The organism is Rhodococcus sp. ACPA1, from assembly GCF_002300195.1.
Classification (GTDB): domain Bacteria; phylum Actinomycetota; class Actinomycetes; order Mycobacteriales; family Mycobacteriaceae; genus Rhodococcus_F; species Rhodococcus_F opacus.
Map to the genome: position 1 here is coordinate 283,658 of NZ_NSDX01000012.1, position 56,280 is coordinate 339,937.

General features: G+C 67.9%; 53 protein-coding genes and 1 pseudogene (2 of these 54 only partly in view). 22 read left to right on the forward strand and 32 right to left on the reverse strand.

From position 1 onward, the window contains the following. Positions 1-405: pseudogene (locus CJ177_RS40405) on the forward strand (acetyl-CoA C-acyltransferase) (its annotated part extends 462 nt beyond the left edge of the window); the annotation flags it as partial. Between the two features lie 106 nt (positions 406-511). Here the strand turns inward: CJ177_RS40405 and CJ177_RS40410 are convergent. Continuing rightward, complete coding sequence (locus tag CJ177_RS40410) at positions 512-1,201, reverse strand: DUF2848 domain-containing protein (RefSeq protein WP_095870344.1); 690 nt, start codon at positions 1,199-1,201, stop codon at positions 512-514. Between the two features lie 199 nt (positions 1,202-1,400). Between CJ177_RS40410 and CJ177_RS40415 the strand changes: the two genes are divergently transcribed. Next, on the forward strand, positions 1,401-2,771 hold the full coding sequence (locus tag CJ177_RS40415) for an MFS transporter (protein WP_095870345.1): 1,371 nt from the start codon (positions 1,401-1,403) through the stop codon (positions 2,769-2,771). Here CJ177_RS40415 and CJ177_RS40420 read toward each other — a convergent pair. Next, the gene (locus CJ177_RS40420; RefSeq protein ID WP_005254036.1) at positions 2,743-3,405 is read right to left on the reverse strand and encodes a GntR family transcriptional regulator; all 663 of its coding nucleotides are present in this window, start codon (positions 3,403-3,405) and stop codon (positions 2,743-2,745) included. The two genes, CJ177_RS40415 and CJ177_RS40420, sit on opposite strands and share 29 nt — an antisense overlap. 52 nt (positions 3,406-3,457) lie before the next feature. On the opposite strand from CJ177_RS40420, the gene CJ177_RS40425 reads away from it, so the two are divergent. Continuing rightward, positions 3,458-4,255 (forward strand): carbon-nitrogen hydrolase family protein, encoded by a 798-nt coding sequence (locus CJ177_RS40425; RefSeq protein WP_095870346.1) that lies wholly within the window; start codon positions 3,458-3,460, stop codon positions 4,253-4,255. A 27-nt stretch (positions 4,256-4,282) separates the two neighbouring features. Here CJ177_RS40425 and CJ177_RS40430 read toward each other — a convergent pair whose 3' ends face one another. Next, complete coding sequence (locus CJ177_RS40430) at positions 4,283-5,464, reverse strand: CdaR family transcriptional regulator (RefSeq protein WP_095870347.1); 1,182 nt, start codon at positions 5,462-5,464, stop codon at positions 4,283-4,285. A 197-nt stretch (positions 5,465-5,661) separates the two neighbouring features. Here CJ177_RS40430 and CJ177_RS40435 point away from each other — a divergent pair, with 197 nt between their 5' ends. Both CJ177_RS40435 and CJ177_RS40440 read left to right on the forward strand, forming a co-directional pair. Beyond that, a complete protein-coding gene (locus CJ177_RS40435; RefSeq protein WP_095870416.1) occupies positions 5,662-7,407 on the forward strand; it encodes an aldehyde dehydrogenase family protein in 1,746 nt (581 codons plus the stop codon). A gap of 48 nt (positions 7,408-7,455) precedes the next feature. Further along, on the forward strand, positions 7,456-9,045 hold the full coding sequence (locus tag CJ177_RS40440) for a GMC family oxidoreductase (protein WP_095870348.1): 1,590 nt from the start codon (positions 7,456-7,458) through the stop codon (positions 9,043-9,045). 70 nt (positions 9,046-9,115) lie between these two features. Here CJ177_RS40440 and CJ177_RS40445 read toward each other — a convergent pair whose 3' ends face one another. Next, a complete protein-coding gene (locus CJ177_RS40445; RefSeq protein WP_061044425.1) occupies positions 9,116-9,706 on the reverse strand; it encodes a C40 family peptidase in 591 nt (196 codons plus the stop codon). A gap of 245 nt (positions 9,707-9,951) precedes the next feature. Here CJ177_RS40445 and CJ177_RS40450 point away from each other — a divergent pair, with 245 nt between their 5' ends. Next, the gene (locus CJ177_RS40450) at positions 9,952-10,779 is read left to right on the forward strand and encodes an alpha/beta fold hydrolase (RefSeq protein WP_005252525.1); all 828 of its coding nucleotides are present in this window, start codon (positions 9,952-9,954) and stop codon (positions 10,777-10,779) included. A 51-nt stretch (positions 10,780-10,830) separates the two neighbouring features. Here the strand turns inward: CJ177_RS40450 and CJ177_RS40455 are convergent, their stop codons facing one another. From CJ177_RS40455 to CJ177_RS40495, 9 genes are all read right to left on the reverse strand, one after another. Beyond that, a complete protein-coding gene (locus CJ177_RS40455; protein ID WP_005252524.1) occupies positions 10,831-11,787 on the reverse strand; it encodes a TauD/TfdA family dioxygenase in 957 nt (318 codons plus the stop codon). 113 nt (positions 11,788-11,900) lie between these two features. After that, complete coding sequence (locus tag CJ177_RS40460; RefSeq protein ID WP_061044424.1) at positions 11,901-12,632, reverse strand: IclR family transcriptional regulator; 732 nt, start codon at positions 12,630-12,632, stop codon at positions 11,901-11,903. Positions 12,633-12,659: 27 nt separating this feature from the next. Further along, the gene (locus tag CJ177_RS40465; protein ID WP_025433051.1) at positions 12,660-13,955 is read right to left on the reverse strand and encodes an LLM class flavin-dependent oxidoreductase; all 1,296 of its coding nucleotides are present in this window, start codon (positions 13,953-13,955) and stop codon (positions 12,660-12,662) included. A 16-nt stretch (positions 13,956-13,971) separates the two neighbouring features. Then, the gene (locus CJ177_RS40470) at positions 13,972-15,201 is read right to left on the reverse strand and encodes an acyl-CoA dehydrogenase family protein (RefSeq protein ID WP_061044422.1); all 1,230 of its coding nucleotides are present in this window, start codon (positions 15,199-15,201) and stop codon (positions 13,972-13,974) included. 28 nt (positions 15,202-15,229) lie between these two features. Beyond that, a complete protein-coding gene (locus CJ177_RS40475) occupies positions 15,230-16,129 on the reverse strand; it encodes an LLM class flavin-dependent oxidoreductase (RefSeq protein WP_061044421.1) in 900 nt (299 codons plus the stop codon). A gap of 120 nt (positions 16,130-16,249) precedes the next feature. Then, positions 16,250-17,875, reverse strand: a complete 1,626-nt coding sequence (locus tag CJ177_RS40480) for an ABC transporter substrate-binding protein (RefSeq protein WP_257014922.1) — start codon at positions 17,873-17,875, stop codon at positions 16,250-16,252. Positions 17,876-17,931: 56 nt separating this feature from the next. Then, complete coding sequence (locus CJ177_RS40485) at positions 17,932-19,614, reverse strand: ABC transporter ATP-binding protein (RefSeq protein ID WP_025433054.1); 1,683 nt, start codon at positions 19,612-19,614, stop codon at positions 17,932-17,934. Then, the gene (locus tag CJ177_RS40490) at positions 19,614-20,483 is read right to left on the reverse strand and encodes an ABC transporter permease (RefSeq protein WP_179443399.1); all 870 of its coding nucleotides are present in this window, start codon (positions 20,481-20,483) and stop codon (positions 19,614-19,616) included. Before CJ177_RS40490 ends, CJ177_RS40485 begins: the two co-directional genes overlap by 1 nt. Beyond that, entirely contained in the window at positions 20,480-21,445 is a 966-nt protein-coding gene (locus CJ177_RS40495) for an ABC transporter permease (RefSeq protein WP_005252512.1), read from the reverse strand. Before CJ177_RS40495 ends, CJ177_RS40490 begins: the two co-directional genes overlap by 4 nt. 257 nt (positions 21,446-21,702) lie before the next feature. Here CJ177_RS40495 and CJ177_RS40500 point away from each other — a divergent pair, with 257 nt between their 5' ends. The 6 genes from CJ177_RS40500 (at position 21,703) to CJ177_RS40525 (ending at position 27,156) form a co-directional block, all read left to right on the forward strand. Beyond that, positions 21,703-22,095: a DUF3592 domain-containing protein gene (locus CJ177_RS40500; protein WP_095870349.1), complete on the forward strand. Its 393-nt coding sequence runs from the start codon at positions 21,703-21,705 to the stop codon at positions 22,093-22,095. 43 nt (positions 22,096-22,138) lie between these two features. Continuing rightward, positions 22,139-23,065: an LLM class flavin-dependent oxidoreductase gene (locus CJ177_RS40505; RefSeq protein WP_095870350.1), complete on the forward strand. Its 927-nt coding sequence runs from the start codon at positions 22,139-22,141 to the stop codon at positions 23,063-23,065. Between the two features lie 146 nt (positions 23,066-23,211). Next, positions 23,212-24,228, forward strand: coding sequence for a methionine ABC transporter ATP-binding protein (locus CJ177_RS40510; RefSeq protein WP_095870351.1), 1,017 nt, complete (start codon positions 23,212-23,214; stop codon positions 24,226-24,228). Further along, a complete protein-coding gene (locus CJ177_RS40515; protein ID WP_061044416.1) occupies positions 24,225-24,917 on the forward strand; it encodes a methionine ABC transporter permease in 693 nt (230 codons plus the stop codon). The genes CJ177_RS40510 and CJ177_RS40515 overlap by 4 nt, the downstream gene beginning before the upstream one ends. Positions 24,918-24,955: 38 nt before the next feature. After that, a complete protein-coding gene (locus tag CJ177_RS40520; RefSeq protein WP_011594674.1) occupies positions 24,956-25,882 on the forward strand; it encodes a MetQ/NlpA family ABC transporter substrate-binding protein in 927 nt (308 codons plus the stop codon). Next, positions 25,882-27,156: an NtaA/DmoA family FMN-dependent monooxygenase gene (locus tag CJ177_RS40525; protein ID WP_095870352.1), complete on the forward strand. Its 1,275-nt coding sequence runs from the start codon at positions 25,882-25,884 to the stop codon at positions 27,154-27,156. Before CJ177_RS40520 ends, CJ177_RS40525 begins: the two co-directional genes overlap by 1 nt. A 10-nt stretch (positions 27,157-27,166) precedes the next feature. Here CJ177_RS40525 and CJ177_RS40530 read toward each other — a convergent pair whose 3' ends face one another. After that, positions 27,167-27,607, reverse strand: a complete 441-nt coding sequence (locus CJ177_RS40530) for a helix-turn-helix domain-containing protein (RefSeq protein WP_095870353.1) — start codon at positions 27,605-27,607, stop codon at positions 27,167-27,169. Between the two features lie 113 nt (positions 27,608-27,720). Here CJ177_RS40530 and CJ177_RS40535 point away from each other — a divergent pair, with 113 nt between their 5' ends. Then, positions 27,721-28,629, forward strand: a complete 909-nt coding sequence (locus tag CJ177_RS40535; protein WP_005252492.1) for an NADP-dependent oxidoreductase — start codon at positions 27,721-27,723, stop codon at positions 28,627-28,629. Positions 28,630-28,687: 58 nt separating this feature from the next. Here CJ177_RS40535 and CJ177_RS40540 read toward each other — a convergent pair whose 3' ends face one another. The 6 genes from CJ177_RS40540 to CJ177_RS40565 form a co-directional block, all read right to left on the reverse strand. Continuing rightward, on the reverse strand, positions 28,688-29,425 hold the full coding sequence (locus CJ177_RS40540; protein ID WP_095870354.1) for a DUF899 family protein: 738 nt from the start codon (positions 29,423-29,425) through the stop codon (positions 28,688-28,690). 92 nt (positions 29,426-29,517) lie between these two features. Continuing rightward, the gene (locus CJ177_RS40545; protein ID WP_095870355.1) at positions 29,518-30,732 is read right to left on the reverse strand and encodes an RNA polymerase sigma factor; all 1,215 of its coding nucleotides are present in this window, start codon (positions 30,730-30,732) and stop codon (positions 29,518-29,520) included. Then, complete coding sequence (locus tag CJ177_RS40550; RefSeq protein ID WP_061044410.1) at positions 30,729-31,064, reverse strand: YciI family protein; 336 nt, start codon at positions 31,062-31,064, stop codon at positions 30,729-30,731. Before CJ177_RS40550 ends, CJ177_RS40545 begins: the two co-directional genes overlap by 4 nt. A gap of 46 nt (positions 31,065-31,110) precedes the next feature. Continuing rightward, positions 31,111-31,821 carry a GNAT family N-acetyltransferase gene (locus CJ177_RS40555; protein WP_025433057.1) on the reverse strand — a complete coding sequence of 237 codons (711 nt, stop codon included), beginning with the start codon at positions 31,819-31,821 and terminating at the stop codon, positions 31,111-31,113. A gap of 11 nt (positions 31,822-31,832) precedes the next feature. Next, entirely contained in the window at positions 31,833-32,333 is a 501-nt protein-coding gene (locus CJ177_RS40560) for a flavin reductase family protein (protein WP_005252482.1), read from the reverse strand. Next, positions 32,330-32,839, reverse strand: coding sequence for an NADPH-dependent FMN reductase (locus CJ177_RS40565; RefSeq protein ID WP_025433058.1), 510 nt, complete (start codon positions 32,837-32,839; stop codon positions 32,330-32,332). Before CJ177_RS40565 ends, CJ177_RS40560 begins: the two co-directional genes overlap by 4 nt. A 199-nt stretch (positions 32,840-33,038) precedes the next feature. Here CJ177_RS40565 and CJ177_RS40570 point away from each other — a divergent pair, with 199 nt between their 5' ends. The 3 genes from CJ177_RS40570 to CJ177_RS40580 are packed head-to-tail and all read left to right on the forward strand — an operon-like array spanning position 33,039 to position 35,593. Then, positions 33,039-33,911, forward strand: a complete 873-nt coding sequence (locus CJ177_RS40570) for a MetQ/NlpA family ABC transporter substrate-binding protein (protein WP_095870356.1) — start codon at positions 33,039-33,041, stop codon at positions 33,909-33,911. After that, entirely contained in the window at positions 33,912-34,934 is a 1,023-nt protein-coding gene (locus CJ177_RS40575) for a methionine ABC transporter ATP-binding protein (protein WP_005252477.1), read from the forward strand. Next, positions 34,931-35,593: a methionine ABC transporter permease gene (locus tag CJ177_RS40580; protein ID WP_095870357.1), complete on the forward strand. Its 663-nt coding sequence runs from the start codon at positions 34,931-34,933 to the stop codon at positions 35,591-35,593. Before CJ177_RS40575 ends, CJ177_RS40580 begins: the two co-directional genes overlap by 4 nt. Before the next feature lie 39 nt (positions 35,594-35,632). Here CJ177_RS40580 and CJ177_RS40585 read toward each other — a convergent pair whose 3' ends face one another. The 8 genes from CJ177_RS40585 to CJ177_RS40620 form a co-directional block, all read right to left on the reverse strand. Further along, a complete protein-coding gene (locus CJ177_RS40585) occupies positions 35,633-36,457 on the reverse strand; it encodes an ABC transporter ATP-binding protein (RefSeq protein ID WP_257014923.1) in 825 nt (274 codons plus the stop codon). Next, complete coding sequence (locus CJ177_RS40590; protein ID WP_095870358.1) at positions 36,450-37,316, reverse strand: ABC transporter ATP-binding protein; 867 nt, start codon at positions 37,314-37,316, stop codon at positions 36,450-36,452. Before CJ177_RS40590 ends, CJ177_RS40585 begins: the two co-directional genes overlap by 8 nt. Then, on the reverse strand, positions 37,306-38,163 hold the full coding sequence (locus CJ177_RS40595; protein ID WP_005252469.1) for an ABC transporter permease: 858 nt from the start codon (positions 38,161-38,163) through the stop codon (positions 37,306-37,308). The genes CJ177_RS40590 and CJ177_RS40595 overlap by 11 nt, the downstream gene beginning before the upstream one ends. A 6-nt stretch (positions 38,164-38,169) precedes the next feature. After that, positions 38,170-39,195: an ABC transporter permease gene (locus CJ177_RS40600; RefSeq protein ID WP_061044404.1), complete on the reverse strand. Its 1,026-nt coding sequence runs from the start codon at positions 39,193-39,195 to the stop codon at positions 38,170-38,172. Beyond that, positions 39,192-40,715 (reverse strand): ABC transporter substrate-binding protein, encoded by a 1,524-nt coding sequence (locus tag CJ177_RS40605; protein WP_025433059.1) that lies wholly within the window; start codon positions 40,713-40,715, stop codon positions 39,192-39,194. Before CJ177_RS40605 ends, CJ177_RS40600 begins: the two co-directional genes overlap by 4 nt. A gap of 33 nt (positions 40,716-40,748) precedes the next feature. Continuing rightward, positions 40,749-42,140 (reverse strand): LLM class flavin-dependent oxidoreductase, encoded by a 1,392-nt coding sequence (locus CJ177_RS40610; protein WP_095870359.1) that lies wholly within the window; start codon positions 42,138-42,140, stop codon positions 40,749-40,751. Between the two features lie 150 nt (positions 42,141-42,290). Beyond that, positions 42,291-43,655 carry an aminotransferase class I/II-fold pyridoxal phosphate-dependent enzyme gene (locus tag CJ177_RS40615; RefSeq protein ID WP_095870360.1) on the reverse strand — a complete coding sequence of 455 codons (1,365 nt, stop codon included), beginning with the start codon at positions 43,653-43,655 and terminating at the stop codon, positions 42,291-42,293. Positions 43,656-43,708: 53 nt separating this feature from the next. After that, on the reverse strand, positions 43,709-44,407 hold the full coding sequence (locus CJ177_RS40620; RefSeq protein ID WP_061044402.1) for an alpha/beta hydrolase: 699 nt from the start codon (positions 44,405-44,407) through the stop codon (positions 43,709-43,711). Positions 44,408-44,625: 218 nt separating this feature from the next. On the opposite strand from CJ177_RS40620, the gene CJ177_RS40625 reads away from it, so the two are divergent. The 3 genes from CJ177_RS40625 to CJ177_RS40635 all read left to right on the forward strand — a co-directional run bounded on the left by CJ177_RS40625 (position 44,626) and on the right by CJ177_RS40635 (position 48,558). After that, entirely contained in the window at positions 44,626-45,924 is a 1,299-nt protein-coding gene (locus CJ177_RS40625; protein WP_061044401.1) for an O-acetylhomoserine aminocarboxypropyltransferase/cysteine synthase family protein, read from the forward strand. Between the two features lies 1 nt (position 45,925). Then, positions 45,926-46,996, forward strand: a complete 1,071-nt coding sequence (locus CJ177_RS40630) for an LLM class flavin-dependent oxidoreductase (RefSeq protein ID WP_061044400.1) — start codon at positions 45,926-45,928, stop codon at positions 46,994-46,996. 179 nt (positions 46,997-47,175) lie between these two features. Beyond that, complete coding sequence (locus tag CJ177_RS40635; RefSeq protein ID WP_061044399.1) at positions 47,176-48,558, forward strand: FAD-dependent oxidoreductase; 1,383 nt, start codon at positions 47,176-47,178, stop codon at positions 48,556-48,558. On the opposite strand, the gene CJ177_RS40640 is transcribed toward CJ177_RS40635, so the two are convergent. Together CJ177_RS40640 and CJ177_RS40645 are read right to left on the reverse strand one after the other, a co-directional pair. Next, a complete protein-coding gene (locus CJ177_RS40640; RefSeq protein WP_095870419.1) occupies positions 48,552-49,349 on the reverse strand; it encodes an SDR family NAD(P)-dependent oxidoreductase in 798 nt (265 codons plus the stop codon). The two genes, CJ177_RS40635 and CJ177_RS40640, sit on opposite strands and share 7 nt — an antisense overlap. A gap of 161 nt (positions 49,350-49,510) precedes the next feature. Beyond that, positions 49,511-50,935 carry an aldehyde dehydrogenase family protein gene (locus tag CJ177_RS40645; RefSeq protein WP_095870361.1) on the reverse strand — a complete coding sequence of 475 codons (1,425 nt, stop codon included), beginning with the start codon at positions 50,933-50,935 and terminating at the stop codon, positions 49,511-49,513. A 165-nt stretch (positions 50,936-51,100) separates the two neighbouring features. On the opposite strand from CJ177_RS40645, the gene CJ177_RS40650 reads away from it, so the two are divergent. From CJ177_RS40650 to CJ177_RS40655, 3 genes are all read left to right on the forward strand, one after another. Further along, positions 51,101-51,679, forward strand: coding sequence for a DUF4232 domain-containing protein (locus tag CJ177_RS40650; RefSeq protein WP_061044397.1), 579 nt, complete (start codon positions 51,101-51,103; stop codon positions 51,677-51,679). 87 nt (positions 51,680-51,766) lie between these two features. Further along, positions 51,767-51,889, forward strand: a complete 123-nt coding sequence (locus tag CJ177_RS48815; protein ID WP_257014924.1) for a hypothetical protein — start codon at positions 51,767-51,769, stop codon at positions 51,887-51,889. 112 nt (positions 51,890-52,001) lie between these two features. After that, positions 52,002-55,274 (forward strand): arabinosyltransferase domain-containing protein, encoded by a 3,273-nt coding sequence (locus tag CJ177_RS40655; protein ID WP_095870362.1) that lies wholly within the window; start codon positions 52,002-52,004, stop codon positions 55,272-55,274. Between the two features lie 43 nt (positions 55,275-55,317). Here CJ177_RS40655 and CJ177_RS40660 read toward each other — a convergent pair whose 3' ends face one another. Together CJ177_RS40660 and CJ177_RS40665 are read right to left on the reverse strand one after the other, a co-directional pair. Next, positions 55,318-55,773, reverse strand: a complete 456-nt coding sequence (locus CJ177_RS40660; RefSeq protein WP_095870363.1) for a tellurite resistance TerB family protein — start codon at positions 55,771-55,773, stop codon at positions 55,318-55,320. A 111-nt stretch (positions 55,774-55,884) separates the two neighbouring features. After that, on the reverse strand, positions 55,885-56,280 hold the 3' portion of the coding sequence (locus CJ177_RS40665; protein WP_095870364.1) for a DUF429 domain-containing protein. The gene runs 348 nt beyond the window's last position; only the last 396 of its 744 coding nucleotides appear in the window; its start codon lies off the right edge, out of view; its stop codon occupies positions 55,885-55,887.

The window sequence follows — 56,280 nt, forward strand, 5'->3', positions numbered from 1 at the left end:
GCCGAGGATCAGCTGGGCCGGCTCGATCTCGAACCTCTCGGCTTCCTGCACGGGTGGGCAGCCGTCGGATGCGAACCCGCCGAAATGGGAATCGGCCCGGTCCCGGCGGTGCGGAAGCTGTTCCGAAAACTCGGACTGGGATTCGGCGACATGGACCTCGTCGAAGTCAACGAGGCCTTCGCAGTTCAGGTCCTCGCCGTGCTGCAGGGCTTCGGGTACGAAGACCAGTCGAAGGTCAACGTCAACGGCTCCGGAATCTCCCTCGGCCACCCCGTCGGCGCCACCGGTTCCCGGATCATGACAACACTGCTCCACGAACTGAAGCGTCGCGGCGGACGCTACGGACTGGAAACGATGTGCATCGGCGGCGGGCAGGGCATCGCCGCCGTCTTCGAATCCGCGTGAGCATTCGCGCTCGTCGTCCTGAACTCGGCGCGCATACCGGGGACAGCTTCACGGTCTCGCCCCGGATCGACGATGCGCGGCGAGTCTCGGCGAACTTGCCTCTCGATCAGCCGATCGGCTGCGGCATCCGGACTGTTCGGTAGCTGCAGCTGATTTCGTCACCGGTGGACGGATCACGCAGAGCGACCTTCCAGGAGTCAGCGAACTGGTTCACGCCGTGCCGCATCGAGATCGTCCCCGACACGAGAACGGTGCCCGGCGTGTGCAGTCCCCTCTCGCGAAGGACGTCGAGCCAGTACTTCGGTGCGAGCAGGTCGGCGAGCATCCCGGTCTGGATCAGGGTGGACGGTTCGCCGTCGCCTTCGCCGACCCATGCCGACAGGGTGATGTCGTCGAGGCGGTCGGCGATATCCGACAACCGCCAGGCGCGGGACCCGAGAACGTCGGGTGCGGCGTTCTTGCTCCACGCCACGCTGTGTACCTCGAGGTCGCGGTCGGTGTGGTCGCAGGCGACGGTCAGCAGTACGTCGTCCTCGGTGATCACCAGGGCCCACTCGGCCTCTCCGGAGGTCCGGTCGTGCTGGACGAAGACCTCGGTGGTCTGCTGCGCAAGGTAGGGCGAGATGGGGTACATCGCAGGGATGGTCGTAGGCGCCGGTACGCCCAGTTCTGCAAGTTCGGCGATGTGCGACGCAACCTCTTCCTGGTTGCGTCCGGCATAACCGGCGTTGAGGAGGGTGGTGACCTCAACGGTGTCGACGGTGCCGTCCGGCAGGGTGAACGTGAGTTGCGACATTTGGAGAGTCTCCTGAAGTTCTGGCCCCGGTTCCCTCTCGAGATCAGGGCGTTTTGTTACTTTCTTGGTTTTTCTGCGCCAAGGGCTTGCGCATACGTCTTGTATACATCAAGTATATGTCTAGTACAACGGCAGCGGTGAGCTGAACCACAGAAAACCGGGCCGTGCGGGACCAGAATTCAACCCACAAGGAGTTGTCATGATCGGAGAGTCCACCTCCGTCGATGCCGGCAGGTCGGCACCCGTAGACAGGAAGGGACTAGCGAAAGCTTTCGCCGCCAGTCTCACGGGTACCGCATTGGAGTGGTACGACTTCGCGGTCTACTCGGCGGCGGCCGCCCTGATCTTTCCGCAGATATTCTTCCCGGACAGCGACCCCCTCACGGGAACCTTGCTCGCGTTCTCCACCTACGCCGTCGGCTACGTGGCGCGGCCGATCGGAGGGTTCGTCTTCGGACGCCTCGGCGACGTCATCGGACGCAAACAACTGCTGGTGATCACCCTGCTCCTGATCGGTGTGACAACCTTCGCGATCGGCCTGCTTCCCGGCTACGACCGTATCGGTATCGCGGCACCCGCCATTCTCGTGATCCTGCGGTTCGCGCAGGGCGTGGCGGTCGGCGGAGAGTGGGGCGGCGCCGTCCTCCTGTCGAGCGAATACGGCAACCCACGCCAACGCGGCTTCTGGTCATCCGCAGCTCAAATAGGACCTCCCGCAGGCAACCTGATGGCCAACGGAGCGCTCGCCCTCCTCACCATCTCCATGACCGAGGCCCAATTCGAGTCCTGGGGATGGCGTCTCGCCTTCCTTCTGTCCGCGCTACTCGTCGGCTTCGGCCTGTGGATTCGCCTGAAGCTCGAAGACACCCCTGTCTTCAAGGCCCTGCAGGAGTCCGGCGACCGCGCCGAAGCCCCCATCCGCGACGTACTCACAAAGCAGACCCGGCCACTCGTCGCCGCGATCCTGTCGCGTATCGCCCCGGACGTGATCTACGCACTCTTCACGGTCTTCGCGATCACGTACGGCACCCGTGAACTCGGCTTCGAGCGTGGCGAAGTACTCACCGCAATCCTGGTCGGCTCGGCATTCCAGCTGGGCCTGATCCCCCTTGCCGGGGCACTTTCGGATCGCATCAACCGCCGCCTGGTCTATGCCGTCGCCGCTGTCGGCGGTGTCGTTTGGAGCGCCCTCTTCTTCCTCGTCATCGGTGGCGGCTCATTCCCGCTGCTCATCGTCGGGGTGGTCGTCGGGCTCGCGTTCCACTCGTTCATGTACGGACCCCAGGCGGCGTTCGTCACCGAACAGTTCACGGTCGCCTTGCGCTCAACCGGCAGTTCACTCGCCTACACGATTGCCGGCGTGTTCGGCGGTGCGATGGCACCGCTGATCTTCACCTACCTGCTGAGCAGGACCGACAGCTGGGTGCCGATCGCCGTCTACGTGCTGATCGTCGGAGTGCTGACCCTGATCGGTCTCGCGCTGGGGCGCAACCCCGACCCGAGCGAGGACGAGCACTACGCACTACTGGCCAGCGAGAATGCTAGGCACGCAAGAGAATCTGAAGCGTAACCTCGAGATGAGTGTTGATCTTCTCGTGCACCAGGCTCTCGTCGCCGGCTTCGAGCGCGTCGATGATGGCCTGGTGCTCGGCGCACACCCGATGTTGCCGATCGGACGCACTGAAGAGCGCCGTCAGACCGACACGGAGCTGGCGCGCCCGGAGTCCGGAGTAGGTGCGCGACAGCAACTCGCTCCCGGCCGCATCGATGAGGAACTGATGGAAACGGCCATCCCAGTCGATGAAGGCACGGGCCGCTTCTGCGCTCGGATCGGTCGCGAACGCTTCCTGCTCCGCCAGCGCCGAACGCATCACTTCGAGGGGTACCCGCCCCTCCTCCAGGGCGCGGCTGGCGGCGTGACGTTCGAGGACACCGCGCAACTCCATCAGTTCCGCGATCTGCCGGCCCGACATCGCGGGGACGTGCGCCCCGCGCTTGGGCACCATTTCGACGAGGCCCTCCGCCTGAAGCATGAGCAGCGCCTCACGAACGGGAGTGCGGGACACGCCGACCCGCGTCGCGAGTTCCTGCTCGTTGAGAAAGGAACCGGTTGCCGCCGGCGACGTCAGCACCTGATCCCTGACGTACAGATAGGCCTTCTCTCGACCCGACAACTCGACAGCTGGACCCTCGGTCCCACCCATTTCTTGCATACAACATGTATACACCACATCACCAGCAGCTAGGAGCAATATAGTGACGCTACGCATCAGCCTCGCCCAGATCACCAGTTCGACGGACCCCGAGGCCAACCTGGCAGTGATCGACAAGCAGGTGGCGGCCGCCGTGGACGCGGGATCGCGTCTGGTGGTGTTTCCCGAGGCCGCCATGCAACGGTTCGGCGGACCGCTCACCCACGTCGCGCAACCGCTCGACGGGACGTGGGCCGACGCCGTCCGCGAGTGCGCCGACCGAGCCGGCGTCACCGTGGTCGCCGGTATGTTCACCCCCTCCGACGACGGCAGGGTCCGCAACACACTGCTCGTCACCGGCGGCGGCGTCGACACGCACTACGACAAGATTCATCTCTACGACGCCTTCGGGTTCGCAGAATCCGACACGGTCGCACCGGGAACCGAGCCGCTCGTCGTGACCGTCGACGGCGTCGGAGTCGGCATCGCCACCTGTTACGACATCCGCTTTCCCGGGCTCTTCCAAACGCTCGCCGATCGCGGTGCGGACCTGACCGTGGTCGCCGCGTCCTGGGGCAGCGGCCCCGGCAAGGTCGGCCAGTGGACACTCCTCGCCCGGGCACGCGCCCTCGACTCCACGACGTTCATCGCTGCCTGCGATCAGGCCGACCCGGCAGCATCCGGCGAGGAAGTCCACGGCACGACGCCGCTCGGCGTCGGGCACAGCATCGTCGTATCACCCACGGGAGCTGTTCTGGGCCAACTCGACTCGGGCCCGGGGATGCTCACGGTGGACATCGACACGGACGTCGTCGCGCAGGTGCGAAAGGCATTGCCGGTCCTCGCCAATCGGCAGTTCTGATACACCCGGGTCGCGCGATCGGCGCGGTTACCGTCCGAGCAGCTGATGCGCCCGCAGACCGACGTACAGTTCGGCGGCGTCGATGGGATCGGAGAAATCGCGTCCCGTGAGGGTGTGGATTCTGCGCAGCCGGTACAGGACGGTGTTGCGGTGGTAGTGCAGTTGGGTGGCCGCCGCGGTGGTCGAGCCGCGACACGAGAACCACGCGTCGAGGGTGGCGAGCAGGCTCTCCTGCTCCTCCGCGGGCAGGGCCAGCACCGGCCCGAGGATCTGGTTCGACGCGAGCTTGCCCGCGTCGGGAACGCTGACCAGCAGCAGCGACACCGGCACCGACTCGTAACGGGTGACGGTGCATCCGCCGTGTCCGGCGCAGCGACGGGCGATCCGTGCCTGCTCCACGGCCCGGCTCGTCCCGCCGGGACGTCCGAACACCGAGCTGACCCCGATCCGTCCGTGACCGGTGCGGCCGAGGAGGTCCAGCGCGGATTCGAGCACCTCGGCGGTGGCGGCCCACAGCAGTCCGATCCGGCCGTCGACCTCCGTGTCCCACACCGAGTCGACACCCACACCGCGAAGGTCCGACTGGACGACGTCCGCGGCGGACGGGGACGCCGCCGCTTCCACGGACACGACGAGGAAGGTGCTGTTCTCCGGAATCCGGAACGTGCGGAGCGCGTCGGCGGCGCCGGCCGGGTTGGCGGCGTGGTCACCGAACAGGGTTCTGATCAGCCGGCCCCGCGACTCGGCGTCTTCACGGGCCCGCAGGTCGGCGGTCTCCCGGTATGCCTCCGCGGCGCTGTCCGAGTAGACGTCCACGAGCGCCCACACCTGGGCGGCCATGTCGAGCAGGGCGTTGGTGGCGCGACCCTCCGAGCGGTCCATCAGTTCGTCCCAGATCAGGCGGCCGCCGAGCCGGAACGCGTGGAGCAATGCCGCGAGCGGCACACCCTGTTCGGCCTTCAACTGTCCGGCCGCACGCGCCGCCTCGAGCCGTACCGGAGCGCTACCCGCCAGGTTGCCCAGCATCGCCGTCAGATTGTCGACGCACGCCGCGTACAACTGCTCGGGGGTGAGGAGGGTCGCCTCCACGTAACCGTGCTCGGCCGACAGGATGCGCGAGACGAGTTGCTCGGACAACTGGTCCACGGACTCCAGCATCGATCCGAGAAGATCGGTGGGCGACGGCGCGACATCCGAGCTGACAGTCATCCGGCAAGACTATCCACCGGGCGTGGTCCGCGCCATACCCTTTTGTGCGACGGCATAGCCCGGATGTTCACATTGACAGCCGTTGCCTATGGCGCGGTGCCCGGAACTGGGACGAGAATCAGTGTTCTACGCCACAGTATCTTTTCGTTTCTGCGGCGCGGTCCTTCATGTACTCGACCCGAGCGGAGCTGTCCACAGTGAGCACTTCAGAACCCGAGGCCACCTCCAACACCCCCGACGCGACCTCCCCACACCCGGACGTCGACGCGGCCCTCGCCGACCTCGCCGAGGGCGAGAAGACCTGGGCCGACCTCTCCCTCGCCGATCGCAGGAAACTCCTCGACAAGGTGCACGACCTCACCGTGCAGCACGCAGCCGACTGGGTGGACACCGCCGTCGCGATCAAGGGGCTGGACCCGAAGTCGCCGCTGGTCGGCGAGGAATGGATGTCCGGACCGTATCCGCTGGCCACCGGCACCGCGGCACTGTCCGCGAGCCTGGCGAAACTCGAAGCCGGATCCAGCCCGCTGGACGGCGCCACGTTCGGCACGGCGCCCGGCGGCCGCACCACGGTCAAGGCGCTGCCCCTGAACATCTTCGACAAGCTACTGCTCAGCGGATTCAGCGCGGACGTATGGTTGCAGCCGGGAATCGATCGTGCGACGGCACAGCGCGACGCCGGCCTCGCCCAGCGTGACCCGTCGCGGACACAGGGCATCGGCGTGGTCCTGGGCGCGGGCAACATCACCTCGATCGCCCCGCTCGACACCCTGTACGAACTGATCGCGCACAACCGCGTCGTCGCACTCAAGCTCAACCCCATCACCGACCGCCTGCTGCCCGTGCTGACACGTGTCCTGGAACCGCTCATCTCGATCGGCGCGGTCCGGTTGCTGACCGGCGGCGCGGAGGTCGGGACGTATCTGGTGCACCACGACCTCGTCGACCACGTGCACATGACGGGCAGCGCGCTCACCCACGACGCCATCGTGTTCGGCACCGGCGAGGAGGGCGCGCGGCGCAAGGCTGCGAACGAGCCGATCCTCGGCAAGGCGATCTCCAGTGAACTCGGCGGTGTGTCCCCCACCATCGTGCTGCCCGGTGAATGGAGCCGCGCCGACATCAAGTTCCAGGCCGAACACATTGCGACGCAACGACTCCACAACGGCGGCTACAACTGTGTCGCGGCGCAGGCGGTGGTCGTGTCGTCCGAGTGGAAGCAGCGCGACGAGTTCGTGGCAGCCCTGAAGGAGGCCCTCGACACGGCACCGGACCGCGCCGCGTACTACCCCGGCAGCGACTCCCGGGTCGCCGGCGCCAAAGCGTCGTTCCCCACCGCCGCACGCCTGGGTGAGAACGGCGGACGCGTCCTGGTCACCGATCTCGAGCCCGGCGCCTACGCCCCGCTCCTGCAGACCGAGTACTTCGCCCCGGTGCTCGGCGTGATCGACCTTCCCCACGGCGGCGCCGAGTTCGCGGCACACGCCGCGGACCTCGTGAACGAGGATTTCATCGGCACCCTCGGCGTCAACATCGTCGCCGCGCCGCAGACCATCCGCGAGCTGGGCGCGGAGTTCGACTCACTGCTCGAGAGCCTCCGCTACGGAACCATCGCCGTGAACGCGTGGACCGGCGTCGGGTACCTCACCGCCACCGCGACCTGGGGAGCCTTCCCCGGCCACACCCTCGACGACGTCCAGAGCGGCATCGGCGTGGTGCACAATGCCCTGCTCATCGACCGGCCGGAGCGTACCGTCGTCCGGGGCCCGTTCCGCCCGTCGCCGCGGTCGATCCTGAACCGTGAGATGTCCATCTCGCCCAAGCCCCCGTGGTTCGTCACCAACCGAACCGCCGCCACGACGGGCCGATTGCTGACAGGATTTGCCGGTGCACCCTCATGGACCCGGCTGCCGGCGATCTTCGCGTCCGCGCTGCGTGGATGAGGGCTGCGTGTCCTCGATCCCTCACCCTCGTCGAAGTGGAGATGAACGATGAACCAGGAACTGTCTGTGGCCGACTACGTGATCGTGGGGTCGGGTTCGGCAGGTGCCGTGCTGGCCGACCGGCTCAGCGCCGACTCCGGCAGCGAGGTCGTGGTCCTCGAGGCCGGTGGTGAGGACAAGGACAAGTTCGCGCACATCCCCGCCGCCTTCTCGAAACTGTTTCGCAGTGATTTGGATTGGGACTACCTGACCGAGCCGCAACCTGGGCTCGGCGGGCGGACGATCTACTGGCCGCGCGGCAAGATGCTCGGCGGCTCGTCGTCGATGAACGCGATGATGTGGGTGCGCGGGTTCGCCGCCGACTACGACGAGTGGGCCGAACTCACCGACGACTCCTGGTCGTTCAAGGAAGTGGTCAAGTACTTCCGCCGCATCGAGAACGTGCAGGACGCGTCGGACGCCGACAGCGGAACCGGCGGACCGATCGTCGTCTCGCAGCAGCGGAGCCCCCGGGCCCTCACCGCGTCGTTCCTGGCGGCGGCCGAGGAGACCGGCTACCCCGTCGAACGGGCGAACACCACTCGGCCCGAGGGCTTCTCACAGACCATGGTCACGCAGAAGCGGGGCGCGCGGTGGAGCACAGCCGACGCCTACCTCCGGCCGGCGCTGAAACGGAAGAATCTGACCGTCCTCACCGGCGCCCAAGCCACCCGGGTTCTGTTCGAGGGCTCCGCGGCCGTCGGCGTCGAGTACGAGGAGGACGGGGTGCGACGCACCATCCGCGCCGCAAAGGAAGTGATCCTCGCCGGAGGGGCGATCAACTCCCCGCAACTCCTCATGCTGTCGGGCATCGGCGACGAGGCACAGTTGCGCGAGCACGGAATCGCGGTGCAGCAGCACCTGCCGGAGGTCGGGAAGAATCTGCTCGATCACCTGGTGTCGTTCCTCGGCTACAGCGTCGACTCGGACTCGCTGTTCGCCGCCGAGAAGATCCCCGAGCTGCTCAACTACCTGACCCGTCGCCGCGGCATGCTCACGTCGAACGTGGCCGAGGCGTACGGCTTCACGCGCAGTCGGGACGATCTGGCACTGCCCGACCTCGAGATGATCTTCGGGCCGGCGCCGTTCTTCGACGAGGGCCTCATCCCGGCAACCGGTCACGCCGCGGTGATCGGCACCATCCTCGTGAAACCCGAGAGTCGAGGCGAGATCTCGCTGCGGTCGGCGGATCCCCTCGCCAAGCCGATCATCGATCCCCGCTACCTCAGCGACAGCGGCGGAGTCGACCGGCGGGCGATGCTCGAAGGACTGCGCCTGTGCGACGCCCTCGCATCGGCTCCGGCGCTGAAGTCGCGTCTCGGCAACATGATTCGCCCGGCCGTCACGCCGAGCACGCCGCTCGACGAGATTCTCGCCCGGGCACTGCAGGAGAATGCCCACACGCTCTACCACCCGGTCGGGACGTGCCGCATGGGCAACGACGACGCCAGCGTCGTCACGCCCGACCTGCGGGTGCGAGGTGTCGACAAACTGCGCGTCGCCGACGCGTCGATCATGCCGGCCATCATCCGCGGGCACACCCACGCACCCTCCGTCCTCATCGGTGAGCGGGCGTCGGATCTGATCCGGAACGCGTAGGGCGCTTCGCGCCCCGTGCGTGGTTTGCGAGTGCAGAGACTCGTTAACCACGCACGGGCGGCGGAGCCGCCTAGTACCGGCGCGCCGCGTAGAACGGCATCGAATCGAGGGGCGCCTGCTTCACCGGCTGCCCGGCGGTGGGCGCGTGGACGACCGTGCCGTTCCCGGCGTAGAGCCCGACGTGGTTCGCCCCGTTGAACAGGACGAGGTCACCCGGTTGCAGGCTGCCCTTGTCGACGGGCGAGCCACCGTTCACCTGGTCGTAGGTGGTGCGAGGCACCGAGATGCCTGCCTGCTTGTACGCCCACTGCACCAGACCTGAGCAATCGAAGGCGTTCGGCCCGGTAGCGCCCCAGACGTACGGCGATCCGATCTTCGATTCGGCGGCCGCGAGAGCCTGCGCGCCGTGGGTGGATGGCAACGCCGGCGGGGCAGGCAACGGTCCCGGGAGAGGCCCCGGGTTCGGAGCCGGAGCCGGAGCCGGCGGCACCGGCGGCACGCCTGGTACCTCGAACGTCCCAATCCCTGGGATCGTGATCGGCTCCGCTGCAGCGGGAGCGACGGGAAGCAGAAATGCTCCCACTCCCACACCGGCGGCGATCAGAAGACCGCCGGTCGAAAACTGCAGACGATTGCCCCGACGCAATCTATGCTTGGCCATTGAGCTGAGTCCTTCAATTCATGAGGTTCCGGCGACATCAGTGCCGCTCGGACGAGACGTTAGATAACATCCCGGTCACGGACTCAGCGGACAACGGCCGAATGGCCCATATACATACCTGTTTTCGCAATACGGGTATATAACGATCAGATCTCGAACCGACCGGTCAGTCACGAAACTTCAGAAACAGGTATGCCTTCAGGCAATTCGGCCCGTTACCGAAGGCATGCGCGTCGTCCACGCTGTTGGGCGTGTCACTGATCCAGAATTCAGAACCCGAGATCTTCGGGGAACCCGCCGATGCGGACGCCGCGACCCTCACTGTGGTGGGGCGCGGCTCACCCGTCGTCTTCCTGCACGGATGGGGGCTCACCCCGCGGGTGTACGGCCGCAGCCTGTCGATGCTCGCCCAGCAGGGACATCGCGTCGTCACTCCGACGCTCCCCGGCTTCGGCGGAACTCCCGACCATCCGCCCGAGGCCCGCACCTTCGCGGGTTACGCGGCGTGGCTGGGACGGTTCCTCGACGAGGCGGGAATCAGCGAACCGGTGACACTGGTCGGCCACTCCTTCGGCGGGGGCGTCGCCATTCAGGCTGCCCACGACCTTCCGGAACGGGTCGCACGCCTGGTGCTCGTCAACTCCGTCGGCGGTGGCGCCTGGTCGTCCGACGGTTGGGGAATCCGGCCCATCGGCGAGAGGCCGCTGTGGGACTGGGGCGCTTCGGCGCTGGGTGAGGCGCTGTCGATCCGGACCATCGCGCACACGACGGCGTCGCTCGTCAACGGTTTCCTGCCCAACACGCTGCGGGATCCGGGTGCGGTCTGGCGCACCGCGCACCTGGCCAGACGGGCGGACCTGCGCGACGAACTCGGCGTCCTCGCCGACCGGGGCCTACCGGTGTCCCTCGTCTGGGGTCGCGGGGACCGGACGATTCCGCTCGCCAGCTTCGAGTCGATGCGGAAGGCACTCCGCAATCCGACCGTCCTCACCGTGACGGGCGGTCACGGCTGGCTGATCCACGACCCCACCTCGTTCGCCGACGCCGTCCGCCGGGCACTCCGCAGCCCGTGAGTGGTTGACGAGTGCAGAGACTCGCACACCACGCACGGGCGGCGGAGCCGCCTACTTCTCGCCGCGGAACGCCCCACCGGCGATGGACGTGGACTCCTTGCCGTCGGGGCCGACGGGAACGTCGCCCTCGAGGGTGGTGCGGTACAGGACGCGGGTGACGTCGAGGTGGTCGAGGTCGGTGGGCGCGAGGTGGGCGGTGGCACGGTTGTCCCAGAACGCGAGGCTGCCCGGCGCCCAGCGGAACCGCACCGTGTAGGCGGGATTCGTCACCTCGGCGAACAGCAGGTCCAGCAGGCGGTCGCTCTGCGACGGCGAGACCCCGACGATCCGGCTGGTGAAACCGGGTGTGACGAACAGTGCCCGCTCCCCCGTCACCGGGTGCACACGTACCACCGGGTGTTCGGTGACGAGGGGGTTCTCCCGCGTCTTCTGGGCGTAGCTGCTGTCCTCGGCCCACTGCGGGTGCCGTCCGCCGAACCGGTGCTCGGCGCGGAGACCGTCGACGAGGCCCTTCAGCGAGTCCGGCAGACCCTCGTATGCGGCGACGAGGTTCGTCCACTGGGTGTCGCCGCCCTGCTCCGGGACGATGTGGGCGCGCAGGATCGTGCCGGCAGGAGGGTTGATCAGCGCGGTGACATCCGTGTGCCACTTGTTGTCGTAGCTGTACTTCTTGCGCCCGAAGCGCTTCTCGTACTTGCGGCTGTCGACGGCGAGGATCTGCGGGAAACCCTCGGGGGCTTCGTCGTCGTACGGGTGCGACGGCGTCACGTCACCGAACTTCCGCGAGAACGCGATCTGTTCGGCATGCCCGATCTCCTGGTCGCGGAAGAACAGGACCTTGTAGCGGTGCAGGGCGTCGCGGACCTGCGCTACCTCGTTGTCGGCCAGTTCTTTCCGGAGGTCGATTCCGGAGATCTCGGCGCCGATGTGCCCGGCGACGGGGCGGACCTCGAGCGCGGTGTCGGCGGTCCGATCCGAATCGGCGGGCGCGGCGGTGGTGAGTGTCATGAGTACTCCTGGTTTCGGGCTGAATCGATACGTCGCGATCATCATCGAATCCCGAACCACGTTGCTACAACGGTATTTTCACAATGCGAAAAAGGTTCACCCTGAGTTTTTCCCTACCGGAACGCGGGAAATGCGGTTCCGGCGCCCGCGCCGATCCGCGCCGCGACGCCGCGCATCGGCGGCACGATCTCCCGCACCAGTTCGTCGGTGAGTCGCCGGCGCAGTGCCTGGACCCCCAACGCGCCGCGGGGCCGTCCCTCGGCGTCGAGAACGGGAACCGCGACGGCGAGCACGTCCCGATTCTCCGAGGAGAAGGCCGCGGCGTACCCCAGCCGCCGGACCCGTTCGAGGTCGGAGGACGCCGTCACCGAACTGCTTCGCCGTGCGGACGCCGTGCCGAACGCCAGGATCGCCATCCCCATCGCGCTGCTCTGCAGCGGTTGGCGTGCCCCGGGCAGCTGATGCGTGCAGAACCGTTCGGGTGGGCGTGCCGAGAAGACGGTGACCGCGACGTCGTCCCTCGCGACCCCGAGGCTGGTCGTCAGCTTCACATGCGCGGCGAGCGAATACAGGTGCGGGGCGAACGATTCGGCGTCGAGCCGCCCCAGCGACGGCACGGCGAGGGAGATCAGGCTCGGCCCCACCCGATAGCAGTCGGTCCGCTCGTCACGCTCGAGTAGTCCGCCGCGGACGAGGGCCTGCACGATGCGATACGCGGTGCTGACGGCCAACCCGGTGCGGGCGGCGAGCGCGCTGACGGTCAGGTCGGTGGCCCCGCCTTCGAAGCAGGCGAGTACCGCGATCGCCCGTTCCACCGCCTGCGAGCCCGACCGCGGTGACGTCACGAGCCCCTCCTTACCGTCTGAACGAACTCAGGCCGAGCGCGCGGCGCCGTACTCGGGAAGCGGCACCGCGAAACGCTCACGCAGGGTCTTCTCCGCGTATTCGTGGCGGAAGAGCCCCCGCTTGCGGAGCAGGGGCACCACTTCGTCGACGAAGGTGTCGAGTCCGGATGGGAACGCGTCCGGCATCAGGTTGAATCCGTCGGCGGCCTCGGCGCGGAACCACGCCTCGATGGTGTCGGCCACCTGTCCCGGTGTGCCGATCACGGCGCGGTGCCCGCCGCCGCCGTCCAACTCGCGAAGGAGCTGGGCCACGGTCAGATTCCGCTCACGCGCGAGCCCGACCACTGATTCGCGGAACCCGAGGGAACCCGCGAACGTCGACGGGTCGGGTGGTCCGTCCAGCAGCGATGCCGGGATCGGCTGGTCGAGGTCGAGTTCCGCCAGCGGGACTCCGAGGGTCAGGCTCAGCCGGTCCCAGCCGAACTTCGCGGGGACGTGAGTGCGGAGCTGTTCGTGGCGAGCGACCGCCTCCGCTTCGGTCGAGCCGATGACCGTGATCAGCCCGGGCAGGATCTTCACGTCGTCGGGGTTGCGGCCGGCCGCACGCGCCACGTCCTTGACGTGCTTGTAATGCCTGCGCCCGGCGTCGAGCGTCAGCTCCGCGGAGAAGACGCCGTGTGCGGTGCGGCCGGCGAGGTCACGCCCGGCGGGTGACCCGCCCGCCTGGATGAGCGGCGGCTGCCCCTGCTCCGACGGCGGCACCCGCAGCACGCCGTCGACGTCGAAGAACTCGCTGTGATGCGACACCGGGACACCGCTCCGGGCGCTCTCCCACAGCGCGGTCACCACGCCGACGAAGGCCTCGGCACGGCGATAGCGGTAGTCGCGGTCCGGAATCTGCTCGAATCCGAAATTGGCTGCGGCCGTCGGCGAATACGTGGTGACCACGTTCCACGCCACCCGGCCGCCGCTGAGGTAGTCGAGGGAGAGGAAGCGTTCGGCGAGATCGCGCGGGTCGTTGAACGTGGTGGAGGCGGTCCCGATCAGGCCCAGGTTCTCGGTGGCCGTCGCCACGGCCGCCAGGATCACCGACGGTTCCAGCGCCCGGGTCGGCTTCACCCGGGGGTTCTCCCAGAAGCCGGGACCGTCGGCGAGGAAGAACGCGTCGAGGGTGCCACGTTCGGCGATCCGCGCGATCCTGGTGAAGTGGTCGAGATCGACGAACGAGTGCGCATGCACGTCGTCGAGTGTCCACGCTCCGGGGGCGATTCCCACGTCGAGGACGTTCACGTTGAGCACCAGTTGGCGTCGGGATCTACTCACGGCAGTGCCTTCCGAATCAGAAGAATCCGGTGTCGGGAAGCGGGGTCTCGTTGACCACGAGGTCGCCGATCACCCGCGCCTTGTACACCGTCGGGTTGTGGGAGAACAGGGTTCGCAGGTTGCGCCAGTGCCTGTCCAGGTGCGCCGACTCCCGGGTGGCCGAGGCGCCGCCGACCTCGAACAACCGACCGGCTGCCCGGAGCGCGATGTCCTCGATGGAGACCTTCACCTTGGCGGCCAGTACCGCGGCCTCCTGCTCGAGCCGGGCGTCGACGCCGGAGGTGCGCGCGACGTCCGCAGCCACATCCTGTGCTGCCGCGGCCGCCCGGACCACGGACTCCGCCGCGAAGGCCGCCGCGGAGAGCGTTCCGACGATCTCGAGCAACTGCGGGTCGTGCCGCGGTTCCTCGGCGACAGCGAACACGAAGCTGCGCTTACGGCCGCGGATCAGCTCGGCGGACTCGGTCGTGACGGTGCGGAGGATGCCCGCCGCGATCGCGTGCAGATACAACTGGGGAAGCGCCTGCCGCGGCCGGGTCTCCTCGTCGCCACCGCGGAACGGCAGCGTCTCGGACTCCTCGACGGCGACGTTCTCGAACACCGTCGTCCCGCTGCCCGTGTGGCGCTGGCCGATTCCGTCCCAGTCGTCCTTGTGGACGATCCCCGCCCGATCGGCGGGAACGATGGCGTTCAGTGCCTTGCCGTCCGGGAGGTTGGCGGAGACCCGGATGAAATCGGAGTACAGAGAACCGGTGCTGTAGAACTTGACCCCGTCGAGGCGGTACCCGCCGGGACCCGGTGTCAGAGTGGACTCGAAGCTGTAGGAGCCGACGGCGCGGGTGCTCAGCTCCGAGGACGCGCCACCGAACAGTGTGCCCGACAGGATCTCCGGCAACCACGCGTCCTTGCGCTCGGTGCGCGGGGCCCGCAGCACTTCCTCGACGAAGGCGTAGTGAACACGGACGATGTGTGGCACATCGGGATCGGCCTCGGCGAGGTCGATCACCAGATCGAAGAGATCCTGCAAGGTATAGCCACCGCCGCCGTGTTCCCGCGGCACACGCACGGCCCCGAGCCGGTGTTCGCGGATCAACTCGACGGCCCGCTGCGGGCCTTCGGTCCCGCCACGGGCACGCCGCCGCGCGGCGTCCTCGGCGATCTCGGCGATCACGGCCGCCAGTTCGGCGGAGCCGCGTGCCGGCGGACGCACCGCCTCCGGCGCGGGCGCCTCGGATACCGCTGTCATGGTGAATCTCCTGTCTTCGGTGGAATGCTCAGCTGACCGGGAACGCGCTGCGGCCGCCGGACAGTACGGTCTCCGCCGCCTGCAGGCCCAGACGGTCACGCAGCGAGCGCCGCGGCTCCTGGAAGATCGGCTCCCGCCGTATCGCGCCGAGCAGGGCGGGCAAGGTGGTCGTGGTGGCCCCTCGGAAGACGACGCCGTCGGCCTCCGTCGTCAGAGGGGAAACGCCGCCGGGCGCCCATGGGCGGTCGATCAGCAACACCTGGTCGCGGGCGGCATCGGGGTCGAAGTGCGCCCGATAGCGTCGCACCGCATCCTCGTCCGCAAGGATCACGGCGTCGGCCGTGCGCCGCGCCGCCACCAGTTCGGCTTCGTTCGCGGGACGCCAGAACACGGGCGGCTTCCGTTGCGGTGGCTCGGGGACGTTGAGCGGGCCCGACACGGAGAACGTGCCCGCGTGATCGATGTAGACGATCCGCTCGGATTCCGCGAAGACGCCGCGCTCGGCGTCGTCGACGACGCTGTCGCCCGGCCAGCTCTCCCACAACTTCCGGACCACCGACACGGCGTCGACCGCAGCGTCCACCGGGGCTGACCCGATCAGCCAGCCGACCCTGCCGTGGGATCCGTGGTCGAGCGAGCCGAGCCGGCGCGCGAGATTGAAGGGGTGATCGCGGACGGGAGCGCCGGCCACCACCAGTCCGACCGACGTAGTGTGACGAGCCAGGACGGTGGCGGCCACGGTCGCATCGATCGTCGGGCGACCCGCTTCCCCCGCGTCCAGGCGGTCGCCGCCGAGAACGACGAAGTCGATTCCCGACTCGTCGATGCTGCGTCCGAACTCTTCTCGCCGCGCCGGCTCCCTCGGGTCGAGCAGTTCGGTGACGAGTGCGGCGTCGACGTGCAGTCCGATGACGGTGTGACGGCTCATGACGGTTCCCCTTTCCGCGATAGTCGTTACCTTCCCAGAGCATCGCTCACGGGACGAGCGTTGCGCTCAGTCTGATTCTGGACACGTGACGACATGAAACATTTTGTCCCCCATCAGTACTCACTTGCGCTCCGTCCACGTGTCGTAGAACCAGGGCACGGAGTTGGCCGCATTGCGAAAGTCGTGGATGTGCGGGGCGACGGCAAAGATCTGGGTATCCAGCAGCAGGGGGATCGTGTAGGCGTTGTCGATCACGTGATCCTGGATTTGTTCGATCAACGCGATCCGCTTGTTCCGGTCCGTCTCGGTGACCTGCGAACGCAGCAGGCCGTCGAGATACGGATCGTTGCCTTCGAGCTGGAATAGATCACCCTGGTCGCTGTCGTAGTTCTGGGTCAGCCGGAAGGTGTCGGCCGTGGGCCACCCGTTCCGGCGCAGGCTCAGTTTCGGATCCGCAGTTGCCTTCGGATAGTTCGCGAAGTCGGTCTGTTTGAGCTGCAGCGAGATCCCCACCGCACGCAGCTGACGCTGGACGAGTTCGTACAACGGTTTCGACGTGTGGTCGTAGACGTCGATGTACAGGCTGAGTTCGAGTGGCCTGCCCTCCTTCTGCCGGATCCCGTCGGCGTTCCGCGTGGTCCAACCCGACGTGTCGAGCCGACGATTCGCCTCGTCCGGGTCGAATCGCACCTCGTCGGAACGGTCCTTCCACCCCAGCGCGCCCTCGGTGATGATGCTGTTCGCGGGCTTCCAGTTGTCCGAGTACAGCGTGGACACGATCTGATCCCGGTCGATCCCGTACATCACCGCCTTGCGAACGTTGACGTCGTCGACGAAATCGGCGGTCTGCCGGACGTCCAGGACGTTGGCCAGGCCCGGGGTGCGCAGGCCCAGAACGGTGAAGCCCTCCTTCTGCAGCAGCGCCTCGTCCGGCGGCTGGGTGTACCGGAGGGCGTCGCCCTCCCCGGAGCGCAACGCACCCACGCGGATGCTGTCCTCCTCGATGGGCACCACCGTCACCGAATCGAGGTACGCCTCACCCTGGTGCTTCGCGGTGGCGGGCGCCCAGTCGTACCCACGACGCTTGACGAGTCGGATCTCCTTGTTCGGAATCTCCGACTCCGCGACGAAGGGCCCGCTGCCGATCAGATTGGTCACCACCGACTGATCTTCCTTGCTCGCGTCGATCGTTGCGTCCGCGACGAGGCCGGCCGTGTTCATCGACAACGCCGCCAGGAACGGGGCGTTCGGTTCCGCGAGGTGCACGGTGACCGTGCGGGCGGCCGCATCGGTGTCGACCGCCGTCACCTTGGGGAACCAGGCGTTGCGGGGAATCCCCTTCGGCTTGTCGCCCTCGGCGAGCCACTCGATGTTGCGTTTCACGCTGGCCACGTCGAGCGGCGTGCCGTCGCTGTACGTGACGCCGTCCCGGATGACGAACTGGTAGGTGGTTCCGGGTTCGTCGACGGTCCAGCTCTGCGCGATCCACGGCACGAACTCGAAGGTCTCCGGATCCTGGTACACCAGCCTGTCGAGAAGCTGATCCTTGACCAGGCTGTTCTGCCAGTACGACACCTGAATCTGCATCGACGCCGTCACTTCGGCGTCGAGGTACACCAGGTCTCCCCCCTGCTCGACCTGCGATCCCGTGTCGGTGGAGCCGTGCGCCTGACTGCAGGACGCCACCACCACCGCCGTCGCCGCGATGCACGCCGCGAGGCGGAAGCGTCCGAACCTGCGTGCCATGAGCCGTGAACCTCCGAGTTGTGTGAAATGGCGTCGAGTTCTCTGGGCGGCAGCATTCACACGGTGAGCGGAATCCTGCCGGGGACCGCGTCGATCAGTCGCGCCGTGTACGGGTCGGCCGGGTTGCCGAAAACCTCGGCGATCGAACCGGACTCGACGAGGCGGCCGTGTTCGAGCACGGTCACCGTGTCGGAGATCTGGCGGACCAGGCTGAGGTCGTGCGAGATGAACAGGTACGTCAAACCGAGTTGCGTCTGCAGATCCACCAGAAGGTCGACGATCTGCGCCTGCACCGTGACGTCCAGCGCAGACGTCGGTTCGTCGAGCACCAGGATCTTCGGGGCCAGGACGAGTGCTCGTGCCAGCACCACCCGTTGACGTTGACCTCCCGAGATCTCCAGCGGCCTCCGGCCGAGCACGTCCGACGGCAACGCGACCCGGTCGATGACGTCACGCACCGCGGAGTGCCGGCTCGCCCGATCACCCGATCCGGCGATGCGCAAGGGCTCCTCGATCACGTCGGAGATGGTGTAGCGGGGATCCATCGCGGCCAGAGGGTTCTGTTGAACCGTCTGCAGCACTCGGGCGTTCTGACGGTACGACCGCGGGTCGGTCTTCAGTGGCCGCCCGTCGACGAACACCTCACCGGAGTCGAACGTGCTGAGTCCTGCGATGATTCGCGCGGTGGTGGTCTTACCCGAGCCCGACTCACCGACCAGCGCATGCGTGCTGCCACTGGCGACGGAGAACGACACCGAGTCGAGGGCGGCCACCGTGGACGGCTGTCCCTTTCCACGCCGGCCCGTCGCGAACGTCTTCGTCAGGTTCCGGACTTCGAGCAGCGGTGCCGCGGACGGACCCGCACCGGTGTGCCGGCCGGCGTACTTGCCGGGTGAGAGCGCGGGCGCATCGCTCATCAGTGTGACGGTGTAGGGGTCCTTCGGGTGGTCGAGGACCTCAGTCGCGGCTCCGGCCTCACGGACGCGGCCCTCGTTGAGGACCAGAACCGAATCGCTGTGTTCACGCACCAGCGCCAGGTCGTGGGTGATGAACAGGATGCCGAGGCCCAGTTCTTCCTGCAGGTCGGCCAGGAGATCGAGAATGCGCTTCTGCACGGTCACGTCCAGCGCCGACGTCGGTTCGTCCGCCACCAGGACCGCCGGGTCGACAGCGATCGCGATGGCGATGAGGACGCGCTGCAGCTGGCCGCCGGACAGTTGGTGTGGGTAGGACCGTGCTCGTTCGGCGGGATTGCGAATACCCACGCGGTCGAGCAGGCGGGTCACCTTCGACCGCACGTCCCGACGGGTGGCCCGCCCGTGCACGAGGAGCGTCTCCGCCACCTGGTCGCCGACGCGCTGCAATGGGTCGAGCGAGCCGAGCGGATCCTGCGGCACGAATCCGATGGTGCCGCCGCGCAGATCGCGCCACTGCTTCTGCCCGTACCCGGTCACGTCCCGACCGAGGATGTGCACGCTGCCGGACGAGATCCGGCCGTGTGACGGGAGGAGTCCGATGGCCGCCCGCGCGATGGTCGTCTTCCCCGAACCCGACTGGCCGACCACGGCGAGTGTCTGCCCGCGCTCGAGTTGGAAGCTCACATCGTCCACCACCTGCACGGCGGGAAGGTGTGGGGCTTCGGACGCGTATTCGATGTGCAGGGACTGCGCCACGATCAAGGGACCGTCACCTCGCTGCGCGGCAGAACTCGTGGCCGGTGCTTCCGCGACTGCTGTCATCAACCCACCTGCTTCCGGACGATCTGACTCAACTTGCCGACGCTGAGCACGGTCAGAATGATGACCACGCTCGGGAACGCCACCAACCACGGCGCGGTGGCGATGTAGTTGCGGCCCTCCGCGATGAGAAGGCCCCATTCCGGATTCGGCGGCTGCGCGCCGTACCCGAGGAAACTCAGCGCCGCGATGGAGAGGATCGCGGAGCCGAACTGCAGCGCCGCCAACGACAGCACCGAGGAGTAGGCGTTGGGGAGGATGTGGCGCCCCAGCAGCCAGATCTTGTTGGCGCCGAGATGCTCACTGGCCTCGACGAACGGCTGGTGTTTGATCGTGAGGACCTCCGAGCGCATCAGCCGGCAGAAGACCGCGACGGAGGAGACGCCGACCGCGATGGCGGCGTTGACCGTTCCGAAGCCCAGCGCGACGATGATGGTGATGGCCAGCAGCAGCGCCGGAATGGACAGCAGGACGTCGACGACACGGCTGACGGCTGTGTCGTAGGCCCGGCCGAAGTACGCCGACGTCAGGCCGAGCACACTCCCGACGACCAGTCCGAGGATCACCGCGATGACGGAACCGCTGATGGTGGTCGCCGACCCGTGGATGACGCGGCTGAGCACGTCGCGGCCGATGTAGTCGGTTCCGAACAGATGTCCGAGGCTCGGCGCCTCCAGCGGATGGTCCGGGGACTCGGCCAGCGGATCGAAGGGTGCCAGCACTCCGGGCAGGAGAATGCACGCCAGCACCAGGAGCAGGAACGCCACGGACAGGACGTCGCCGACGCCCAGTCCGCGCCTGCGGGCCCACGGGATCCGCGGTGCGGCGGCGGGACTGGCCGGTGCGCTCCGAACGGTCGCCTGAACACTCATGCGGTGACCACCTTCTTGTCCGGCGCGAGGGAAATCCGGGTATCGATGAGCGGGTACGCGAGATCCGCGAGCAGGTTCGCGACGACGAAGATGACCGACACCAGTATCACCACCGCCTGAATGACAGGGGTGTCCTGATTGCGGACCGCCTGCTCCGTGAGGTATCCGATTCCGGTGCGGGAGAACACCGTCTCGGTGATGACCGACCCCGCGAGGAGTTCCCCGACCGTGATGGCGACGATCGTGATCGTCGGGATCGACCCGTTCTTGAGGACGTGCCGGAAGATGATCCGGTTCTCCGTCAGCCCCTTCGACCGCAGTACGTCGACATACGGTTGTCCCGACGCGTTCTGCAGTCCCTGGATGAGCACCTGTGCGATGGGCGCGGACACGGGGATGGCCAGGGCGATCGCCGGCAGAATCACCGAGCGCACGCCCTCGTCTCTGATGGCGGAGACCAGGCCGAGTTCGAACGCGAAGAACTGCAGCAGCAACAGCCCGACGATGAACGAGGGCGTCGACAGAAACGCCGCCGGTATAGCCCGGGCGGCCTCACGGATGCGCGCCGCCTTCGCGAACACCGCGGTCAGTGCGATGCCGAAGGCGAACACGATGGCGAGCACCAACGCCGTGGACGCCAGCTTCAGAGTCGAGGGAAGCGCCGAGAACAGCAGGTGCTCCACGGACTTGCCGGATGTCAGCGAGTAACCGAGGTCTCCGTGCACGACCAGGCGCTGCACGGACAGCGCGAATTGCTCGAACGCCGATTTGTCGAGGTTGTAATAGGCGATGAGCACTTCGGCGTCTTCCGCCGAAATCGGGTTCTCGGGACTGTTGATCTGCGATTCGATCGGGTTGCCCGGAAGAACGTTGAGTACGAAGAACACGAGGGTGTAGGCAAGGGCGATCACGACGAACGCCTGCCCCACCCTTCGCGCCAGGTACCAGTAGGTCGGTCTCATTGCGCACCTTCGGAAAATGCTGCCGGATGTGGATGCTCTGCGAAGTTTTCTCGCCCGGCAACCGTAGGCCGTCGACCGCCCGTTATCCGAGTCTTCCGCTCGTCCTGATTTCAACGACCTTCCTAAATGTCTGCCGGACAGAGCTATTCGAGCCACCTTCACCTGCCGGTATCGAACGAAAAGCACGGGGCCCGTGTTCCGCTCACGCTGCGGAGAAGGCTGTACGACACACCGACCCGGGTCGTAGCGTCGCCCGTGTGATCACCGTCTGGATCATCGCGGGTGCGTTCCTCCTGTTCCGTGGGGTTCCGGGCGTCCTCGCGCTGTGGAGATCCCGGTCGTGGACCGGGTCCGACTGCTCGGTCGTCGACGTACGCCCCTCGATCAGCTACTCGTACCGGGTCGGAAGCGACGAATTCATCGGTCAGCGACGGACATTCGATCCCGGACCGACGATCGATGCGTCCCTGTCCGATGCGGGCAGGGGAGAATTCGTTGTCGGACAGGTCCTCTGGCTGTGGTACGACCCGCGGAATCCGCGGTCCAGTGTCCTGCGGCGCAGTGCGTCCGTCTCGATGTTGCTGGTGATCCTGGGGCTGACGTCCCTCACCCTCGCGACAGCCACCCTCTTCTCAGGAGATGCCCCTTGACATCACGACAGCAGACCCTCGAACCGACGACGGGAGACCTCCGATGAGCGTGATCCAGCGCAGCAGGACCTTCTACGGCCTCGCACTCGGTGAGCATCTGCTCGTCGACGCCATTCGCCGCGGCCGGGTCGACGAACTCGCCGCATTCGTCACCCGCACGGGCGCGGACTTCGTCCTGCTCGGCGTCGAGCGGGTATCGCGGACCGCTCCCCGGCCCACCGCCGCCCTGTCGCCCAGCGTGTCCGCCGCAGCCCTGATCGCCGCCACCGACGACGTCGGTGTGTTCGTCACCGCGGTCCCCCACCTCGACCACCCGTACAACCTGGCTCGCCGGCTCGCATCGCTCGATCACACCAGCCGCGGCCGGGTCGGCTGGCTCACCGGTGTGGAAGACCGATCGGCGCCGGGCAACCTGGCCTCGGCGGGGGTCTGGATCGATGCCGGGCCCAGTCCCGCAGCCACGACCGATGCGATCCACGCCTCCCGCACGCTGTGGGAGAGCTGGCCGGCCGACACGATCCGTGGGCGCCCGCACGACGTGCGTTTCGCGGACTCCGACCGGATCGTCTACGCCGACCACCGCGGGGTCTTCGACATCGCCGGCCCCCTCAACGTCCCCACCCCGCCCCAGCAGAAGATTCCCGTCGCGTGGTGGGCGCAGGACGGCGACGACATCGTCTCCGCCGCCGAGGTTTCCGACATCGTCGTGCTGGACGGCAGCCGGGTCGACCGTCACGGGCCGGCTGTGCGTGAGCGCGCATTGCTCTTCGTCGCCGACGATCCCGGCGCCACCGACGTGGACGGTCACATCGCGACCGTCACCGACCTCGACGCCGGCTTCGCCGCGTGGACGAGGCCGACTCGGCCCCGCGGGTACCGGCAGCGGTCACTCCGGGCGACGCTGCGGCTGCCCGAGCCGGCGCAGGCGCCGGCCCACCGCCGTCCGGTCTATCCGGGCGCGCAGAACTGACAGTCCTTCTGATCAAGTCGATTCTTAGGCATGACTTTCCGTGTACCCACGCCTATCGTTTCGGGAATCCACCGGCCCGTCCACGGGCCGGGATTTCCGTCCCGACGGCCGACCGAGGTGCCGTCATCCGACACAGGTGGTTCAGCATGATCGAAGTCCGTTCCGTCACGAAACGATTCGGGAAGAGATCCCGGTCCGTCGAAGTGCTCCACGACATCGACTTCTCCGTCGGCACCGGCCAGATCGCGGCGGTGATCGGACAGAGCGGTGCGGGCAAGACCACGCTGTCGCGCATCATCAGCCTGCTGGAGCGTCCGTCCGAGGGTCGCATTCTGCTCGACGGCGTCGACGTCTCGGGACTGTCCGAACGCCGGCTCCGGGATCAGCGTCGCGCGATCGGCACGATCTTCCAGGCGTCGAGCCTCCTCGCCCGTCGCACGGCGGCGGAGAATGTGGCCCTGCCACTCGAATTCGCCGGTGTGGGCCGGACCGAGCGGCGGGCACGCGTGGAGGAACTGCTCGAGCGGGTGGGTCTGTCCGACAAGGCCGACCTCTACCCCCGCCAACTGTCCGGCGGGCAGCGGCAACGCGTGGGGATTGCCCGGTCGCTGGCACTCGCGCCCAGGGTCCTGGTGTCGGACGAGGCGACGTCCGGGCTCGATCCGAGTACGACGCGATCCATCCTCGCGTTGCTGCGTGAACTGCGCGACGACCTCGGGCTGACGATCGTGCTGATCACCCACGAAATGGATGTCGTCCGGCAGGTCGCGGACGTCGTCACCGTCCTCGACGCGGGGCGGGTGGTGGAATCGGGCCCGGTGATCGAACTCCTCCGGGATCCCCGGTCCGAACTCGGCGTCGGCCTCCTCCCCGACCGTTCCCACATCACCGCGGAGGACCGGGACGTGCTCTGGCACGTCACCTACGGCTCCGACACCGTTCCCACCAACTGGATCGAACTTCTCGGCAAGGCCACCGGCCGGTCGATCGGGGTGCTGTCCGGGACCGTGGAATCGGTCGGCGGACGCCCGGCGGGGCGGGTCACCATCTCGGTGGCCGGTGAGCATCCGTCCGTCGGCGAACTGCTGTCGTCGTGGGGCCTGCACGGAACCCGGGTCGACGACGTGGTATCCGGGCGTACCACCGAGGAGGCCGCGGCATGAGCGCCCCGGGCACTGTCGTTCTCGCCATCTCGACTCCGGTCGAGGAACTTCCCGAGCTGTTCCTCCCCGCCCTGCAGCAGACCGTGCAGATGGTCGGGATCACGGTGATCCTGGCCATCCTGCTGGGCACTCCGCTGGCGGTCATCCTGCACAACACCGCTCCCCGCGGGCTGTTCCCCAACCCGGCGGTGAACGCGGTGGCGGGCTGGGTGGTCAACCTCGGCCGATCACTTCCCTTCCTGGTGCTGATGGCCGCCATCATTCCGTTCACCCGGTTCATTGTCGGCACGTCGCTCGGGGTGCAGGCCGCGGCGGTTCCGATGACGCTGGCCGCGACACCGTACGTCGCGCGTCTGATCGAGAATTCGCTGCGGGACGTTCCCCCCGAAGTGGTGGAAGTGGGCCGGGCCTCGGCCGGGTCGAACTTTCAGATCATCCGCAAAGTGCAACTCCACGAAGCGGTCCCGACGATCATCGGCGCCCTGACCATCGCGCTGATCGGCATCCTCGACATGTCGGCGATCGCGGGAGCGGTGGGCGCAGGCGGCATCGGCAACCTCGCCATCGCCTACGGCTACAACCGATTCGACAACACCGTGATGATCACGACGGTCATCGCGCTCGTGGTACTGGTCCAGGTCATCCAGCTCGTCGGCGACCTGGCCGCCCGTCTCACCAACCGGCGCTGAGCCTTCCTTCACATTCACCCAGATCAGAGGACACACCCATGACGACTCGACCCCGCTCGGTGACGCGCGCCCGTGCTGTGGCGGCAGGCGGACTGACGGCCACCCTGCTTCTCCTCCTCACCGCGTGCGGCGCGGCCGGGGGCAACGACCGAACCGAGGGTGACGGCCCGCAGACCACGTTCAAGATCGGATACACCGCCGGATCGATCCTGGACGAGAAGCTCGCCAAGGAAGTCGCGAAACTCGCCCCCGACCACGGCATCACCGTCGAACCCGTGCAGATCGAGGATTCGAAGCTCAAGAATCTCGCTGTCTCCCAGGGCGACATCGATGCCAACCACAGCCAGCATCAGGAGTGGATGCGCGTGCAGAACGAGGACGGCAACCTCGGACTGTATGCGGCCGGAGACTGGTATGTCCTCAAGTTCTCGGGCTATTCCGAGAAGTACGGCAAGCTCGAGGATCTCCCGAAGGGCGCGAAGGTCGCGATCCCCGATGACCCGTCGAATCAGGCGCAGGCACTGCAGACCCTGCAGGACCTCGGTCAGCTGACCCTGAAGGACGGTGTCGACCCGTCGCGCGTGACCATCCGCGACGTGAAGGACAACCCGAAGTCGTTCGAGTTCACCGAGGCCGCGCTGGCGCAGTTGCCGCGCACGCTCCCCGACGTCGACCTGGCACTGGGCTGGCGTTCCAACTTCGACCTCGCCGACGTCCCCGACGACAAGATCGTCTTCAACGCCCCCGCCTACGAGTTGTACTGGATCGAGGTCGTCATCAACGAGAAGAACAAGGACAACCCCGACTTCGCGCCGCTGCTCGACACCTACCACGACCCGCGGATCGGCCAGCTCATCGACAGCGACCCGTTCTTCTCCCGGGTGGCGCAGAGCATCGAATCGGCACGGGCCACCGACCGGAGCCAGACCAACGTCGACGGCGCGGCCGCGAAGCCGGCCGGCTGATGCCCGCGCAACGAGAGGTCATCCTCAACGTCAACGTGCTGGACGTGGGTTTCCACCCGTCCGCGTGGCGCGCTCCCGACCTGCACCCGACGTCGTTCATCGACCCGGACTATTACACCGAGGTCGCGAAGATCGCCGAGCGCGGCACCCTCGACGCGCTGTTCCTCGCGGACGGTCCTGCGCTCCGCGAGGATCCCGCCGTCAAGCCGACGCGGGCCCTGGAGCCGACCACCGTGCTCGGGGTGGTGGCGAGCGCCACCGAGCACCTCGGCCTGATCGGCACGGCGTCGACGACGTTCAACGATCCGTTCGACCTGGCGGACCGGTTCCTTTCCCTCGACGTCGTGTCCGGCGGACGGGTGGCGTGGAATGTGGTGACCACGTTCCACGCCGGGACCGCCCACAACTTCGGTCTCTCCCGGATTCCCGACCGCGAGTCGCGGTACCGCCGGGCCACGGAGTTCGTGGACGTCGTGACGGCGCTGTGGGAATCGGCGACCACCCGGGTCCCGGTGCACCACGACGGGGAGTACTTCCACGTTCACGGCGTACTGCCCGTGCCGCCGTCGCCGCAGGGCCACCCCCTGCTCGTGCAGGCCGGCGGGTCCCCGCAGGGCCGCGCACTGGCAGGACGCAGCGCCGACGCGGTGTTCTCGGCGGAGCTCACGCTCGACGCCGGGCAGCAGCACTACCGGGAAGTGAAGGATGTCGCCCGCGCAGCCGGTCGGGATCCCCGGGCGGTGAAGATCCTTCCCGGGCTCGTCACGGTGGTGGGTAGCACCGAGGCCGAGGCGATCGCCCGGTACGAGGACTGGGAATCCAAGGACGCCGACGGTTTCTCCGCCGAACGGCTCGGCGGCATGCTCGGCGTCGACCTGAGCTCGCTCGACCCGGACCGGCCGATCCCGGAGGACGTGCTCCTCGCCCCGGTCGATCCGTCGTTCTCCGGCTCGCTCGGGTTCCGGGAGGCCGTCGTGCGGCTGGCGCTCGAGAGCCGGTACTCGGTGTCCGAACTGCTTCGCAAGGCCGGCGGCTTCGGTCACCGGCTCGTCGTCGGCTCCCCCGAACAGATCGCCGGCACCATCGAGGAATGGTTCGTGGCGGGCGCGGCGGACGGCTTCAACCTGATGCCGGACGGATTCCCCTCCGGGCTCACCGATTTCGTCGATCACGTCGTTCCGATCCTCCGCGCGAAGGGGATCTTCCGGCACGAGTACGCCGAATCCACCCTCCGCGAACGCTTCGCGGGTGCTCCGCTCCCCGTGAGTGGTTAGGTTCAGCGCGCTAGCCGACGCGGGTGTCGTACGTGTTTCTGTTGGCGAGCACCTCGTCCATGTGCGCCTCCGCCCACGCCTTGATCCCGCGGATGACGGAGTGGAGCGAGAGTCCGAGGTCGGTCAGCTCGTAGGTGACCGTGACAGGCACGGTCGGGGTCACGGTGCGGGTGAGCAGGCCGTCGCGTTCGAGGGAGCGCAGCGTCTGGGTGAGCATCTTCTGGCTGACTCCGGCCAGCCGGCGAGACAGCTCCGAGTAGCGCATCCGCCGCGGCTCGCCGACGCAGTCTCCGCCTGGGTGCGGTCCGTCGATGCCCAGCGCGGCCAGGACCAGCGTCACCCACTTGTCGGAGATCCGGTCGAGGAGCTGGCGGCTGGGGCAGGTCGCCAGGAACGCCTCGTACTCCACCTTCGCCTGCGCCCGCTCCTGGGCCGCCGTCGTCGTCGGCATCGACCGCTCCTTCCCGTGCGGTGACCTACGCACTCTGAAGTGCGTACTTCCCATTGGAGAGTAACCCCTCCATCGTGGAGGTGCAGCACAAGTTCCGGTCCAGAGGAGGCAACATGTCCACCACCTTCCGCACCGCAATCGTCCGCACCCCGGGCGGTCCCGACTCCATCGAGATCATCGACGTACCCGTCGTCGAGCCCGGGCCGGGCCAGGTCCGGGTCGAGATCGCCGGGGCCGCGGTCAACCCCGTCGACCTGGCGCTCGCCGCCGGGGTGTTCCACCGGCTCGGGCTGATCGACCAGCCCGACCACACCGGCCTCGGCTGGGACTTCGCCGGCACCGTCACCGCGGTCGGTCCGGACGTCGACCTCCCGGTCGGCAGCCGCGTCGCAGGGCTGGTCGCCGGGTTCGACCGCGACTTCGGCACCTACGCCGAGCAGCTGATCGTCCCGGCGAGCGACACCGCGCTCGTACCAGACGGCCTCGACCTGGCCACCGCAGCCACGGTCCCGCTGAACGGCCTGGCTGCAGCCCAGCTGGTCGACCTGCTCGGCGACGGTGGCGGCCGGAGCCTGCTGGTGACCGGGGCCGCTGGAGCGGTCGGGGCGTACGTCGTGACGCTCGCCCAGGACCGCGACTGGCGGGTCACCGGACTGGCCCGCGCCGACGACGAGAAATTCGTGCGCGGCCTCGGCGCCGACTTCACCACAGAGTCTGCGCGCGCCTGGGACGCGGTAGCCGACGGTGCCGCACTCCAGGAACAGGGCCTCACGCTGGTTCGTGACGGAGGCCTCTTCGTCGGCGTGCAGCCGGGCGCGGCGCCGGCAGAGGAACGCGGCGTCACCGTCCGCGTTCTGGTGGCGCGGCCCGACGGTGCCCGGCTGGCCCAGCTCCTCGACTCCACCGCGAGCGGCCACCTGCCGGCGCGGGTGCACGCCGTCGTACCGCTCGACCAGGTCGCCGCCGCTCACCGCGCGGTCGCGCAGGGCGGCGTACGCGGGAAGTACGTCCTTCAGCCCTGATGTCCGCCAACCAGGCGACACCGTCCGGGAGTCCTGCTTTCCATCGGTGGTGGCCGTGTCAGTGCTCGGCGTGGCCGAGGTCGTCGGATCGTCCGGCGCCCAGGCGGGACCATTGCGCGGTGGGCCGTCCGTCGGTGCGCATGATTTCCCTCGTGCCGGGCTCCCAATGCTGGGGCCAACCGCTCGGCGAGTCCTCCCATGTTTCCTGACGGCCGTACGCGGTCATGTCGAGCAACCCGTACGTCGGAGCCATCGGTTCCAGACCACGGCCGCTGGTCCAGAACGTCTCGAACACCCTGCCGTCCTGTCGCAGATAACAGACCAGGGGCGCCGGGGACCGTGGGCGATCGCCGAGCAGCACATCCGCCGCATCCTGCGCGGAGTACCAGGGCACGTCCCAACCCATGAAGTCGCGGTAGCGGACGCTCACGTCGTACGGTCCCTGGCACAGCGTGGCGTACGTGACGTCGCGCGAGTGCAGGTACGACAGCTCGCGCACCTGGCCGTTGAAGAACGTGCAGCCCTCACATTGTTCGGCCGCGGGGTGGCCGGCGTGCCACATGTGGAAGTACGCGATCAACTGGCTGCGGCCCTCGAACACGTCCAGCAGCGGGACCGGCCCGTGCGGGCCGACCATGGTGATGGCGGGGTCGACCTCGGCCATCGGCAGTCGCCGTCGGGCCGCAGCGATCGCGTCGCCTTCGTGGGTGTGCGCCTTCTCCCGGACCCGCAGTGCATCCAGTTCGTCCTGGTAGGACGCGCGGTCGACGACGGACGGGGTTGTTTCTGTGTTCACAACACTTTCCCTTCATCTTGGTGGCTTTCAACTCACCGACGAAGGATGCCGCCCGAGATCGACAACAACCGCACAATGATCTCGAGATTTCTTCAGAGCTCGCGGAGGCGGCTGCTCAGGTAGCGGCGTTCCGCCTCGGTCGGGGCCAGTTGCAAGGCCTGCTCGTACGCCGCCCTGGCCTCGGCGGCACGGCCGTCCCGGCGGAGCAGATCGGCTCGGGTCGCAGGCAGCAGGTGGTAGCGGTCGAGCCGGCCCGATGCCGTGATCTCGTCGACCAGGGCGAGGCCGGCCGGAATGCCGTCGGCCATAGCGACGGCCACGGCGTGGTTGAGATCCACGACCGGGGACGGCGCCAGCCGCGCCAGCTCGGTGTACAGGGCCGCGATCTGCGGCCAGTCCGTGCTCGTCGCGTCGGGCGCGGTGACGTGGCAGGCGGCGATCGCCGCCTGCACCTGGTAACCACCGGTGCGCCCCATCGCCAGCGCCTGGTCGAGCGTTGCCACGCCTTCGGCGATCAGCGGCTGGTCCCACCGAGACCGGTCCTGGTTCTCCAGGGTGACCAACACTCCGCCGTCGGTGCGCGTCGCGCGCCGGGACTCGTGCAGCAGCATCAGCGCGAGGAGGCCGCGCGGCTCGGGTTCCTGGGGCATCAGGCGGATCAGGAGCCGGGCCAGGCGGATGGCCTCGGCCGTGAGGGCCCGCCCGTCCTCCTCGTCGTAGCCCTGATTGAAGATCAGGTAGAGCACCGCCAGGACGGCGGCCAGTCGCTGGGAGAGCAGCTCGACGGGCGGGACCCGGTAGGGAATCCCGGCCTCGTGGATCTTGCGCTTGGCGCGGACGAGGCGCTGCGCCATCGTGGACTCGGCGGTCAGGAAGGCCCGGGCGATCTCGGCGGTGCTCAGACCGGCCAACGTCCGCAGGGTGAGCGCGACCCGCGCCGGGAACGGCAGCGCCGGATGGCAACAGGTGAAGATCAGCCGCAGCCGCTCGTCGGGGATCTCGTCATGCGGCTCGTCCGGGTCGCGGGTCAGCACGGCGAGCTGGCGCAGCTTGCCCGCACCTGCCGCGTCGCGGCGTAGCCGGTCGATCGCGCGGTGGCGAGCCGTCGTGGTGAGCCAGGCTCCGGGGCGGCGCGGAACGCCGTCGCGCTGCCAGTTCGTCAACGCGGAGGCGAATGCGTCCTGCGCACAGTCCTCGGCAAGGTCCCATTCCCCCGTCAACCCGATGAGAGTCGCAACCACCTGCCCCCACTCGTCCCGGAACGCCGCATCGACCGCCGCACGGACTCGGTCATCGGGCGCAGTCATTCCCAGACAGGGCGGATTTCGACGCCGCCCCAACGCGCGTAGGGATGGCCGGCAGCGATCTCGATCGCCTCATCCAGGTTCGCGCACTCGACGATCACGAATCCGCCGACGAAGTCCTTGGTCTCGGCGAACGGCCCATCCGAGACCAGAGTCTCACCGTCGCGGACCCGGACCGTCGTGGCATCCACCACCGGTCGCAGCCGCTGGCCGACGAGCATCCCGCCGCGTCGTTGCAGATCCTCCCACCATGCCTGATGCACCGGATCCGCCGCGAGTTCCTCGTTCGTCGGCGATACCGACTCGTCGTCGCAGATCAGTAGCACGTACTTCATACCTGCGATTTTGCCCGACCGGGGTCACAACGGGCACCGGATCGGCCTACGCCGGCGTCCGGACGATGGTGAGCGCGGACTGCTGACGGAGCGTGAAGCCGAGGCTTTCGTACAGGCGGATCGCCGTCGTGTTCGACTGGGCGGCGTGCAGAAACGGTCTTTCCCCGCGAGCGCGAATACCTGCTCCCACGGCGCGCACGAGCCGGGCACCGAATCCGCGGCCCCGGAAACGCTCGTCGGTGCAGACCGCGCTGATCTCCGTCCACCCGGGCGGATGCAACCGCTCACCCGCCATGGCCACCAGTTCGCCGTCGACACGAAAACCGAGATACGTCCCCATCTCGACGGTTCGTGGAAGATACGGTCCGGGCCGGGTGCGGCCGATCAGGTCCAGGATCTCGGGGACATCCGCCGCGCCGAGCACCTCGGCGTCGGGGTCCGGTGCGACGTCCAGCGCGGTGCCGTCCATCTGCACCAGGCCGAACGAGTCCACGACCTCCCAGCCCTGCGGCGGGGTGTGCCCGAATCCGCGTAGCGCGGCCGTCGCCGACGGCCCGAGCAGTGCCACGAGATCCGCCCAGTCCTCGTCCCCCAGCGTCGCCGGGTGGCCCACATGCGGCGCGACGTCCGGGTGGTACCGCGCCACCCGGCCCGACCACCTGGCGAAATGCGCGTGCGTCCCGCGAAGGGATTCCCGGATGGCGTCGTCCAGGGGATGAACGTCCGTATCGGCCGGCGCCGTCAGTTCAGTGGTCATCTCACCCCGTGTCAGGAAGCGACGGTGCGCAACCAGCGGAACCGGCTGCGGTGGAACACGATCGGCTCGATCTCGGACTGCACCCTCAGCTCGTTGATCCGCAGGACCACGATCGCGTGATCCCCCGCAGGCACCTGCTGGGTGACGGTGGTGTCCAGCCACACCGACGCTCCGTCGATGAACAGCGCACCGCCGTCGGTGGTTTCGGTGTCGAGGCCCGCGAACCGGTCGCCGGTCTTCGCGGCCAGCACGCGGGCGGCCGCGTCGTGCGCCTCACCGAGCACGCTGATCCCGACGTGGGCGAGGCCCGCGAGTTTCGGCCACGTGGTGGACGTGTTCTGCACGCAGAACGCGACCAGCGGCGGCTCCAGCGACACGGGCACGAACGTGCTCGCCGCCATCCCGACTCGCTCACCGTCGACTTCGGCGCAGACGGCGACGACACCGCTCGGGAAATGTCCGAACGCCTCCCGGAGCGAAGTCTTGTCCAGGGTGCCGTCTGCCTGCGTCATGAGAGTTCCGTCCGGGTCCGGGCCGCCGCGGTGAGGATCGGACCCCACCGCTCGGCGTAGTCGGCGATGCGTGTGTCGGTCGTGTAAGTGGTGTCGATGAGGTAGAGGCCCGGCGCGGGGGCCGTCGCGCCGAGTTCGACGAGCACCGGCTTGAGCAGCAGGTCCGGCGCCATGGCGTGGGCGGGCCCGGCCCCGAGCATCAGCGGCACCACCACGACGTCCTTCAGGCCGTCGCCGGTCGCGAACTGGTCGAGGAACAGCTTCAGCACGCCCGTGTACGACGCCTTGAACGTCGGGCTGGCGATGACGGCGAGGTCCGACGACGCCACCGCCTCCACGGCCGCCGCGACCTTCTCGTCACCCCACCCGAGCAGACCCGCCCCGAGCTCGATCACGTCGACTGTGACATCCGCGTCGGCACCCGTCACCGCGGATGCCACCAGACCGGCCGCGTCCAGCGTCCGTGAACCGGGCTTGGGGTTGCCCGCCACTACCGTTACCTTCATTGCTTCATCACCTCTCGCATGCTTACCCCGCCACCCTAGAGCACTCGGTGGTTCCGGTCGAATATTGCAGGGCAGGAACGGAAGTCGAGACACGCCCCTTCGAATCAGGGCGATCCAAACCATTCCGCGCGGCGCCCGGAGGCGCTAGCTTGCCAGTGGCCACACTCCGTGGTCATTCGATCGATCGTGGGGATTTTCCGTGAAGTTCAGCCGTTCTCTCGCCCTTGCCGCCGTTCCTCTCCTGGCGGCACTGACAGCGTGCTCCGGTGGATCCGGCGGCGCCGACGGCGACACGGTCCGGATCGGAACCACCGAGGCCGGCGACCGCTCGTGGGAGATCTTCGAGGACAAGGCGAAGGACGCGGGTATCACGCTCGACGTCGTGAACTTCTCCGACTACTCGCAGCCGAACGTCGCCCTGTCGCAGGGGCAGATCGACGCCAATCTCTTCCAGCACCTGCAGTTCCTCGGTGAGTACAACACCGGCGCCGACGACGACCTCACCCCGATCGGCGCCACCCAGATCGTGCCGCTCGGCCTGTACTCGCAGAAGCACCAGAGCCTGGTTGACATTCCGCAGGGCGGCGAGATCGCGATCCCCAACGACCCCAGCAACCAGGCTCGTGCCCTGTTCGTGCTGAACGGCGCCGGCCTGCTCACGCTGACCGGCGACAACCCGTCCCCCACGCCCGCCGACATCGACACGACTGCGTCCAAGGTGAAGGTGACCCCGGTCGACGCCGCGCAGACGGCGCTGTCGCTCGCATCCGTCGACGGCGCGATCGTCAACAACACGTTCCTCGAGCGTTCGGGCATCGACCCCGAATCCGCTCTCTACAAGGACGACCCGTCGAGCCCCGCCGCCGAGCCCTACATCAACACCTTCGTCACCCGCGCCGAGGACAAGGACAACGCGACGTACCTCGAACTCGTGAAGATCTGGCACGACCCCGAGATCCAGGCCGCCGTGAGCGAGGAGTCGAAGGGAACGTCGGTCGAGGTGGAACGCGACGGTGCCCAACTGCAGCAGATCCTGTCGCGGGTCGAAGAGGGAATTCGTTCGGCCAAGTAGATGACACCGATCGTCCGATTCGAATCCGTCACGAAAACCTTCCAGTCGGGAAAGAAGACGCTCACCGCTGTCGACGCCGTGGATCTCACCATCGAGAGAGGTGAGATCTTCGGGGTCATCGGCTACTCGGGCGCCGGGAAGAGCACGCTGGTTCGGCTGATCAACGGCCTGGAACGCCCGACGAGTGGGCGCGTCGTCGTCGACGACGTCGACATCACCGCGCTGTCGGAATCGAAACTCCGGCACGTGCGCGCGAAGATCGGGATGATCTTCCAGCAGTTCAACCTGTTCCGCTCGCGGACCGTCGCCGGGAATGTCGCGTACCCCCTCGTCGTGGCGGGGTGGCCGCGACAGAAGCGCCGCGAACGCGTCGCCGAACTGCTCGCGTTCGTGGGCCTCTCCGACAAGGCACGGGCCTACCCCGACCAGTTGTCCGGCGGGCAGAAGCAGCGGGTCGGGATCGCCCGCGCGCTCGCGACGTCGCCGGACCTGCTGCTCGCCGACGAGTCCACCAGCGCCCTGGACCCGGAGACCACGCAGGACGTGCTCCGCCTGCTCCGCAAGGTGAACCGGGAACTCGGGGTCACGATCGTGGTGATCACGCACGAGATGGACGTCGTCCGGTCCGTCGCGGATCGTGTCGCCGTCCTGGCGGAGGGTCGCGTCGTGGAGCTCGGCACGGTGTTCGACGTCTTCTCGGAACCACAGGCGCCGGCGTCGAAGAGCTTCGTGAGCACGATCCTGCGCAACCGCCCGGAGCCCGCCGACCTGGAACGGCTGCGGTCGCGTTTCGGCGGCCGGATCGTCACTGCCGACGTGCGGGACGGCAGCCGGATCGGCGACGTTCTCTCCGACGCGGGCGGGCACGGTGTGCGGTTCGAGATCGTCTACGGCGGCATCACCACCCTGCAGGACCGCTCGTTCGGCAGTCTCACGCTCGAGCTCGTCGGTCCGGACGACGGCGTCGACGACGTGATCCGCCGGTTGCGGACCGTCACCGACGTCGAGGAAGTACAGGCATGACCACGAACTGGGACAAGCTGCGCCCCGTACTGTTCGAATCCATCGGCACGACCATCTACATGGTGGTGATCACGCTGGTGGTCGGCGGGCTGATCGGGCTCGTGGTGGGAACGCTGCTGTACGCCACGCGGAAGGGCGGGATTCTCCAGAACACGGCGGCCTACACGGTGCTGAACATCCTGGTGAACATCGTCCGGCCGATTCCGTTCATCATCCTGCTCGCCGCACTGGGTCCCGTGACCCTCGCCGTGGTGGGCCGGACCATCGGAACCGAGGCCGCGATCTTCGTGATGATCATCGCGTCGTCGTTCGCCATCGCACGCATCGTGGAACAGAACCTGGTGACCGTCGACCCCGGCGTGATCGAGGCTGCCCGCGCGATGGGCGTGGGACCCCTGCGGATCATCGTCACCCTGCTGATCCCGGAAGCCCTGGGCCCGTTGATTCTCGGTTACACGTTCGTCCTCATCGGCATCGTCGACATGTCCGCGATGGCGGGGACGATCGGCGGCGGCGGCCTCGGCGACTTCGCCATCGTCTACGGGTATCAGCGCTTCAACTGGCAGGTGACCCTCGTCGCCACCCTCGTCATCATCCTGCTCGTCCAGGCCTCCCAGTTCTTCGGCAACTGGCTGGCACGAAAGGCGCTGCGCCGCTGACCCGTGAGTACTTGTCAACCGCCCGCGGTTGACAAGTACTCACGGGAGGCGGAGCCTCAGTTCGCGGCGCCGCTCCCGGGTCACCGCGCCGCCGCTCAACGTGGGAGCCGAACCGACGAGGAGCGCGGTGTACGGGTGCTGGGGGTCGGAGATCACCTGATGGGTGGGACCGTCCTCGACGATGTTGCCGCGGTACAGCACGACGATCCGGTCGACGAGGGCCGCGACCGCCCCCAGGTCGTGTGAGATGAACAGCTGAGCGAGTTGCCGCGAGTGCCCGAGTTCGGTGAGCAGTTTCAGGATCTGGATGCGGTTGACCGAGTCGAGGGCGCTGACCGGTTCGTCGAGCAGCAGCAGCGCCGGATCGAGGACGAGGGCCCTCGCGATCGCGATCCGCTGGCGCTGCCCACCCGACAGGTCGGCGGGAATCCGCGCCGCGATGTCGGCGTCGAGTCCGACACTGCTCAGTACCTCTGCCACTCGCGACTGGACGACGCCGCGGTCGAGTCCGCCCCGCACGAGCAGTCCCTCGGCGATCGACTCGCCCACCGGAATGTCCGGATCGAGGCTCAGCAGCGGATCCTGGAACACGTATTGCACGGTCCCGGTGCGGCGGTGGGCCCGGCGGTGCGCCGTGGACAGGTCGTCGACGCGCTGCCCGCGGATCTCGATCGATCCGGACGTCGGGGTGATCAGACCGAGAATCGTGCGGGCCAGTGTCGTTTTCCCGGAGCCGCTTTCACCGATCAGCCCCACCTTCTCGCCGGCATCGAGGGTCAGGTCGACGCCGTGCAGGATCTGCTTGCGGGCCCCACGGGGCCCCCGCTCCACCCGGACGTCGGTCATGCGCAGCAACTCAGACACGAGCCGCCTCCTTCCCGATGAACGACTCGAGCCCGTACTCCCGATGGTTCTCGACGAGTTGGCGGGTGTACTCATGCCGGGGGGCAGTGAGCAGGTCCTCCGCACGCCCGGACTCGACGACGGCGCCGTCCCGCATCACGATCACGCTGTCGCAGACCTGAGCCACCACGGCGAGGTCGTGCGAGACGAGGACGAGTGCGAGGCCCAGTTCGTCGCGCAGGTCCTCGAGGAGGTCGAGCACCTCGGCCTGAACGGTGACGTCCAAGGCGGTGGTCGCCTCGTCCGCGATCAGGAGTTCCGGTTCCGCGGACACCGCGATCGCGATGAGCACCCGCTGGAGCATGCCCCCGGACAGTTCGTGCGGGTACTGGCGGTACACGGTGTCGGCGTCGTTCAGCCCCATTTTCCGGAACAGTTCGACGCCGCGCCGCCGGGCGTCGGCGCGGGACAACCCGAGGGTCGACCGAAGTGCCTCGGCGAGTTGTTCACCGACCCGGATGGACGGGTTCAGATAGGACGCCGGGTCCTGGAACACCGCGGAGATGCGGGTTCCCCGCAATGGCCGCCAGTGTGTGCGACCGAGGTCGGTGAGTTCGATGCCGTCGAAATCGATCGAGCCGGCGGTGACGCCGAGTCCGCCGGGCAGGATTCCGAGAATGGCCCGGCAGGTCAGCGACTTGCCGCTGCCCGATTCGCCGACGATCCCGAGGGCTTCGCCGCGCGCGAGGGAGAAGTCGACGCCGTGGACCAGTTCGGTTCCGTCGTCGAGTGCGATGCGCAGATCGCTCACGGTGAGCACCGGCCGGTCGGGGCGCGTGGGTGCGGGTGCCGACGTGGCATCCAATGTGTCAGTGGACATCCGAGGTGACCTCCTGTTTCCTGCGGGCGCGTCGTCGGGGTTGGCCGGTCGCATCCCGCAGCGCGTCGGCGATGGCGTTGAGTGCCCAGACGGTCGCGACGATCAACAGGGCGGGCACGACGGGGCCGAACGGAACCTGGTAGAGGTACTGCAGTCCGCTGGCGAGGAGTCCGCCCCAGGTCGGGTCGGGTGGGACGACGCCGATCCCGAGGAACGTCAGCGAAGACACGATGACGAGGCTGGCTCCGGTCATCGCCGCGAACGTCACCCCCACCGCCGGCAGCACCTTGCGCACCGCGTGACGACGGATGATCCAGGAGGTGTCGGCCCCCATCAGTTCGGCCGCCTCGACGTACTGGGAGTTGGCCACGGTCAGCGCCGCGGCGCGAGTGACCCGGTAGAACGCGGGTGCGATGAGGATGCCGACCGCGAACATCGCCTGCGCGAGCCCGTTTCCGAGCAGCGCGGTCATCGCGACGGCGAACACGAGGAACGGCAGCGTGATGAGCGCGTCCATCAACCGGAGGGTGAACCATTCCACGCCGCGCCCGAGGTACACCGACAGGAATCCCGGGATCACGCCGAGGAGGAATCCGACGACGACGCATTGCAGTGCGGACAGCACCGACACGGTCGAACCCGCCAGCAGCCGGCTGAACACGTCCCGTCCGACGTTGTCCGTCCCGAGCCAGTGAGTTCCGCTCGGGCCCTGCAGGATTGCCGCCGTGTCCTGTTCGAGTGGGTCGAACGGCGCGAGGGCGGGCCCGAAGACCGCGAGCACCACGATCAGCCCGAGGACGACCGCCGCGGCGCGAGCGGAGTGATAGCGCAGGATTGCTGTGAGCATGGGATTTCAGTCTCTCCGCTTGGTTGCCGGCTGCAACGCGCTCTGGGCGATGTTGACGACGATGTTGCAGAACAGCACGAACACGATCGCCACGACGAGCGTTCCCTGGACGATGGGAACGTCTCCGCGCAACGCGGAGTCGGCGGCGAGGCGACCGAAGCCGGGCATGGAGAACATGGTCTCCATCACGACGGCGCCGCCGATGAGTGTGGGGATCTTCATACCCAGGATGGACAGCGCGGGACCGCTGCCGTTACGCAGTGTGTGCACGAACAGGATCCGGGACGGACTGATGCCCCGCACCACCGCGCCGGTGACGTAGTTCTGGTCCAGCTCCGCGACCAATCCGGTGCGGAGTTGTCGCGCGATGTCGGCGACGACGTCCATGCTCAACGCGATCGCGGGCATGATGATCAGCGACAGCCAGCGGCCGAAGTCCTCGTCCGGCGGGACGTACCCGGCCGACGGCAGCCAGTGCAACCCGACGCTGAGGACGAGGATCAGTCCGATCGAGATGACGAACGGCGGCAGCGTCGAGGCCACCGACGTGTAGGCGGTGATCAGCCGGTCGAGCAGGCTGCCCTTGTAGACGGCGGCGAGCACCCCGAGTCCGACACCGAGGACGAGTCCGATGACCAGAGCGACACCGGCGATCGAGGCGCTGACGGCGAGCCGCTCGCCGATCAACTCGCTGACCGGGATCTTGCTGAACCACGAGACGCCGAGGTCGCCGCTCAGCATGCTCGACATCCAGTCGACGTACTGCTGCCAGACCGGCTTGTCCAGCCCGAATTCGGCGTTGATGCGGGCGATCGTCTCCGGGGTCGCGGCGTCGCCGGCGATCCCGGCGGCCGGATTCAGCCCGCTGGCCGCTCCGAGCAGGAAGGTGATCAGGGTGGAGAACAGGAAGACCGGGACCACGATCAGCACGGTGCTCAGCACGACCCGCACCGCCGTGCCGAGCGCACCCGCCGGCACCGGGAGAGCGAATGTTCTCCCGGGGCCGGCGGCCTGGACGTCTGCGGTGGTCACGAGACCGTGACGCCTTCCCACCGCACCTGGGACGGCAGGATGTTGAGGTTCTTCAGGTCCGGGTTGGACACGATGATCCACGGATTGCTGAAGATGTAGTTCGTCGGCGACTGCTCGACACCGACCTTGACGGCCTGCCACAGCCGCGGCTTGTACTCCGGGTCCTCGAGGGGCGTGCGACGCACGGCGTCGAGCGCGGCAGTGAACTCCGGCGACGCGTGCGGGCCGCTGAGGTTCATGATGCCTTCCGGACCGTAGACGGCGAGCAGGTTCTGAACCGGGGATTCACGCCCGATGGTGCCGTCCGTCGCCAGCTGCGGATTCTTCGCGATGTAGACCTCGCTCTGCCACGTCGACGATCCCGGCGGAACCACCTTGATGGTGGACTCGACGCCGATCTTCTTCAGCTGCGACTGCACGAGCTCTGCCCGGTTGGTGGCCGCCGACTGCGCGGTGATCTCGATCGACAACTGTCCGGGACCGAAGCCCGCCTCGGTGAGGAGACGAGATGCCTTGTCGGGATCGTAGTTCCAGAGCTTCTCGATCTCGGGATTGAATGCGAGGTACCCGTCGGGGAACGGCTGGCTCGTCGTGCTGCCCAACCCGTTCGTGATGACGTCGACGAACGCCTGCCGGTCGAATGCGTAACGGAACGCCTCGACGACCTTCGGATTGTCGAACGGGGCCTTGTTCAGGTTGATGGAGACGTCGTTCGCGGCCAGCGACGGCTTCACGGTCACATCGAGACCGGCGGCCTCGGCTTCCTTGGATTGCAGGGCCGGTAGCGTCGCGAAGTCGATGGAACCGGACTGGACACCGGCGACGAGTGTCGCCGGGTCCGGGGCGACGCTGAGTTCGAAGTGGTCGATGTGGATGTTGTCGGCGTCCCAGTAGTTCGGGTTCTTCTCGAAGTACGCGTGGTCCTCGGCGACGAAGTCGGTGATCGTGAAGGGACCGGCGCCCACCGGCCACACACTGAGCTTCTGCGGGTCGGCGGCCGCGGTCGGGCTGGCGATGGCACCGGTACGCCCGGCGACCAGGTAGGGGATCTGGTAGTCGGCGTCGGCGAGGTGCAGCGTGACGTCGGTGGCGCTGTCGGCCGTGACCTCGGTGACGCCGGCGAGCTGATCGCGGAGGAACGAATCGTCCTGGGTCTTGCCGCGATCGAAGAACGCCTTGACCGCCGGGGCGTCGAGGGTGGTCCCGTCGGAGAAGGTGAGACCGTCACGCAGGGTGAAGGTCACGGCGGTGCCGTCGGCGTTGTACTTCCAGCTCTCGGCGAGTGACGGTTCGACGTTGCCCTCGGCGTCGAGCCGGGTCAGCGACGCGTACGCGAGGCTGATCGTGTTGATGTCGTTTCCTGTCCGGCTCGTCACCGGATCCCAGGAGGTGGGGAGGTTGAACGCCCACTTGACCTCGGCGCCGTCCGAGCTGCTGCCGCCGCCGCACGCGGTGGCAACGAACCCGACGATCACTCCGAGTATTACGGCGCCGACGATCCGCCGGCTCTTCTTGCTCACTGGGTGCTCCTGACCATGCAGAGGGGTGGTGATTCAGACGCTCGCGGACAGCGATGCGGTGGTGCCGGGCAGCGGGGCGGGGTCGATTCCCTCACGCCGCGCGCGGGTGTAACGGTTCTCCGCGAACGGCAGGCCGAGGTTGCCGCGCAACGTGTTCTGCTCGTAGTCCTCCCGGACGACCCCGCGCTCACGCAGGATCGGCAACACCTCATCGACGAAGCGCTGGAACTGTGCCGGGTGGCCGATGTGGATGTTGATGCCGTCGAGGGCGTGGCCGTCCAGCCAGCGCTGCAGTTCGTTCGCGACGGTCTCGGCGCTGCCCGTGAACGGTGACGTCTTCGGCGCGCTGAGCGCCTCGACCGTCTGCCGCAGTGTCAGCCCGCGGTCGGCGGCGAGGTCGGCGATCTTCTTCGCCTGCGTGTAGAAGCTGCGCTCCGCGTGCTGCAGTGCCTCGGCGGGGAACGGCGCGTCGAGGTCGTACTGCCGGAAGTCGTGCCAGCCGAAGGGCCGGCCCAGTTCCCGGAGGGACTTTCCGAAGTCGTTGTCCGCCAGCTGGGTTGCGCGTTCGATCTCGCGTGCGTCGGCGTCGGTGTCGCCCACGGTGACGGTGACTCCCGGCAGGACGACAATGTCCTCGGGAGCGCGCCCGTAGGCCGCGGCGCGGGTCTTGATGTCGGCGTAGAACGCGGCGCCCGCCTCGAAACTCGGCGCGTGCGTGAAGATCCCGTCGGCGATACGCGCACCGAGGTCGCGGCCCTGGTCGGAGTCGCCGGCCTGGAAGATCACCGGCTGCCCCTGCCGCGAGCGTTCGATGTTGAGCGGGCCCACCACCGAGAAGTGCTCGCCCCGGTGGTCGAGGGTGTGCAGCCTGTCCGGGTCGAGGAAGCGGCGGGCCTCCCGGTCGCGCGGAAACGCGTCGTCCTCGTAGGAGTCCCACAGAGCCTTGACGACCTCGACGTGTTCGAGGGCCCGGCCGTAGCGGGTGGCGTAGTCGTAATGCTCCTCGAGGCCGTAGTTTCCGGCGGTACCCGAGTCGCCGCTGGTGACCACGTTCCAGCCGGCACGGCCGCGGCTGATCAGGTCGAGGGACGCGAACCGTCGCGCGAGGTTGAACGGCTGGTTGAACGACGTGGTCAGCGTGCCGACGAGTCCGATGTGTTCGGTGGCGACCGCGAGCGCGGACAGCAGCGTCAGCGGCTCGAGCCGGTTCAGGTAGTGCGGGGGCGAGTCCGGGGTGATGAACTGGCTGTCGACGATGAACACGAGGTCGAACCGCGCCTGCTCGGCCAGCCGCGCGTACCGGATGTACCAGTCGATGTCGACGCTCGCGTCGGCGGGAATCTCCGGGTCCAGCCAGGTGTACGGGTGCCCGGGCCCACCCGTGGGGGTGAGGACAGCTCCCAATTTCAGTTGCCGTCTCGTCATGTTCTCGCTCCTTTGTCGTCCGCCTGAAGGCACCTGCCTCGGCACGCCGCGTTGAAGTGTATGGAGCAAACAGACGCGTGCAGAGTATTAAATTCTCGATGTTTCAAAACATATTTCGTATGTCCCGCAGGGCTGTCGAACAAAGTCCGATCAGTCGAAGAACTCCCGTGACGACTCCGCGACGGCCACCGCGACGACGTCGGCGAGTTGCCCGATCAGGTCCGGGTCGTCGGGCAACTGGGTGGCAGACAGGCGTAGGAGTTGACGTGCGGGCGCCCGCACGAACGAGCGGGAACCGGCCCCCACGGAGATGCCCTGCCGCGCCAACGCGACGAGGGCCGCGGTCTCGTCCGACACCGTCACCCACACGACCAGACTGTGCGGGCCCGCGAAAGCCTCGATGCCACGGTCGATCAGGGCCCCCAGCAGCGCCGTGCGCCTGGCGGCGTACCGCTCGTGCGCCGCCGTGACCGCCTGCTCGGCGTCGGCGCTGACGATCAGGTGGGCGAGGGTGTTCTGCAGGATCCGGCTGTTCGAGCCGACTCCGTGACTGCGCACCTTCATGGCCTTCTCGATCAGTTCGCGGGACCCTCCCAGAACGGAGGTCCGCACGTCGATCCCGTAGGCCTTGCAGTAGCTGCGGATCCGGACGACACGCTGCGGCAGGACAGATCCCAGCGAGGGCGGCTGCTGCGGTTCGAGCGGTCCGATCGAGTCGTCCTCGACGACCCACACCGCCGGATGCCGTCGCAGCACCTCGGCGAGTTCACTCGTGCGCCTCGCACTGACCGCATGGTCGACGGCGAACGGCGCACCGGGCTGGAACACGAAGGCCACCGCACCGGCGGTCAGGGCCGCGTCCAGAGCGTCCGGCCGGGGGCCGTCGCGATCGGCGCCGACGCCGACCGCATCCAGCCCCAGGTCGCGGAGGGTGTCGAGAACCCCCGGGCCCAGGGGCTCGTCGACGGCCACCATCGAACCGGGTGGGGCGGCCGCCTCCACGGCCAGCAACAACGCCTCGGTGCCACCGCCCGCCGTGGCCCAGGCCTCCGGTTCGAACGGCCAACCCGGGGCGACGGCATTCCGCAACCGCTCGGTCATCAGTTCCCGGCCGAACACATTCAGCGTCTCGGCATCCAGGCTGGACAACAAAGCGTCGGACAGGGACGGCTGCAGCGCCAGGTCGGGTGCATTCTGCGCCAGGTCGACGCCACGCCAGTCCGGTATGCCGCGCTCGGGCACGCTGTCGAGCGGCGGAAGAACGACGGTGCCGCCGCGGCGGCGGGTCTGCACGAACCCCTGTTCCTGCAGCCGGCCCCAGGCGGTGACGATCGCACCGACACTGAGATCGGTCGATTTCGCGAGTGCGCGGACGGTCGGCAGGCGATCGCCGGGGCTGAGCTCACCCGACCTGATGAGGTCGGCGACGGCATCGGCCAGTTCCGCGGTGCGGCCGTCGATCTTGTCGAGCAACCACTCCGGAGCAATCGCCTCCGACTCCAGCACCGCTGACATCCACACCCCTTCGATCGACAACCACTACCGGCCCCGCGCCGCGCGGGTCACGGTCATTGCGCGAGTGCCCCGGCCGGTTCGCGAAGGACGATGTCGGGCGTACCGGGCAGGCGGAGGCGCTCGAGGAACTGCACGATCTCGGCGGCGACCGACCGGTGGGACACGTCGTTGAGGATGTCGTGCCGCCCCTCGTGGACGACGACGATCCGGGCGTCGGGCAACGCGGACGTGACGGCCAGGACGCCGGCGGCCGGACTGAGGGCGTCGGCGCCTCCGTGCACGACGAGGACGGGAACCTGCACGTGGGTCAGCGAATCCGCCGTGGCCACCGGCGTCTCCGCGTCGAGCGTTCCCCGCTCGAGAGCGTCGGCCGAGGACAGGACCCCTCGGTGCACGGGACACGCGGAACGGATCTCGAGTTCGCCGTCCCACTCTCCGGTGAAGGCGTCGGCGCCCGCGACGAGAAGACCGGCGGCCACCACCCCGGACACGGCCGGATGCGTCGCGGCGAGGTCGAGGGCGGTCAGGGCGCCACTGTCCGACCCGATGACGGTGAGTGGGAGCTCGGTCTCGGCATCGGCGATCACCCGAGCAGTCACCGCAGGATCGTTCTCCACCACCGCGACACGGTAACCGTCGAAGGCGATCCGGCGGGCGAACCGGCGGTACACGTGAGCATGCTCACCGCGGCCGGCAACGACGATCACCGAGCCACGCACAGTCGCTTCGGGTTCCAGCCAGTCGATGTCCACTGATTACCTCATTCGGGGGTTGTTCGCAGGAATGACTGCGTCACCCTGACCCACACGCGCGAGGTCGAACAAGACTAAAGCTCGAGCAGAACAAAACGCGTGCCTTCGCGCCGCGCTTCGTGTTTTGTTCCGAACATATTCGTTTTGCTCTGCCATTCACCCGCTTTGCCATTCACCCAGGCCCCATCAGAAGTACCGACGAAGGGACAGGCACACCGATGCCCGAGACCACAGGGTTCGCGACCCGGCAGGTCCGCACCGGCTATCAACCCGGAACGCCGCAGAACACCGCGATCCCCCCGATCTACCAATCGGTTGCCTACGATTTCGGCAGCTTCGAACAGGCACGGGACATCTTCTCCCTCCGGCGGAAGGGAAACCTGTACAGCCGCACCGGGAATCCCACCCAGGCCGTGTTCGAGCAGCGCCTCGCCGATCTCGACGGTGGAGTCGCCGCCCTGGCCACGGCATCCGGGCAGTCCGCTGTCGCGGTCGCACTCCTCACCCTCGCCAAGTCCGGACAGCACATCGTCGCGGCCCGGCAGCTGTACGGGGGAACCGTCGATCTCCTCACCGACACCTTCGCGGACTTCGGGATCGAGGTCACGCTCGTCGATCAGGACGACCTCGACGCCTGGCGTGCAGCCGCGCGCCCCGAGACAAGGGCCTTCTTCGCCGAGACGATCGGCAACCCCGTCGCCTCCGTGCTCGACGTCCGGGCGGTGGCCGACATCGCGCACCAGGCGGGGGTCCCGCTGATCGTCGACAACACGATCGCCACCCCGTATCTGCTCCGCCCGAAGGACTTCGGCGCCGACATCACCGTCTACTCGGCCACCAAGTTCATCGGCGGGCACGGCAGTTCGCTGGGTGGTGTGATCGTGGACCTCGGCACGTTCGACTTCGGCGCGGAACCGCAGCGGTGGACCCAGTTCACCGAGCCCTACCCGCGCATCGGCGACCTCGTGCTGTGGGAGGAGTTCGGCCGCGAGCGGAGCGCCTACCTGGTCTACGCGAAGACGAAGATCGTCCACGATCTCGGTCCCGCACTGTCCCCGTTCAATTCGTTCCAGCTGCTTCAGGGGTTGGAGACGCTGGACCTGCGACTGGAACGGCAAGTCGGCTCGGCACTGGCGATCGCACAATTTCTCGACGGTCATCCCGCGGTCGCCAAGGTCAACTACCCCGGACTGCCGGACAACCGGTGGCACGACGCCGCCCAGCGGTACCTGCCGCGCGGCGCCGGCTCGGTCTTCTCCTTCGATCTCGCCGTCGACGACTCGAAAGTGGCGAAGTTCATCGACTCGCTGCAACTGTTCGCCATCGTCGCCAACATCGGCGACGCCCGTTCGCTGGTAGTGCACCCCGCCACCACCACGCACAGCCATCTCGGCGACACGCAACTCCGCGACGCCGGATTCGGCTACCGCACCGTCCGATTGTCGATCGGACTGGAAAACCTGGAAGACCTCGTCGACGATCTGCGTGCTTCGCTCGACGCCATCACGGAGGAATGACATGCACTTCGGCTACTGGACGCCCATCTACGGCGGCTTCCTGCGCAACCTCGGCGACGAAGGGATGCCCGCCACCTGGGACTACGTCAAGAAGCTCTCACAGCTCGCGGATCGTCTCGGATACCACACCACCCTCGTGCCCGAGCTCTATCTCAACGACCGCAAGGGCGTCGACGCGCCCAGCCTCGAGGCGTGGTCGCTGTCGTCGGCGATCCTCGCGGTCACCGAACAGCTCCGGGTGATGACGGCGGTGCGACCCGGATTCCACCTGCCGGCAGTCACCGCGAAGGAATCGGCGACGATCACCGACATCGCCGGAACAACCGATGCCGGTGCGGCACGGTTCGCGCTCAACGTCGTCGCCGCGTGGTGGGAGGAGGAAGCCCGGCAATACGGCGGCGCCTTCACCCGGCACGACGACCGATACCGGCAAGCCGGCGAATTCGTCGACGTTCTCCGTGGGCTCTGGGAGCACACCCCGTTCACCTACCAGGGCGAGCACTTCAGCGTGCGCGACTCGATCCTGTCACCGAAGCCCGGAATCCATCCCCCGGTCTTCGCCGGCGGTGAGAGCGAGAGCGGCCGCGAATCGATCGCGACCTTCGCCGACTCGTACGTGCTGCACGGCGGCACCGTCGACGAGGTGCGCGCGAAGATCGCGGACATGAACGCCCGGTCGCAGCGAATCCACCAGCGGGACATGGTCGAATTCGGCATGTCCACGTACATCATCGTGCGCGACACCGAAGCCGAGGCCCGCGCCGAACTCGAACGCATCACCACCGTCGATCCGCACTCGCCCGGGTACGCCTCGTTCGAGGAGTTCGTGAAGAACTCCGAACTCGACGTCGAGCTGTCCAAGCGCGAATACTCCGTCGGCACGCGTGGACTGCGGCCCGACCTCGTCGGCACACCGGAACAGGTCGCCGAGAAGATCCGCGCCTACCAGGATGCCGGTCTCACCCTGCTGCTCATCCAGTGCTCCCCCGCGCACGAGGAACTCGAGCGCATCGCCGAGCAGGTCTTCCCGCTCGTCCCCAACCGTGAGTACTTGTCAACCACGGGCGGTTGACAAGTACTCACGGGCGGGACGCCCTTGACCGCACTACTCGCCGCGAGTAAGGATGAATATGTTCTGTGCGCGGCGATTTCATTCCCGGAGAGAGGAATTCACACCCCCAGGACCAATCGCGGCGCACCCGTTACCTACGGCCGCACGAGGGCCGCGCGCGCAGCGCGAGGGGATTTGCCATGCCAGACATCGAGGTCGACTATTGCGTCGTAGGCGCCGGATTCGCCGGACTGACGGCGGCACTGCGCTTGAAACAGGCCGGCCAATCGGTCGCGCTGCTGGAGGCGCGTGACCGGATCGGCGGGCGGACCTTCACCGTGGTCCGCGAGGACGGTTCGTGGATCGATCGGGGCGGCGCGTGGATCGGGCCGGGACAGGACCGGATCTACGCCCTGATGGACGAATTCGGCGTCAAGAGTTACAAGCAGTACACCGACGGCGACGCGATGATGGTCGTCGACGGCAAGCAGTACCGGTACAAGGGCACGATTCCCCTGACGATGAGTCCCTGGGCGGCCGCGAATCTCGGCGCCGTGTTCGTCGAACTCGGCGAGATGTGCAAGACGATCCCGCTCGAGGCGCCGTGGGAGGCGAAGAAGGCAGCGAAGTGGGACGCGATCAGCCTCGCCAAATGGCTGGGCGACAACACGCTGTCCAAGCCGGCCCACGACCTTCTCGAGACCGCCATCGCCGGCTGCTACACGTCCGCGGCGTCCGAGGTGTCGATGCTGTTCGTCCTGTACCAGATGGCGTCCGGCGGCGGTCCGAGTTTCGTTCTCGGTGTGAAGGACGCGGCCGAAGACGCGCGGCCGGTCGGCGGAATGGGTGCCGTCTACCGCCCGATGGCAGCCGAGATCGGCGACGCACTCCATCTGTCACAACCCGTCCGGGACATCGCGCAGGACGGCGACGGCGTCACTGTCCGATCCGCGGATATGTCGGTGCGGGCCCGGAGGGCGATCGTCGCGGTCCCCCTCGCGATCGCGAGCCAGATCCTCTACGAGCCGCTCCTGCCGATGGATCGGTCCTTCCTGCACCAGAGGATGCCGAGCGGTGCGGTCATGAAGATCGCCGTCCTCTACGACGAACCCTTCTGGCGCGCGGACGGATTGTCCGGGCAGTCCGCGGCACCCGACTCCCCCGCGACCGTCACCATCGACGCGAGCACGGACACGGGGCGTCCCGGTGTTCTGTGCGTGATCGTCGAGGGACCGATCGCCCGCACGCTGGGGACGCTGCCGGAAGCGGAACGCAAGAACCAGGTGCTCGCCGAGTTGACCGCGAGGTTCGGAGCCAAAGCCGCCTCCCCCGTCGACTACATCGAGCAGAACTGGAGCGTCGAGCGGTACTCCGGCGGCGGCATGCTCAGCCACGCGCCGACGGGAGTGCTCACCCAGTTCGGCCACGCCCTCCGCGAGCCGTGCGGTCGCATTCACTGGGCAGGCACGGAGAGTTCGTCCGTGATGTGCGGCTGGGTCGACGGAGCCATCCGGTCGGGGGAGCGCGCCGCCCGGGAAGTCACCGAACGGGACGGCGTGCTGTCACCCGCCCGCGCTCAGTAATAGACGGCGCCCGGAGCACCCCCGCCGACGGCAACCGCATCGCCGGTGATCCCGACGCTGCGCGGTGACGCCAGGAACGTGACGACGTCCGCGACCTCGCTCGCGTCGATCAACCGGTGGATCGAGTTGGTGGCCAGCCGCGACTCCAACTCGGCGACCGGAACACCTTCGTCCTCGGACTGCTTGCCCAACCGGTCGACGAGTCGTTCCGTCCGCGTCAGTCCCGGATGCACCACCGTCACGTTGATTCCGTGCGGCCCGAGTTCGTCGGCGAGGTTCTTCGTCAGCGCCGACACACCGACGTTCCGCACGGTCTGCGCGATGGAGTTGGCCTGGCGTGCACCGAGCCCGCTGATATTGATGATCCGTCCCCACCCCTGCTCCACGAGGTGCGGTGCCACCGCGCGGGCGGTCCGCAGATAGCCGAGCACCTTGATCTCGAGTTCACCGCGCACCACGTCGTCGGTGGTGGACGCGAAGTCGCTCGGCTTGCCCGCGCTCCACGGTGTGGCCGCGGCGTTCACGAGAATGTCGACGCCGCCGAATTCGTCCACCGTTCGCTGCACGAGGGCGCGCACCGAATTGTCGTCGCCGGTGTCGGTGGGTACCCCGATCACCCGCCGCCCGGTCTCCTGCGACAGCGTCTTCGCCGCCAGTTCCAGCGCCTCGACACCCCTGGCCGCGAGCACCACGTCGACCCCCTCCGACGCGAGGCTGCGCGCGATCGCGAAACCGATTCCGCGGCTGCCGCCGGTGACGACGGCCCGCTTGCCGCCCAGACCGAGATCCATGTCGTTCTCCTCATCTCCGCTGTCCACCCCTCGGTTCGAGGGTAGGACCACGACGGTCGGGAGTCACGGATTCAGTTCAGCGTGAGGCCAATTGCGCTCCGCACCCGTGCGTGGTTAGCGAGTCCAGAGACTCGTCAACCACGCACGGGCGGCGAAGCCGCCTACCGCTGGATCGACTTGATCTCGAGGAACTCCTCGAAGCCGAGGACGCCGGCCTCGCGGCCGATGCCCGACTGCTTGTACCCGCCGAACGGGGCGTTGGTGTTGAACCTCCCGCCGTTCACCTCTACCTGGCCGGCGCGCAACTGCCGCGCGACGCGGTCGGCGCGGTCCTGGTCACCGGACCAGACGCCGGCGGCGAGTCCGTACTCCGTTGCGTTGGCGATCCGCACCGCGTCGTCCTCGTCCTGGTACCCGATGATCGACAGGACGGGGCCGAAGATCTCCTCCTTGGCGATGGTCATGTCCTCGGTGACGCCGGAGAACACGGTGGGTCCGACGAAGTAACCGGATTCCTGGCCGGTCTCCCGGCCGTCGAGTACGGCCTGTGCGCCTTCCGCGATGCCCTGTTCGATGTAGCCGCGCACCCGCTTCAGCTGGTTCGAGTTCACCAGCGGCCCGAGCACCGACGTGGCGGCCGTCGGATCGCCGACGGAGTAGTTCTGCGCGACCTGCGCCGCGATGGCGGCGGCCTCGTCCACCTTGTCCGCGGGGACCAGCATCCGGGTCAGCGCCGAGCAGGTCTGACCGGAGTTGAGGAAACACTTGGCCACTCCGTCGGTGACAGCCTTCGTCAGGTCGGCGTCGTCGAGGATGACGTTGGCCGACTTGCCGCCGAGCTCGAGTGCCACCTTCTTCACCGTCTCGGCCGCGACCACCGCGACCCTCTTTCCCGCGCGGGTGGAGCCGGTGAACGAGACCATGTCCACCTCGGGATGGCCGGCGATCGCCTCGCCCACGACGGGCCCGAATCCGCTGACAAGGTTGAACACGCCTGCCGGCAGACCGATTTCGTCGAAGATGTCGGTGAGAGCGTACGTGGCGAGCGGTGCCACCTCGGTCGGCTTGAGCACGACGGTGCATCCCGCGGCCAGAGCACCGCCGACCTTGAGCACCACCTGGTGGAGCGGGAAATTCCACGGGGTGATCGCCCCGACCACACCGATCGGCTCGCGCACGATCAGCGAGTTGCCCACCTCGTGGGCGTCGAAGTCGTAGGTGGCGGCCAGTTCGGCGAAGGCGGCGAGGTTCGCGAGCGGCATGCCGATCTGGATGGGCTTCGCGAATCCCAGCGGCATGCCCATGTCGCGGGACACGAGGGCGGTGAAGTCGTCGAGGCGCTCCTGGATCAGGGCAGCGGCCTTCTGGAGGTACTCGCCACGTTCCTTGCCGCTGAGCGCGGACCATGCGGGGAAGGCTGCTCGCGCGGCCTTCGCGGCGCGATCGACGTCATCGGCGGTGCCCTCGGCGACTACCGCGATGACGTCCTCGGTGGCCGGATTCACCACGTCGATCCGGCCCGTTCCCTGCGAATCGATCCAGGATCCGTCGATGTAGATCTTGGTCCGGTCCAGAACTTCGCTCATCGATCAGCCTCCAGTGAAAGTGTTGCGGATCCCCCTGCGCCCCGCAGCTTACGACCGGAATCCTCCCGCAAGGGGCGAATGCGATCTCCCCGAACCACACACCGGGACGGCACCGATCGCGGACCATCGACGTACGGCAGCACATCGGCGAAGAGGAGCGATCAGATGCGCACGCAGTCACCGGCACGCACCCTTCTCGGCGTACTCGGAATCGCCGCCGTGCTCACCGCCTCGGCGTGCGGCTCGACGGACGAGACGGGGACCGCCGAACCCTCACGTGACATCACCTTCACGAGATCCGCGCCGACCGAGACGACCGCACCGCACCCCGACCGCTGCCTGATCGGCGAACTGCAGGTGACGCTCGGACAGGCGAGTGGGGCCGCCGGATCTCAGGAGATCCCGCTCGTCTTCACCAACACCGGCACCCGCGGCTGCGTCCTCCACGGATACCCGGGGGTCTCGTACGTCGCCGCCCCGGACGGTCCGCAGGTGGGTGCCGCGGCCGATCGGGACGGTGGCACCGAGACTCCGGTGACGGTCGCCCCGGGCGCACGGGCCACCGCAGCGGTGCGTGCCACGGTGGTGCAGAACTATCCCGCCGAGACGTGTGGCCCCACTCCGGTCGCGGGATTCCGGGTGTACCCACCCGACGACACCGGGTCGGTATTCCTCCCCTACCCCACCACCGGCTGTTCGCAGACCGGCGTGAAACAGCTGTCGGTGCAGCCCGTGACCGGGTGACCTGGTTCACCCGCCCCGGGTGAATCGGCTCACCCTGCCCTCGACCTACCGTCGGGCTACCGACTCGCGTAGAAGGAAGGCAGAGGCATGTTCGAGATCATCCGCGAAGTGCATTCCGAAGTTCGGCACCGCCGTGGTCCGCGGCATCACCACCATCTCCTCACCCGAGCGGAGCGCCGGTCGCGGATCCTGAAGCACTTCCACATGTGATCAGCCGGGGCGGCCGACCCTCCGACCAGGCCTGTTCTTTGCCTTCGCTAACAATTGGCACGGATGGGTACTATCCGACGTCGTGACTGACAGCAGGCTGGAATCGGCGAAAGTGTCCAGAGACGACTCGGACGAGTCGCCGATCGAAACCCCGCCCCAGTCGTCTCCCCTCGGTCAGTCGATCCGCTCCGCCCGCCTTCTCGCGATCGTCGCCTCCGTCTTCGGAGTGCTGCTCACGTTGTCGCTCCCGTTCCTTCCGGTCGAGCAGGACAGCGCGACCCTCACTTGGCCGCAGAACGGCAGCACCGGAAGCGTCGAGGCACCGCTCGTTTCCTACGCGCCGCTGAGCCTCGACGTGCAGATCCCCTGTTCGGCGGTCGGTGAACTCGCCGACCGCGGCGGGATCCTGACCTCCACCGCCCCCGCGGGCGCCGCCGACGCCGGGAAGTACGGACTGGTCGCCAGGGTGAATCCCGCGACCCCGGACAGTCCCGCCGGCGTCGAGGTGCTGTTGCGGAACAAGGTGCTCCTGTCGTCGCCGCTGGACCAGCTACCCGCAGACTGCGCGCTCGTGGTCTCGTCGGATTCCACGCGGACCACCGCCGGTTTCGTCGGGGCGGGCCAGGACGCACCGACCGTCGTCGACGGCGACCTCCGCCCGCAGATGGTGGGCATCTTCAGCGACCTCGACGGTGCGGTGCCCGACGGACTGCAGGTGACGGCGCAGATCGACAGCCGCTTCTCGTCGACGCCGTCGACCCTCAAGTTCGTCGCCATGGTGGTGGGCGCGCTCGCGACGATTCTGGCGCTGGTGGCGCTGCACCGTCTCGACAACGTGGACGGACGCCGGGCACGACGATTCCTGCCCACCCGCTGGTGGTCGTTCGGGGCCGTCGACGCCGTCGTCATCGGCACGCTGGTGCTGTGGCACTTCATCGGCGCCTCCACCTCCGACGACGGCTATCAGTTCAACATGGCCCGCACGTCCGAGGCGGCGGGCTACATGGCCAACTACTTCCGCTGGTACGGCGTCCCGGAGGCGCCGTTCGGGTCTCCGTATTACGACGTCCTCGCGGTGCTGGCGAACATCACACCGGCGAGCCCGTTCGTGCGTCTGCCCGCGCTGCTCGCCGGCATCGTCGCCTGGCTGGTGATCAGCCGTGAAGTCGCACCGCGACTCGGCGCCGCGGTCCGGGGCAACCGGCTCGCGCTGTGGACCGGCGGACTGGTGTTCCTCGCGTTCTGGCTCCCGTACAACAACGGTCTGCGGCCCGAGCCGATCGTCGCGGTGGGCGTGCTGCTCACGTGGTGCTCGGTGGAACGTGCCGTCGCGACCCGGCGACTGCTGCCTGCCGCGGTGGCGATTCTGGTCGGTGCGGCCACGCTGACCGCGGGCCCGTCCGGGTTGATCTGTTTCGGTGCCCTGGTCGCGGGCGCCCGGCCGATCCTGCAGATCGTGATCGCGCGGGCCAAGACAGTCGGATACATCGCCTTGCTGGCACCGCTCGTCGCGTCGGGGACCGTGATCCTGGTGGCGGTGTTCGCCGACCAGACCCTCGCCGCCGTCATGGAGATGCAGCACGTTCACGCGATCGGCCCCAACGTCCCCTGGTTCGACGAATACCTCCGCTACCAGTACCTGCTGAACATCTCCGTCGACGGTTCGCTGTCGCGCCGGTTCGGCGTGTTCGTGATGGTGCTGAGCCTGGCCGTGACGGTCCTCGTGATGCTCCGCAAGGGCGGCCGGATTCCCGGGACGGCGGCCGGACCGTCGCGGCGGCTCATCGGCATCACGCTCGCCGCGATGGGGCTGATGATGTTCACGCCCACCAAGTGGACGCACCACTTCGGCATCTACGCCGGCCTCGCGGGGTCGCTCGCCGTCCTGGCGTCCGTGGCGGTGAGCACCGCCGTGGTGCGCTCGCCACGCAACCGCGCGCTGTTCGCGGCCGCCGTGCTGTTCCTGCTCGCGATGTGCTTCACCAGCACCAACGGGTGGTGGTACGTGTCCAGCTACAGCGTCCCGTGGTGGGACAAGCCGGTGTCGATCGCCGGCCTCGGCGCAGGCACCATCCTGCTCGGCGCCACGCTGGTGATGCTGCTGATCGCGGCGTGGTGCTACTTCCGCGAGCCCTACACCCGGACCGAATCCGTGCGGCGACGCCGGTTGTGGGCGATCCCGCCGTTGACGGTGGCGGCCGCCGCGATGGTGCTGTTCGAGGCGCTGTCGATGGCGAAGGGTGCGGTCGCGCAATACCCCGCGTTCTCCCTCGCCCGTTCCAACGTCGATGCCGTCACCGGTGCACCGTGCGGTCTCGCCAACGACGTCCTGCTCGAAACCGATCCGAACGCGTCGCTGCTGCAACCACTGTCGGGTGACGCCGCGACCGCCCTCGCGGGCACCGGCACCGTCGGCTTCACGCCGAACGGCGTCGCCGGCGACCTCAGTGCCGACGAGGAATCGTCGGATGCGGGCGTCGCCAACTCCGTCAAGACCGACAACACCGAGCAGACGGCGTCGAGCAACGCCGCGGGCACCGGCGGCGGCGCCGGCGCGGTGGGTGTCAACGGCAGCGCCGTGGCCCTGCCGTTCGGCCTCGACCCCGACCGCACGCCCGTCCTCGGCAGCGACGGCAGCGACGGCGACGCGTCACTGACCTCCGGCTGGTACCGGTTGCCGAATCCCGACTCGGACGCCGGGGCGGGTGACATCATCTCCATCGCCGCAGCGGGCCGCATCCACTCCGTCGACGCGGACGGCGTCGTCACCTACAGCCAGAACCTCGAGGTGGAGTACGGCACCGCGCAACCGGACGGCGGGGTCGCGGTGGCGGGACGCGTGACGCCGATCGATATCGGCCCGGCTCCGTCCTGGCGGAATCTGCGCGTCCCGCTCGATTCCCTGCCGGACGATACGAACGTCATCCGACTCGTGGCGTCGGATTCGGACAGTGATCCGCAGCAGTGGCTGGCGGTGACACCGCCGCGTGTTCCGCGGACGCAGACACTGAACGACGTGATCGGATCCGACGCACCCGTGATGATCGACTGGGCTGTGGGACTGGCATTTCCGTGCCAGCGACCGTTCGACCACCGCACGGGTGTCGCGGAGGCGCCCGAATACCGGATCCTCCCCGACCGTCCCGGCGCGATCATGACCAGCCTGTGGCAGGACCGGTACGGCGGAGGCCCCCTGGGCTGGATCGAGATGACCCGGGCGAGCCGAACCATACCGTCGTATCTGCGGGACGACTGGGACCGTGACTGGGGCGGAGTGGAGCAGTACTCCCCGCTCGACCCCGACGCGAGGACCGCGGCGATCGACACCACCCGGATTCAGCGTTCGGGCATGTGGAACCCGGCGCCGATCATCACGGCCTACTGAGCGTCGGTGACGCGCCCGTGAGCCGGGCGCGTCACCTGTCACCTCAGAGTTCGAATTCCGCCGGGGCGATGCCGACGGCGAAACAGGCGTCCCGCACCACGTTTCGCTCGTGCTGGTCGAAGTTGCCGTCGGCGCCACCGATGACGATGCCGATCTGGATGACGGCACGTGCCTGATCCTGCTTGGACTTCAGCTTCGCGATGGTGGCGGTGGCCTCGATCTTGCCGAACCCGAAATCGGACTGCAGCTTGCTGCAGTACCAGTCGAACTTCTGGCTCAACTCGTCCGACGGGAACACACTCAGCGCCTCGTTGCTGGTGATCAGCGCCGCGGTCTTCTGACGCTCGGACGGGTCGATGGTCCCGTCCGCAGCGGCGATGAGGGCGCACATGGCCATGCTGGCGTTGGCGAACTCCTTGTTCTGGAACTGTGCCGTCTTGGTCTTGAGCTGGCCGTTCATCTCGAACGCCTTTGCCTTCAGCTGATCCCAGAAAGCCATTGGACTCCTTCTTCGTGTGCCCACGCACGGTGCGTGTGGTGTCCAATTTGCCAGGTTTCACCCGACGGCGTCGCCGCGGTCGGCCTACCAGCGCAGTCGCAGGAATCGCCGCTAGGGCCGCAGCGACTGCAGCCCTCCCGTCGGCACGTGGATCCACCCCTCCCGTTCGGCGATGGCGCGGTCGTCGCCTTCCGGTAGTGCTGTGCAGCCGACGGCCGCGGCCCGCGCGATGACGGCGGCCAGCACGGCGTCGAGGGCGTCGTCCGATTCGCGGCAGATCGTCTGGAATTCACCGAGATCCATCCAGTCCGCGGCCGTCAGGAGCGCGTCGACCAACTCCCCCAGCGTCACCCGGTTCTGTGCGCTCTTGTATCCGCGCGACACCAGCCCCCAGGTGCGCAGCGCGGCCGCCGGATACGCCTCGACCACGCGGCCGTCGACGCGACCGACGTCGACCCCGAAGTCACCGAGTTCGGCGAGGATTCCGGCGCAGCGCAACGCGACATG

What these genes read in the sequence shown, in the direction of transcription:
- CJ177_RS40610 (WP_095870359.1), bottom strand. Translation starts at nt 42,140, where the DNA reads ATGACGAGACGGCAACTGAAATTGGGAGCTGTCCTCACCCCCACGGGT.
- CJ177_RS40415 (WP_095870345.1), top strand. Translation starts at nt 1,401, where the DNA reads ATGATCGGAGAGTCCACCTCCGTCGATGCCGGCAGGTCGGCACCCGTA.
- CJ177_RS48815 (WP_257014924.1), top strand. Translation starts at nt 51,767, where the DNA reads ATGTTCGAGATCATCCGCGAAGTGCATTCCGAAGTTCGGCACCGCCGT.
- CJ177_RS40410 (WP_095870344.1), bottom strand. Translation starts at nt 1,201, where the DNA reads ATGTCGCAACTCACGTTCACCCTGCCGGACGGCACCGTCGACACCGTT.
- CJ177_RS40545 (WP_095870355.1), bottom strand. Translation starts at nt 30,732, where the DNA reads ATGACTGCGCCCGATGACCGAGTCCGTGCGGCGGTCGATGCGGCGTTC.
- CJ177_RS40480 (WP_257014922.1), bottom strand. Translation starts at nt 17,875, where the DNA reads ATGGCACGCAGGTTCGGACGCTTCCGCCTCGCGGCGTGCATCGCGGCG.
- CJ177_RS40550 (WP_061044410.1), bottom strand. Translation starts at nt 31,064, where the DNA reads ATGAAGTACGTGCTACTGATCTGCGACGACGAGTCGGTATCGCCGACG.
- CJ177_RS40490 (WP_179443399.1), bottom strand. Translation starts at nt 20,483, where the DNA reads ATGAGTGTTCAGGCGACCGTTCGGAGCGCACCGGCCAGTCCCGCCGCC.
- CJ177_RS40640 (WP_095870419.1), bottom strand. Translation starts at nt 49,349, where the DNA reads ATGGATCTCGGTCTGGGCGGCAAGCGGGCCGTCGTCACCGGCGGCAGC.
- CJ177_RS40440 (WP_095870348.1), top strand. Translation starts at nt 7,456, where the DNA reads ATGAACCAGGAACTGTCTGTGGCCGACTACGTGATCGTGGGGTCGGGT.
- CJ177_RS40580 (WP_095870357.1), top strand. Translation starts at nt 34,931, where the DNA reads ATGACCACGAACTGGGACAAGCTGCGCCCCGTACTGTTCGAATCCATC.
- CJ177_RS40470 (WP_061044422.1), bottom strand. Translation starts at nt 15,201, where the DNA reads ATGACAGCGGTATCCGAGGCGCCCGCGCCGGAGGCGGTGCGTCCGCCG.
- CJ177_RS40520 (WP_011594674.1), top strand. Translation starts at nt 24,956, where the DNA reads ATGACGACTCGACCCCGCTCGGTGACGCGCGCCCGTGCTGTGGCGGCA.
- CJ177_RS40495 (WP_005252512.1), bottom strand. Translation starts at nt 21,445, where the DNA reads ATGAGACCGACCTACTGGTACCTGGCGCGAAGGGTGGGGCAGGCGTTC.
- CJ177_RS40595 (WP_005252469.1), bottom strand. Translation starts at nt 38,163, where the DNA reads ATGCTCACAGCAATCCTGCGCTATCACTCCGCTCGCGCCGCGGCGGTC.
- CJ177_RS40420 (WP_005254036.1), bottom strand. Translation starts at nt 3,405, where the DNA reads ATGGGTGGGACCGAGGGTCCAGCTGTCGAGTTGTCGGGTCGAGAGAAG.
- CJ177_RS40515 (WP_061044416.1), top strand. Translation starts at nt 24,225, where the DNA reads ATGAGCGCCCCGGGCACTGTCGTTCTCGCCATCTCGACTCCGGTCGAG.
- CJ177_RS40505 (WP_095870350.1), top strand. Translation starts at nt 22,139, where the DNA reads ATGAGCGTGATCCAGCGCAGCAGGACCTTCTACGGCCTCGCACTCGGT.
- CJ177_RS40455 (WP_005252524.1), bottom strand. Translation starts at nt 11,787, where the DNA reads ATGACACTCACCACCGCCGCGCCCGCCGATTCGGATCGGACCGCCGAC.
- CJ177_RS40555 (WP_025433057.1), bottom strand. Translation starts at nt 31,821, where the DNA reads ATGACCACTGAACTGACGGCGCCGGCCGATACGGACGTTCATCCCCTG.
- CJ177_RS40525 (WP_095870352.1), top strand. Translation starts at nt 25,882, where the DNA reads ATGCCCGCGCAACGAGAGGTCATCCTCAACGTCAACGTGCTGGACGTG.
- CJ177_RS40485 (WP_025433054.1), bottom strand. Translation starts at nt 19,614, where the DNA reads ATGACAGCAGTCGCGGAAGCACCGGCCACGAGTTCTGCCGCGCAGCGA.
- CJ177_RS40650 (WP_061044397.1), top strand. Translation starts at nt 51,101, where the DNA reads ATGCGCACGCAGTCACCGGCACGCACCCTTCTCGGCGTACTCGGAATC.
- CJ177_RS40510 (WP_095870351.1), top strand. Translation starts at nt 23,212, where the DNA reads ATGATCGAAGTCCGTTCCGTCACGAAACGATTCGGGAAGAGATCCCGG.
- CJ177_RS40645 (WP_095870361.1), bottom strand. Translation starts at nt 50,935, where the DNA reads ATGAGCGAAGTTCTGGACCGGACCAAGATCTACATCGACGGATCCTGG.
- CJ177_RS40530 (WP_095870353.1), bottom strand. Translation starts at nt 27,607, where the DNA reads ATGCCGACGACGACGGCGGCCCAGGAGCGGGCGCAGGCGAAGGTGGAG.
- CJ177_RS40635 (WP_061044399.1), top strand. Translation starts at nt 47,176, where the DNA reads ATGCCAGACATCGAGGTCGACTATTGCGTCGTAGGCGCCGGATTCGCC.
- CJ177_RS40535 (WP_005252492.1), top strand. Translation starts at nt 27,721, where the DNA reads ATGTCCACCACCTTCCGCACCGCAATCGTCCGCACCCCGGGCGGTCCC.
- CJ177_RS40615 (WP_095870360.1), bottom strand. Translation starts at nt 43,655, where the DNA reads ATGTCAGCGGTGCTGGAGTCGGAGGCGATTGCTCCGGAGTGGTTGCTC.
- CJ177_RS40430 (WP_095870347.1), bottom strand. Translation starts at nt 5,464, where the DNA reads ATGACTGTCAGCTCGGATGTCGCGCCGTCGCCCACCGATCTTCTCGGA.
- CJ177_RS40565 (WP_025433058.1), bottom strand. Translation starts at nt 32,839, where the DNA reads ATGAAGGTAACGGTAGTGGCGGGCAACCCCAAGCCCGGTTCACGGACG.
- CJ177_RS40560 (WP_005252482.1), bottom strand. Translation starts at nt 32,333, where the DNA reads ATGACGCAGGCAGACGGCACCCTGGACAAGACTTCGCTCCGGGAGGCG.
- CJ177_RS40630 (WP_061044400.1), top strand. Translation starts at nt 45,926, where the DNA reads ATGCACTTCGGCTACTGGACGCCCATCTACGGCGGCTTCCTGCGCAAC.
- CJ177_RS40625 (WP_061044401.1), top strand. Translation starts at nt 44,626, where the DNA reads ATGCCCGAGACCACAGGGTTCGCGACCCGGCAGGTCCGCACCGGCTAT.
- CJ177_RS40475 (WP_061044421.1), bottom strand. Translation starts at nt 16,129, where the DNA reads ATGAGCCGTCACACCGTCATCGGACTGCACGTCGACGCCGCACTCGTC.
- CJ177_RS40445 (WP_061044425.1), bottom strand. Translation starts at nt 9,706, where the DNA reads ATGGCCAAGCATAGATTGCGTCGGGGCAATCGTCTGCAGTTTTCGACC.
- CJ177_RS40660 (WP_095870363.1), bottom strand. Translation starts at nt 55,773, where the DNA reads ATGGCTTTCTGGGATCAGCTGAAGGCAAAGGCGTTCGAGATGAACGGC.
- CJ177_RS40575 (WP_005252477.1), top strand. Translation starts at nt 33,912, where the DNA reads ATGACACCGATCGTCCGATTCGAATCCGTCACGAAAACCTTCCAGTCG.
- CJ177_RS40590 (WP_095870358.1), bottom strand. Translation starts at nt 37,316, where the DNA reads ATGTCCACTGACACATTGGATGCCACGTCGGCACCCGCACCCACGCGC.